Source organism: Bradyrhizobium sp. McL0615 (genome assembly GCF_049993905.1).
GTDB lineage: Bacteria > Pseudomonadota > Alphaproteobacteria > Rhizobiales > Xanthobacteraceae > Bradyrhizobium.
Window position 1 is genome coordinate 6,127,466 of the sequence record NZ_CP188254.1, and the last position, 56,781, is coordinate 6,184,246.

Sequence of the window (56,781 nt, forward strand, 5' to 3'; positions counted from 1 at the left end):
GCTTGAGGTAGGGGTCGGGCAGAAAATCCAGCAGATAGTTCATCGGCGGATATTTGCGGCGCCCGTCCCTGAACGCGACCAACTGATTGTAGAGGTAGCCCGCAGGCTTTCCCGCGAGCCGCGGAAAATACACGTCGCTCGTCCCCTCGCCTTCCGCGCCGTGACACGAAGCGCAGGCGAGTACGCGAGCGGCCATGGTGTCAGGCGGTTGCGGGGTGGTCTGCGCCAGCGCAGCACCCAGCGAAAGCAGGACTGAAGCTAGAAAGGAGAGTGCCGAGGAGAATCGATACGCCACCATGATGCCCCTTCTCGACCGCGAGATGGAACTTTTGCACATCGTGCCGGGCGAGGCAACGCAGCTCTCACACCGAGGGCTGCGGCATCGGCGCATGGATGAGTTGAATTTATTTCGAGTAGACTTTTGTCGGATCGAATTGCTTGTCCGCGTCGACGAATGACAACCGTGTGTCACCATCGGCCGCGTCGATCTTGCGGTAGAAGCATGAGTGCCGCCCGGTGTGACAGGCCGCGCCGGTCTGCTCCACCCTGATCCACACCGCGTCCTGATCGCAGTCCAGACGCATCTCGACCACGCGCTGGGTGTGACCCGATGTCTCGCCCTTTCGCCACAACGCATTGCGCGAGCGGCTGAAGTACCAGGCTTCCCCGCTTTCGATCGTCTTGCGTAGCGCCTCGTCGTTCATGTGGGCGACCATCAGCACGTCGCCGGTCGCGGCATCGGTCGCGACGCAGGTCACTAACCCGGACGAATCGAATTTGGGCTGGAAAGCCAGCCCCTCTTCGCGTTCATTGGTCGTTGGAGATGTGGACACGGGAGTCCTCGCTGAGAAAATTCCGCGAGGTTACCGGCTCGGTCCTCGCACCAGGGACAGGAAACGCGCCTGCTCCGCCGGATTGTCGCGGAACATGCCGGTGAACCGGCTGGTGAACGTCATCGCCCCATGCTTGGCGACGCCGCGCACCGACATGCAGGTATGCTCCGCCTCGATCAGCACGGCAACGCCGCGGGGTTTCAAGACCTCGTCGATCGCGGCCGCGATCTGGGCGGTCAGGTGCTCCTGGGTCTGCAGGCGGCGGGCGAAGATATCGGTGAGCCGCGCCAGCTTCGACAATCCCACCACCCGCTCGACCGGCGTATAGGCGATATGCGCCCTGCCGTAGAACGGCATCATGTGGTGCTCGCATTGCGAGGTGAATTCGATATCGCGAATCAGGACGAAATCGTCATAGCCCGCGGTTTCACCGAAGGTCCGGTCCAGCACCTCGGCCGGGCACTGGTGGTAGCCCTGATAGAGTTCGTCGAAGGCTTCGACCACCCGGCGCGGCGTATCCAGCAAGCCTTCGCGGCCGGGGTTCTCGCCGATATAGCTGAGCAGGACGTGCACGGCCTGTTCGGCCTCCCCGCGCGAGGGGCGCGGCAGGTCGGCGCGAACCGCAGCCGCCAGGAACTCGGCCGGATCGAGCTCGGCCGGGCGGGTTTCCGGGGCCACATCCGGCGATTTGACTTCAGAAGCAGCCTTGCCGGGGCGGAGGGATTTGATCAATGCGTCCATGTCTTCTCCGTTCGACCGGTCCAAAAGACCGGAGTGTCACCGGGCAGACGGGGCGGTTTTCCCGCCGGGCGCCTGAGTCCCATCCACAAAACGCCGGCGGCCGAACTGGTTTCCAAGTCCGCCCGCCTTCGGCAAACGGCCGGGCTGTTTTTCCGCCGTTGCTGTCCATATATAGGACGATGAAACCCAGCCGCCAAGGGCGCTCCTACCGCCGCCCGGGACACCTGATCTCATGCTGAATGACATCTACAACAAGCGGATCATCGAGCTAGCGGGCAATATCCCCCGCCTCGGCCGCCTCCCCGACCCCCACGCCAGTGCTACCGCCCACTCCAAACTGTGCGGCTCGACCGTCAAGATCGACCTCAAGATGGACGGGCCCGTGGTCACCGACTTCGCCCATGACGTGAAGGCCTGCGCGCTGGGACAAGCCTCCTCCTCGATCATGGCAAGCCATGTGGTCGGCTCGACGGCTGGCGAGTTACGTGAATTGCGAGAAACCGTGCGCAAGATGTTGAAAGAAAACGGTACTCCTCCGCAAGGCAAGTGGGCCGATATCGCCCTGCTCGAGCCGGTGCGCGACTACAAGGCCCGGCATGCCTCGACCATGCTGACCTTCGACGCCGTGGTCGACGCCATCGGCCAGATCGAAGCCCGGGCCAAGCAGACGGCGTCGGCATAGGGGGCCGAGCCCAGCATACCGTCGTCATACCCCGCGAGGGCGGGGTATCCAGTACGCCGGGAAATTTCGATTTATCACTAACGCAGCGGCGTACTGGATCATCCGCTTTCGCGGATGATGACACCGTCAATGTGGGTAAAGCCTACTTCTGCGGTTGAATCGGCGCGGTGGCGGAGCCACCGGTCGGAACCGCCGCTTCGGCGGTCTTGGTCGACTTGCCCGGCTGCGGTTGCGCGTCGCCCTCGACGGCAGAACTGACGAAGCGATCCTGCTGCGGCTTGGCAGGCTTCGCCTCGGCCATCGGCACGGCCACATTGTCCTGCGGGAACACGTCGGCGACCGCGTCGGTCGTGACCAGATTGGCCAGGCGCAGTTCGCCGCGCGACATCTCGTGCAGATCTTCCCACGGCGGCACGCTGAGTGCGAGCGACAGCAGATCGCCGGTGCCGCCCATGTCGAAGGTGTATTTAGCCAGCCGGCCGATGTCGCGCTCCACGATCATCAGGTCCTGCGCGGTGTAGCTTGCGGCCTTGGCGTCGTCGGCGCGGTCTCCCATCCAGATCTGGTGCACGCGGACATGCGCGACCGGCGGCACGTAACGCGTCTTGCCCGACAGCAGCAGGAACACGCACATGGACTCGCAATAGGCTTCCGGCGTCACGCTCGCGCGTTCGCCTTGCGCGGTCTGCGTGCGCACGGTGGCGCCGACCGTGGTCAGTGCGCCGAGACCGCGGAATTTGCGGCCGAGTGCGATGGAATCGTTGACCGAGCCGCCGCTGGAATCCAGCACGATGGTCGCGCCGGTGAGCTGGCGATCTTTCGCGAATTCCTCGAACTCTTTCGGACTATCTGACGTCACGATGCCGACCGCCGAGACCCAACCCCTGCAATCCGGCTGGCACGCATTCCACTTGAAATGCATCGGCTGCTTGCGTTCTTCGAGGGTGCCGCCGGCGTACGCCGAGTTGCCCAGCGTCGTGATCGCGCCGGGCAATGCGAGACAAAGGGCGGTGGCGCCGAAGAGCGCCCAGCCGCGAAGTTTCAGCGACCTCACAAGCCTCAATTTGGTTCCTTCCCCCAAGCCCCGTCTACAATCAGCAGCAACGGCTCCGGTTTAGCGCAAGTTGATTCTGTTATCGATCCGTATCAAAACGGTAACCGTGCTGACGTGTATCGTCCATAATACCTTGGCTTGGTATGCTGCTTTGCGGTGCGATAATTGCGAACTGTGGCGTAAATATCTGCTCACACTTAGTTCCTGGCTTTGGAACACCCGCAAAACTACGTAAATCGTTTAGCATGGCGCCCGCAGATCATTCATCGTCACCTCGAAAACAGTGCACGGATTGTGCCAACACCGTCCGTCGCCTGCCGCGTAATGCGGGGCGCGCGCTGATCTGGATCTACCGGCATACGCTGTCGCCGCTGGTCGGCTACAACTGCCGGCATCTGCCGACCTGCTCGGTATATGGCGACGAAGCGATCGAGCGCTTCGGCCTGTGGGGCGGCGGGTGGATGACGTTGGCGCGGATCCTGCGCTGCCAGCCCTTCGGTACATCCGGCATCGACAATGTCCCGCTGACCAGGCCTGCGGGTGCGCGATGGTATCTGCCGTGGCGCTATGGGCGGTGGCGCGGCGTCAACGCCTCATGAATGCGCATTGCTGATGTGTGGGAACTCCGGTTCCCCGTCCGCATTGGTTTGGACGCTCCCGCAGGGAGGAAACAAACGATGCGCTGGAAAATCAGCCACCACGGTCACGATAGCAGGCTCAACGACCTGCTCGCGATCCTTGCGCTGCTCATCCTGATTGTCGCGGCGTGGCAATATTTCGGCACGCGCTCCGAACCGTCAAGCAAAGCGGCCTTCATCGTCCCGAGCCAAAGCGTACGCTGGTGACGTCAGTTTTCTAACGCCAGAACGGCCAGAAATCCGGTAGCGGCCGCGACCCTATAAACGCCCGCGGCCTGCGCGGAGGTGGTGGCGCCGGCGGCGCCGCGGCCGATGCTGCGGCGTCGATGGCAGGCGAACCGTCGTCGGCCAGCCTTACCGAGAGCAGCACATTGGTCTCATGCGTGCGCCAGCGATAGCCGATGCCGAAATCGATCGGCTGCGCGCGTCGGAACAGTTCTGCGTAAGACGGCTGATACGTTCCCGGGAATTTGTCGATCGGCCCGAGGTAGCGACCGAACGGGAAGAAGCGCCACTTCTTCGCGCTGTAGTAGGCAAGCGGAATCCCTGAATCGTCTTGGATGATGGTGGCGCTGTTGTTGAGCAGGAAGTTGCGCACGGTGGTGAAGTTGCCGGAATGGAGCAGGTAGGAAGCGCTCTTGATCAGGCTGTTGCCGGGTCCGAGCGTCTCGCAGAACTTCAGGAAGCCGCTCGCCTTGACGCCGGAGTTCGAGAGGTCGGTCGAGAAATAGTACAGCGTCTTTTCCTGACCGTCGCTGCCGGCGAAGATGATGCGCACGCCGCGCACGGCATTCGGCCCGGGATTTTCGCCTGCGAAATACGCCGCGCCCTTGTCGTCCAGCGAGACCAGCCCGACGCTTTTCACCGTCATGCCCGAACGCGCCAGGAACACGTAGAGGACCGGCAAGGTGCCGCTCATCTGGCCCGCCTGCAGATCGGTCTTCATGTCCTTGGTGATGAAGAAGCTGAAGCTCAAGATCGAACCGAGCGAGCGTTCCACATTGTGAAGCGCGGAAGCGACACCGCCCCGCGGCAATTTCGTCAGGTCCGGCACCGAACCGACCGGCTCGAGCGCGCTCAGCACATAGGTCGACGCCTTCGAATAAAATGCATTCGCGTAAAGAAAGTCCGGGCCCGAGAACATGTAGAACATGGTCGGCTTCGGCGCCGCCAGATTGCTATCTGCCCAGGCGCGGATCCGCGACATTTGGCGCTGCTCGAGCTGCCCAAACGCAGTGTCGAAGAATTTGGCGTGGCGTTGCCAGGCCGCCTCCCCGGTCAGCGGCGTCAGTGGCGAATCCGCCGAGGGCATCATGCCGGCCAGAAATTTCGCGGTGTCGTCAACGGATGCCGTCTGGGCACGAACGGGAAGCGCTGCCGCAAACAGCATCACAGTAACAAGCGTCGCCATTCGAACGGAACGCAGCATGTTCATTCACGACCCGACGATGCGGCCAGGGGGACTTGATCTGCCCGCTTGCGGAAGACGGCGTAAATCAGGAGGCCTGAAAACATGATCAGAAGACCCAGCAGCGACTGCAACGGCCGTTCGGTCAAAAGGTAGTACATCATGAACCCGGTCACGAGCAGGAAAACCACCGGGGTTGCCGGGTATCCCCAGGCGCGGTAGGGCCGCGGCAGATCGGGATGCGTGATACGCAGCTTGATCACGCCGAGCACGGCGAAGAACGAGCAGAACAACAGCGCGAACTGGATGAAGTCCAGCACCGCCTCGAAGCTGCGGGTAAACAGCATCAGGCTCGCGACCGTAAGCTGGAACAGGATGGCATAAGCCGGCGCGCCGCCGCTCGACCTGCGGGCGAACGCCCGCAGCACCGGAATGTCCTCGCCCATCGTCATCATGACGCGCGGCCCGATCCACATCATCGCGCTGATCGAGGAGATCAGCCCGAAGCAGATCATCGCGCCGACGATGCGGCCGCCGAATTCGCCGAAGATGTAGCTGCCCGAAATCCGGGCGACGTCGAGCTGGCCTGCGAGCCTGTCGATCGGCGCGGTATGCAGGAACACGGCGTTGAGCGCCACATACAGCACCAGCACGATCAGCGTTCCGATCAGCATCGCCCGCGGCACGTTGCGTTCGGGCAACCTCACCTCGCCGATGATGTAGGTCGCCGCGTTCCATCCCGAGAACGAATACATCACGAACACGAGGCTGATCGCGAACGGCGCGCTGACGATATGGGTGAAGTCGGAGGCTGACGGCGCAAACGACACCGGCTGCGCCGTGCCGATCACGAAGCCGCAGACCAGGAAGGCCACGATCAGTACGACCTTCAGGATGGTCGCGATCAGTTGAAAGGTCGAGGAGTGCCGCACGCCGGTGAGTTGCACCAGCGACACCAGCCAGACCACGCCGATCGCCAGCGCCAGCGGCGGCGCATTGGGAAAGACCGACTTGCCATACTCGCCGAATGCCATGGCGGCCAGCGCCACCGGTGCGGCGAAGCCGACGGTTGCCGACACCCAGCCCGCCACAAAACCGAAGGCCGGGTGATAGGCCCGGCCGAGGAAGTTGTATTCACCGCTCGAGCGCGGAAACATTGCGCCGAGTTCACCGTAGGAAAACACCCCGCACAGCGCGACGACGCCGCCGATCGTCCACAACAGCAGGATCGAAAAGCCGGAGGGGATGTCCTTGACCTGGAAGCCGAGGCTGGTGAAGACGCCGACTCCGACCATGTCGGCGACGACGATGGCAACCGCAACCAGGACCGAAACGGTGGAGCCGCTGCCGGAGCGCGAGCCAGGCCACGCCGGGCTTCCCGTTTCTGATGCCGCCATCTCGGACCTTAACCTTCAGCGCCCGCAGCTAGGAGCTGCATCGTGCAGGCTGACGCCCTCCAATTCAAGCAATGTTAACAATGGTTTAAATTGAGAGACAAAATAGGTTCCATAGTACCTCCAAGCCTCCCGGGGCCACTACCGGATTGCGAAAACATCGTGACGGCCCCCACAATCGCGACACGATTGCGTGGTCTTGTTTGCGCTTCCGGACGTGGGGAGTTTTCCGGACGCTTAACGTTGCCTGAACGCGTGCGAGCTTACGCCGGTTGACGGTGGATCTTGGGGCATTGGGGTGGATGGACGGAGCAATTCCGAAATTCCTGATAGCTGATCGCGCCAGCCGGGCGAAATCCCCGGTCACGCCGAGCCGCGCGTTGCCGTCCAGATTGCGGCTGCGATGGCATTGGCTGGCGATCGCCGCGCTGTGCGTACCGCTGTCCTTTGTTCTGGTCCACTTCGACAAGACGCCGAACGCCGACATGCTGGCGGCGAACACGGATGGCGCAAAACTCCGGACCGCCAAGTCCAAAGCTTCGGGCGACAGGACTTCGATCGATACGTTCGAGGACCGATTCCCCACGCTGCAGTTCGCCGACCGTTTCCCGGCCGCCCATGAAAGCCTGCCGCAGGTCCAGCGCCAGGTCGCGCTGGCGCCTCAGCCGCTGCGCACGGTCCGTACCGAGCCCGTGCGGGTCGCCTCGCTCGCGTCGACGCTGGCGCTACCCCGCACCGAGCGCGAAGAACTGACCACACTGGTCAGCATGAAGTCCTCGGCCTTCCCGTATTTCGGCACCAATCCGCGCTCCGAAGAACCGTTCCTCAACATCGCCAAGGGCGACCGCAAGGGTCATCGCAGCTACGGCGGCCGGGTCTATTGGCAGGACGAGGCCTACAACGACAACCGCGTGCTGGTGCATGTCCCCGAGACGTTCGACGTCAGGAAGCCGGGCGTGATCGTGGTGTTCTTCCACGGCAACGGCGCGACGCTGGAGCGCGACGTCCGCGACCGCCAATTGGTGCCGCAGCAGATCTCGGATTCCGGCGTCAACGCCGTGCTGCTGGCGCCGCAGCTTGCGGTGAACGCCGCCGATTCCTCGGCCGGCAAGTTCTGGCAGCCGGGCGGCTTCAAGCGCTTCATCGATGAGTCGGCGAGCCACCTCGCCCGCCTCTACGGCGATCCGAAGTCGGCGCAGGCGTTCGCGAACCTGCCGATCGTAATCGTCGGCTATAGCGGCGGCTTCCTGCCGACCGCCTGGAGCCTCGAGGTCGGTGGCATCCCCAACCGGGTCCGCGGCGTGTTCCTGCTCGACGCCGTCTACGGCGAACTCGACAAGTTCGCGTCGTGGATCGAGAAAAACCGCACCGGCTTCTTCGTCTCTTCGTATACCCGCAACACCAAGCGGCACGACCAGGAACTGATGCAGACGCTCCGCGACAGGGGCATCACGGTCACCGAGAGCATGGACGGGGCGCTGCAGCCCGGCAGCGTGGTGTTCGTGCAGACGCCCGACGGCGTCACCCATCGCGATTACGTCACGCAGGCCTGGACCCGGCATCCGGTCAAGGACGTGCTGGTCAGGATGGCGGCGACGCCCGCTTTGACCCGGGTCGCCAGCGCACCTGCAGCGAGCCGGTAAAACCGGTCAGGCGTCTTGCCTGACCTGCAGCACAATCCGCCCCATCGCGCTCCTGTTCGCCACCAGACTCATCGCCTCACCGGCACGCTGAAGCGGAAGCACCCGGTCGACCTGCGGGCGGAGCTTGCCCTCGCCGACCCATGTCATGACCCGCTCCACCGCGCGGGCAGCTTCCTCCGGGCAACGCTCCATCCAGGCGCCGACGAACACGCCGACGACCGAATAGTTCTTGAGCAAAGGCAGATTCATGGCGAGCGATGGAATCTCGCCGCTGGTGAAGCCGACCGGAAGCAGCCGACCGTTCCAGCCCATGAACCTCGCGAGCGTCGCGAACAGCGCGCCGCCGACATTGTCGACGCAGATGTCGAGACCCCTGCCCCCGGCAAGGGACTTCACACGTTCACGCACGTCTTCGCACGAATGGTCGACGACCTCGGCGGCGCCATGCGTGCGGACCATGGCTGCCTTCACTGCACTGCCCACGACGGCAATGACCCGCGCACCCATCAAATGCGCGATCTCGACACAGGCGAGGCCGACGCCGCCGGCGGCCCCCGTCACAAGTACCGTTTCACCGGCCTGCAGCCGCGCCCGCTCAATCAGTGCATACCAGGCCGTAAGATAGGTGTGCATCACCGTCGATCCCACGGTGAAATCAACGTTGGCCGGCAGCATGGCGACGCTGCTCTCTTTGGCGACCATGCGCTCCGCAAATCCACCGAACCAGTTGCCGCAACTGACCCGGTCTCCCGGCCTGAAGCGCGTCACCCGGTCGCCGCAGGCCAGCACGATTCCGGCAGCATCCGTTCCCGGCACATAAGGAAGCGCCGGCCGCATCTGATAGCCGCCGCAACTCATCAAATAGTCCATGTAGCTGACGGACGCGGCATGGACGTCAACGAGAACCTCGTTTGCCGCCGGGCGCGGTTCGTCGACCTCGGTGAACCCAAGGGCTTCGATGCCTTTAAAGGCGTTGCAAAGAATGGCTCGCATCTCAGCCTCCGTGACGCGTTTCTTGCGCGACGGAGCCGCCGCCGAAGAGACGCGGCAAGAGCATCGGAACGCGCCGGCGATACTGCTCGTAGCTCGCGCCGAACGCGGCAACGAGGTCTCGCTCCTCCAGCCGGACACCGACAAGGATATAGGCGGTGCTCATCACGGCGAACAACAGATGTCCCGCCGTCATATGCGGCGTCGCCCAGAACGCGAGCAGCATGCCCAGCATCAGCGGATGACGCACCAACCGGTACAGCAGCGGCGTCTTGAACGCCTGCATGCGACCGGCGGCTCCGCGCAGCGCGTCGACGACCTGGCGCACGCCGAACAGCTCGAAATGATCGATCTGGAATGTCGAAAGCAGTCCGATCAGCCAGCCCATCCAGAAGACCGCCGTCAGCATCGCTGCCGGCCAGCCCTCGACGCGCCAGACGGTCGCGACGATCGGACGCCACTGCCAGAATATCAGGATCAGCAGAGCGCTCGAGATCAGCACATAGGTGCTGCGCTCGCAGGATGCCGGAATGATGCGCGTCCACCAGCGTTTGAAGGCCGGGCGCGCCATGACGCTGTGCTGGATCGCAAACAAGCCGAGCAACATCGCGTTGATCAGAACTGCGTGAGCCGGGGCGCTGTCCTGCCCGACGTCGATCGTCTTTGGGGCAAGGAAATTGCCGAGGAAGGCCGGCGTGTAGGCAAATGAAAGCGAGAAAATAAGGTAGCTCGCGAGACCATAAACGAGGGCGGCGGCTCGACCAATCATGATGGTTCTCCAAAGGGTGACGGTGTATTGCGCCCGGTGCTATCATCGCAGCGTCCCCTCAGCGTCCCCGGGGCGCATGGCGTCCCCGGAACGCCACCGCTTTCCCGGACGCCCCCACTGAAGATTGCATCGCCATGGCTTCGTTCAGCGTCCGGACGCTCGGGTTCCCGGAGATCCGTTGTGATGACCGCCTGTGCCCGTTGGCGTTGCGCAAGGGCCTCGCGCTGCTGGTCTATCTGGCCGAAGCCAAGGGCCCGGTCGGGCGCGACGTGATTGCAACCATGCTGTGGCCGGAAAGCCCGGCGGACGTGGTAAGGGCACGGCTGCGCCGGCTGCTGCATCGTCTACAGCAGGTGCTTGGCGATGTGCTTGCCTCCGACAGATCCACCGTCCGGTTGTCGGCGACGATTGATCTGCAAATCGATTCACGCCTGTTCGAAGAGGCTTGCGACCGCGGCGCGTTCGAGCGCGCCTGCGCTCTCTATCAGGCCGACTTTCTCGACGGCTTCTCGCCCGGCGATTGTCCGCAATTCGACGAGTGGGCGTTCTTCCGCAGAGAGGCCCTGCGCGGCCGCGCGATCCAGGCGCTCGAGCGGGTGGTGCAGGAGAAGCAGGCGGCGGGCGACTACGCATCCGCTGCCGCGCATGCCGGCCGCCTGGTGGCGCTCGATCCGCTCAGCGAAATCTATGCACGCCACCTCATTCGCAACCTGATGCTGGGCGGCGATCGGGCCGCAGCCGAGCGCCAGCTCAAGGCGCTGACGCAGCGTTTGCGCGACGAACTCGACGTGGCGCCCGAAGCCGAGACCAACGCGCTGCTCGAAGCCGATGCCGAGGCGCCGCCGCCGACGCAATATGTCAGCGGCGGCAACGTGCATCTCGCATTCCAGACCTACGGCAAGGGGGACACCGATATCCTGATGCTGCCCGGCTTCGTGTCCCATGTCGAACGCGTCTGGGAGAACGCAGGGTGCCGGGCGTTCCTTTCCTCGCTGGCGGAGATGGGCCGTCTCATTCTGCTCGATCGCCGTGGCGTCGGCCTTTCCGACCGGGTCGGGTTCAGCCCCAGCGCAGAGGCGACCGCACAGGACATCCGCACCGTGCTCGATGCCGTGGGCTCGCGCCGGACCGTGCTGTTCGGCGCATCCGAAGGCGGACCGGCCTGCATCCGCTTCGCGGCCGAACATCCCGACCGCGTCGCGGGGCTGATCCTGTTCGACTCGCTCGCGAAAGGAAGCTCGGCACCTGATTATCCGCATGCGTTGCATGCCGATCAATATGATGCGTGGCTACAGCAGCTCGTGTCGGCCTGGGGCGGGCCTGCGGGAATCGAGACGTTCGCTCCAAGTCTCGCCGGCGACGCCAAAACGAGAGCCTGGTGGGCCGGCCTGCTTCGTGCGGCCTCAAGCCCGGGCGCCATCAAGGGCGTGCTCGAGGCCCTGCGCGATACGGATGTGCGGCATCTTCTCAAGCGGGTTGCCGTTCCGACGCTGGTGCTGCACCGCCGCGGCGACCGCGCCGTCCGCATCGGCGCCGGAAGACATCTTGCCGACCACATCCCGCAGGCCCGTTTCATCGAGCTCGACGGCGCCGATCACTGGGTCTTCGCGGGTGACCGGCAAGCGGTGCTCGACAGCATCAGGCCGTTCATCGGCGATTTCGCGAAGCGACCGGCCGACATTCGCGGCCTGTGATGACATGCCTTTTCGTTGCACGCCTTGTTATTGCACGCTTTGGGCTTTCTTCGGCTTGGTCAGGATTACCGCGATCACCGCCAGTGCGATCAAGGCTGTAGCGACATAGCCCGAGGCGTAGATCAGATCGTGCGCATAGAGGAAACCGCCGATCGCCGAGCCGGCTGCCTGCCCGATGTAGAGCGCCGAGGTGTTGAGCGACACCGATGCGGATGCGAGCGCGGGCGCGGCACCGACCAGCCTGACCTGCTGCATCGAATTGGTCGAGGCAAACCCGATGCCCCAGATCGCGACCGATACGGCCATCAGCGAATAGATGCCGGCGCTGAGCGCCCAGCCCGCGAGTCCAGCCAGCAACACCAACATGAAAAACAAGGATGTCTTCCAGGCGCCCCAGGAATCGACGATGCGGGAGGCGATGAGCGTGCCGATAACGCCGCATGCGCCGTAGCAGGCAAACACCAGGGCAATCGGGTCCGGCCCTGCTCCAGTCAAGCGCGCGAGCAACGGTCCCATATAGGTGAACACCACGAACTGGCCGGACATCTGCAACGTCGTGATCAACAGCAACGACAGGATCATCGGGTTGCGACCAATGGTGGCCCAAGTCGTTAGGTCGACCGGCGCGCCCGTCAACCCGCGCGGCAGCCGCCACACGAGCAGCAGGAAACTCAGGCACCCCATCAAGCCGATGGCGCCATAGACCGCCTGCCAGCCGTAACGGCTGGCGATGAACGCGATCGCCGGCAGGCCCACGGCTGCCGCCAGCGACCAGCCGAGAAAGAGATAGGCGATGGTGCTGCCGCGCTTTTCTGCCGGCACGATCAGTGCACCGGTTCCGGCGGCCTGCGGGGTATAGAGCGCGCCGACCGCCAGCATGACCAGGCGGATGCCGAGCAGGCTTGCGTAATCAGGCGCAACAGCGGAGGCGAAATTGCCGAGTGCCAGCACCGCGAGCGTGGCCGCCAGCAGGGTACGGCGCTCGATCCTGGACGTCAGCCAGGCCGTCAGCGGCGAGCCGACGCACAGCACGACCGCACCGAAGGTGACCAGCAGGCCCGCGGTGCTGATTGAGACATGGAGACCGGACGAGAGTTCGCCCAGCATGCCTGCCGGCGCCAGCACCGAGCAGCCGGTGACGAAATTGCCGAGCATCAGTGCGGTGGGAGCAAGGCGGTTCACGTCGCGCGTATAACAGCCGCTGCTTTTAATGCAACTGCATGCAATTGCATGCCCGGTTGTCTATTCCGCATCTTGCGCTCATTTCGGCGGAGTTGCGGGAGTCGTAGGCAGCGCCGGAATTGCCGGAGCAGGTTTGATGTTGAGACTGGATGACGCCGCCGCAGGCCGGGCAGTGTTGGCCGGACACGACGATAGGAGCTGCGTCCATGATGCGCCGAGGCCAAGCGTATCGATATCGAACGTCGCCAGGGTCGTCTTGCCCTCCGCGCTGAGGGTGCCCTCGCCCATCTGCAGGCGCGAGGCCGCCAGCATCGCCTGCATGGCATCGGGCGCGACGACATCGCTCCACACTTCGTATTTGCCGACGCGCGCGGGATATTTTCCGAAGGCGACCGATTTATCCGAACCTGCCATCAGCATCATCGTCTTGAGCGCGCCACCGGCCTGATCGGACTCCCGCACGAACATCAGCCGGGCGCGATCCTTGTTCTCGCAGAACAGCCGCCACTCCATCGTTCGAAACGCGGTGCCATCGCCCTGTTTTGCCACCGCCATCTTGCGGACGTATGGGCGCGACGCGGCTTCGAGTGTCCACGGCGTTTCGGGCAAGGGTCGTGTATCGATGCCGAAGCGATAGAGCTCAGTGCGTGTGAGGACATGCAGGCTTTCGAATTTCACGGTCTTGATGAGATCATCCAGCTCACGGCTGATGCCCATGGAAACGACGAAGGCGGCACGCTCCTGATCGGCCCTCGCCATGCTGCGTTGCTTGAACTCGGCAATCTGCTGGGCCGAGAACGGCCCGCGGGCGAGCAGCGTCAGTCTGGAGTTATGCACGGCGACCACGGCATCGGGCGCGACCTCGCGGGTCGTAGCGCCGAGAAACAGATAGCCGCAGGCGGAGTTGCACATGGCGTTGCGGGTCGTAAGCTCGGCCTCGACCTCTCCGCCTGCCGCCTTGACCTTGAGGCAGGCCGCGTCGATCTGCGTTCCTCCGGCGCAGGCGGTTGCGATGGTGCGTCCGATCCGGGCCACGGCCTTCCGACTGCGCAGCAGGCGGGCGATGACATAGGACGGCCTGACCGAGCCGCCCGGCGAATGAAAATAGATCGGCCGCTTGCTGTCCTTGACGTCGCGCAGGAAGCGGCTGACGCGCGCGGCCGCGCCCTCATCGACCTGGCCTTCGATCGCGATCCAGCGATCGCAACCCGGACCGCACGCATTGGCCGGGCCCTTGGCATTGTAGATGATCAGCCTGGGTGCAAATCCGGCCTTTTCGGCCGGCGTTTCGGCACGCACCTCGCCGTGAGCCAGCAGCAGGGCTGCGAGAAGGAGAAGGCGAAGCATCATGACCGGCAGGGATCAGCGGTGTACGGAAGCACTGGCGCGGGCCAAAGCTAAACAATGCCTGACGAAGCCGCAACCCTTGGCTGGCGCCCTCAGGCGGTGCAGCAACGATCAGACTGAGGCCATCAACTGTAAGCAGGATTTGACCTGAATTTCTCGATATTGCCCGATTGCAGGAGCCGAATCCCCTGCTATACCGCTGCTTCCCGCTTACCTGCGCTCGTTCGCAGGAGTGAGCTTCAGGAGAATGACATGTCTGACCAGAACCCGCCCGCATCCGGATTCCAGTTCGGCCTTGCTAATTTGAAACCGGCCGAGCCCTTGGAAAAAATCACCCTCACCTTCCCGGACGGCGCGAAGCGCGAATATCCCAGAGACATCACCGGACTCGACCTCGCCAAGGGCATCTCGCCGTCGCTGGCCAAGCGCACGGTAGCGATGGCGCTGGATGGCGTGGTCGCCGACCTCAACGATCCGATCTCGGCCGATGCGAAGATCGAACTCATCAACCGCGACGACGCGCGCGCGCTGGAGCTGATCCGGCATGACTGCGCGCATGTGCTGGCGGAAGCCGTGCAGTCGCTGTGGCCGGGCACGCAGGTTACGATCGGCCCGGTGATCGAGAACGGCTTCTATTACGACTTCTTCCGCAATGAGCCGTTCACGCCGGAGGATTTCGCCGCGATCGAAAAGCGGATGCGCGAGATCATCGCGCGCGACAAGCCCTTCACCAAGCAGGTGTGGGACCGCGAGAAGACCAAACAGGTATTCCGCGACAAGGGCGAGGCTTTCAAGGTCGAGCTTGTCGACGCCATTCCCGGCAACGAGCCCATCAAAATCTATTTCCAGGGCGACTGGTTCGACCTCTGCCGCGGCCCGCATATGTCTTCGACCGGCAAGATCGGCAGCGCCTTCAAGCTGATGAAGGTGGCGGGCGCCTATTGGCGCGGCGACAGCAACAACCCGATGCTGACGCGCATCTACGGCACGGCGTTCGCCAAGCAGGAAGAGCTGGACGCTTACCTCAAGCAGATCGAGGAAGCCGAGAAGCGCGACCACCGCAAGCTCGGCCGCGAGCTCGACCTGTTCCACTTCCAGGAAGAAGGCCCCGGCGTGGTGTTCTGGCACCCGAAGGGCTGGACCATCTTCCAGGCGCTGATCGCCTATATGCGCCGCCGCCTGACCGGCGACTACAGCGAGGTCAATGCGCCGCAGATCCTCGACAAGGTGTTGTGGGAAACGTCCGGCCACTGGGACTGGTACCGCGAGAACATGTTCGCGGCGCAATCGGCCGGCGACGAGGCTGAGGACAAGCGCTGGTTTGCGCTCAAGCCGATGAACTGCCCGGGCCATGTGCAGATCTTCAAGCATGGCCTGAAGAGCTACCGCGACCTGCCCTTGCGGCTTGCCGAATTCGGCGTGGTACATCGCTACGAACCGTCGGGCGCCATGCACGGCCTGATGCGCGTCCGCGGCTTTACCCAGGACGACGCGCACGTGTTCTGCACCGAGGCCCAGCTTGCCGACGAGTGTCTCAAGATCAACGAGCTGATCCTGTCGACCTATGCTGACTTCGGCTTCGACGGCGAACTCACGGTCAAACTCTCGACCCGGCCGGAGAAGCGCGTCGGCACCGACGAGGCGTGGGACCACGCCGAGCGCGTGATGGCGACCGTGCTGGCGGAAATCCAGGCCAGCGGCAGCAACCGCATCAAGACCGCGATCAACCCCGGCGAAGGCGCGTTCTACGGTCCGAAGTTCGAATATGTGCTGCGCGACGCCATCGGCCGCGACTGGCAATGCGGCACCACGCAGGTCGACTTCAACCTGCCGGAACGTTTTGGCGCGTTCTACATCGATGCGGACGGCTCGAAGAAGACGCCGGTCATGGTGCATCGCGCGATCTGCGGCTCGATGGAGCGCTTCATCGGCATCCTGATCGAGCACTTCGCCGGCAATTTCCCGCTCTGGCTGGCGCCGACGCAGGTCGTGGTCACGACGATCACCTCCGAAGGCGACGAATACGCCAAGGTGGTGGCCGCCGCCGCGCGGCGTGCCGGCCTGCGCGTCGAGATCGACCTGCGCAACGAGAAGATCAACTACAAGGTCCGCGAGCACTCGCTGGCGAAAATCCCTGCGCTTCTCGTCGTCGGCAAGAAGGAAGCCGAAAGCCATTCGGTCTCGATCCGCCGCCTCGGCAGCGATGGGCAGAAGGTGATGCCGACCGACGAGGCAATCGCCGCGCTGGTCGAGGAAGCGACTCCACCGGATGTGAAGCGGGAGCGGTCGGCGGCCTGATCATAATCGGTCTAAATCCGCTTCCGCTGGACAGGCTGTGCCACTATCTCTGGCACAGCCATTTCCGACGAAAGAGCCCCTTGTGCCTGATGCCATTGAACTCCTGAAGATCCGCCGCTCCGTCAAACCGCGCGAGATGAGCGGCCCCGGCCCTACCGCGGGCGAACTCGACACTATCCTGACCATTGGCGCGCGGGTGCCGGACCACGGCAAGCTGACGCCGTGGCGCTTCATCGTGTTCGAGGGCGACGCCCGGGCGCGGGCCGGCGATGTCATCGCGCAGGTGTTTGCGAAGAAGAATCCGTCAGCTCCGGCCGCCGATATCGAGATGGAGAAGCGCCGGCTGATGGACGCGCCGCTGGTGATCGCGGTGGTCAGCTTTACCCGGCCCCACCCGAAGGTGCCGGCCTGGGAGCAGGAATTGTCCGCCGGCGCCAGCGCGATGAACATCGTCACCGCCGCCACCGCGCTCGGCTATGGCGCCAACTGGCTGACCGGCTGGTTTGCCTTCGACCGCGACGTGCTCGACGGGTTCGGATTGAAGGCGGATGAAAGGCTCGCCGGCTTCATCCATATCGGCACGCCGGCAAAGCCTGCCGAGGATCGCCCCCGGCCGGCGCTGTCCGAGATCGTCACGCGGTTTTGAAACCGACACGCCACGGTCGACGCCGGGCTTGATGAGGTCGTGTGGTGGCTTGGGACGACCGCCGCCCCCGCATCCCCGGACGCAAGCGACGTGACTGCTACGAGCCGGAACCGTTTCTACTTTGCATGGGGTTGTTTTGCGTTTTTGTCCGGGCGGCGCTGCGGTGTCCGCCAACCCATCCCGCTTCTAGCGCGCGATCACCTCGACCTCGCCGTCGACGCCGTTGACGACGTTGAAGGGCCGCTCGAACACCTTGCCTTCGTTCTTGGCAATCGCGCGGTATTCGCCTTCGGACAGCACGACGCGCGGAAACGCACCGATCGATTCCTTGATGACGTCGCCGCCCGGCGTGATCACCGACCATGCGGTGTTGGCGAGCGCCTCGCCGCCCCGGTCGCTGACCAGCTTTAGCGTGATCACCGCCGCGCGGTGGCTGACGGTCACGTCCGTCAGCTTGCCGGCCTGGACGCGGATGTCAGAGCGCACGACCGAGTTGGCGTCGCCATAGTTGGAAATGATGTAGTACGTCCCCTCCGGCAACAGCGCGACATCGCCTGCGGGGACGTTGGGCACCAGCGAGGAACGCTGCTCTGCGCCGGCGCCGCCTTCGAACTGGCTGCCCTTGTAGAGCGCGAACGAAATCTGGTTCGGCGGAATCTTGCTGGAGCCGACGCGGCCTTCGATGCGCAGTCCGCCGGCGGGAAGCACGAAGGCCACCCGATCGGTCTCGGCTTTCAGGTTAATCGCCCGCACCGCACTGACCAGGCCGAGGGCGACGTGGACGACGTAACTGCCGGGCGGCAGCACGATATTCGGGGTCGCGCCGCGCTCCTCGCGGAGCAGCTTGAACGTGCCGGTGTCGTCGGGCTTGTCGGCGAACACCCGCCACACTAGCCCGCCATTGATGACCGGCATATCCTTGCCGTAGCGCGCCGTCAGCGACAGCACCCCCTGAGTCGGAACAGCGACCGCAGGCGGCGCAGCCGGCGGGGCCGTTACGATCGACGGCGGCACGATGGTGGGCTGGTTTAGCGGCGCCGGAACCGTCGGGATCGTTCCCGTACCCGACGGCGGCGCCAGGTTCATGGATGGCGCGGTCTGGACATCCGGAACCGCGGCCGGCGGCACCGGCGGCGGGCGGTCCGAGAACATCTGGGCCGAGACAGGGGCCGGCAGCAGCGCAGCCAATGCCAGCATCAAGGCAAGCGCCAGCCCCGGGAAAGGCCATCCGCCCCGCCCGAATCCAACGATACCGTTACCGCCCGAGATCATGACCATGCTTTTCACTGAAAACGCGGCAAATTCAAGCCTCCGGAGCAGAACTTCGGCCGGCGGCAGTGGCGGAACCGGCTCCGGCACCCAATGTTAATGCTGCGGTCGTGGTCCAGTCACATTGCCTGCCTAGGCCGCTTTCGCCGGGCATAAACCATGCAGGCGGATGGGAATCGACTGTTCTGGCGCGGCCGCGCCGCGGCGAATATCGTAGAAGCCGCAGGAGAGTTTGCGTGTTGGATAGCTGGATGGGGCGCGGCCAAAAGGGCTCCGATGCCCAGGATAAGGTAGGGCTCGGCAGCATCCGCCGGCCGGTGATCGGGCTCGCGCTGGGCGGCGGCGCCGCGCGCGGCTTTGCTCATATCGGCATCATCAGGACGCTGGTAGCCCATGGAATCATTCCCAACGTCGTGGTGGGAACGTCGATCGGCGCCGTGGTCGGCGGCGCCTATGCCTCCGGACATCTCGATGCGGTGGAAGACTGGGCACGCAGCCTGCAGCCGCGAAGCGTCTTCTCCTATCTCGACATCCGCCTGAACGGCTCCGGCCTGATCGGCGGCGCCAAGCTTGCGGCCGAAATCGAGGCTGCGATGGGCCACAACCTGATCGAAGACCTGCCGGTGAAGTTTGCCACCGTCGCGACCGAAGTGCGCACCGGCCACGAGATCTGGCTGACCCATGGCCCGATGGTGGACGCGATGCGCGCCTCCTACGCATTGCCCGGAATATTTTCGCCCGTGCTGGTCGGCGACCGCTGGCTGGTCGACGGCGCCCTGGTCAATCCGGTGCCGGTGTCGGCGGCTCGCGCGCTCGGCGCTGAGATCGTCATCGCCGCCAATCTTTCCAGCGACGTCTTCACGCACTCCACGACGATCTATTCCCACGGCCCGACATCAGGCGTTTCGGTATCGGTGATGCCGGAAGCGCTGCCCGAAGCCGAACCGCGCAAGCGCGGTATCGGAAAATTCTTCTCCGCCGAGCGCACCATGAAGCGCGAGTTCTTCGGCGGCGGGGGGCGGCCGGGCATCTCCTCGGTCATGGTCGATGCCTTCAACATCATGCAGGATCGCATCACCCGCGCACGGCTGGCCGGCGATCCGCCTGACCTGCTCATTTCTCCCCGCGTCGGCAAGATCGGCTGGTTCGATTTTCATCGCGCCGACGACCTGATCGCCCATGGCGTAAAGGCGGCCGAACGCGCCATCGAATCGATCCAGGAGGCAATCCACATTCTGGCGCCGCCGCCGGCGGGCGACGCCGAACCGGCAGTCGAAAAAGCCGATAAGGAATAGTGGAGCGGGGTTACCGCCGGCCGCGCGATCCGCTTTCGGTCGGACAAACCTGCGTAGCGCCTTCGAAGGTGCAATGGGTAGACGGCGGCTCTCCGCAGACCTGAGTCAATTGCCCAGGCGAGACACATTGATTGTTCCTGGCGCGCCAACCCGGCCCACCTTTGCAGCCGCATCCGTGGCACATGCAGGCAGACGCAGATTCGCGCGCAGACGCCGGTTGGCTCGCAGAAATGACAGTCAGAGCCGACAGCAAGGCAATGCCGGAAATGAAGATCTCGGTCCTCATTTCAGCAAACGCATCGTCAGGCCGTCTTGATGTAGTCGCGCAGCGCTTCCTGCTCGGTCTCGTATTCATGGACGCGGCGCTTGACGATGTCGCCGATCGAAATCAGGCCCACCACCTTGCCGTCCTCGACCACGGGCAAATGGCGGAACTTGCCGATCGTCATCATTTCCATGATGCCAGCCACGGTGTCGGACTCGCGGCAGCTCACGACCTTGCGCGTCATGACCGCGCTGACGGGCTCCTCGAGCACCCTGGCGCCGCGCTCCCCCAACACGCGGACAATATCGCGCTCGGAAAGGATACCCTCGAGGCGGCCCTCGCTCATGACCAACACGGCGCCGATCTTGCGTTCGCCAAGGATCTTGACCGCCGCCGAAAGCTTGGCGTCCGGCTCGACGCTCAAGATCTGATGGCCCTTGGTGTCGAGAATTGAACGTACCGTCATTGTCGCCTCCTGAATCCGTTCGTGCCCCCGAGAGCCCGACTTGTTCGCGAGTCTTCAATCAACAGTTCCGCGCCGGTTTCGTTTCATGGCGCGGTTTGCGCGGCCGTCATGCGCGGCAGCAGCTTTGGCTTGCGTTACAACTTATGCGGATGATGAATGAAATCGCCCCTCGCCGCAAGCGGCGATCAGACGCGGCCGGGTTCGTCCGGCGATGAAACATCCGACGCATGCGGCGTCGCACGCGGCACCGGATCGAACAGCGCAAACAACATCAGGCCGGCGAGAAATCCGCCGATATGCGCCTGCCAGGCGACGCTGGCGCCTTCGGTGCCGATCGAAATGGCCCCCAGCCCGAAGATGATGTTGACGCCGAACCATACCGCCAGGAATCCGAGCACACGCGGGTTGCGCAACGCCCGGGCCAGCGACAGCGCTGGAACCTTCGCCGCGGCATCCGCATCGCCCCTGCTGAACGAAAGAAAACTACCCTGCACGAAGGCGAAGCGGATGGCGGCGGCCATCGCGCCGGATACCGAGGCCGAGGCGCCGATCATCGGCGCGATGGCGTGCTCATGGGTGACGAGATGCGCCAGCGCGCCCGCCGCGGCCGTCACCGCCATGAATGCGAAAAACCTGACAGGACCGAACCGGCGCGCCAGCGCGCTGCCGAACGGCAACAGCCAAAGCACGTTGAAGCCAATATGGCTGAGATTGGCATGCAGCAGGGAATAGGTGACGAAGGTCCACACCTTGGCGCCCGCCCCGCCGGGAAAGGTGATGTTGAGCAGCGTCGAATCGTAGCGCTTCGGAATGAAACCGAACACATCGATGGTCCAGTTCTCCAGGTCCACCGGCAGCAGCACCCGCAAATGAATCACTGCGATCAGCACGACATAGGCCGTCAGCGCACCCGGCAGCGTCAGGATCGGCTCGTGCGGGGCGTCCGGCGGCTCGACCGGGGATGAGTAATACTGGGATTCCAAAGGCCAGGACCTTGCTGGGCGGCTTCGAGGGATATGGGTCCAGATAGGCGGCTTTGCCCGCCCTGTGCAAGTGCACAATCGGGGTTCTGGACGACCTGTTCGTGTTCAGGACGCCCTGCAGCATCAACCCATAGTTCCGGGCTCTGCGGCGCACCGCCAGGACAACCCGTCCAGGACAAGATGTCGATGCCGAAAGAACAAAAAGAAAAAGGGAGGATGCTGAGAACATCCTCCCTTGTCTTGCTGATCTTCTCGCGCCCCTGGAGCCTAGGATCACATCCCCACCCCTCCCCGCGCGACGATCAAACTGTTTGACGCCACCTGTGTACCAACTGCACCGAGAACCTTTTCAGATAATCCGGCGCCGTCCGATGCGTTCCACACTACGCACGCCGTCCCGCCTTCGCCAACCTCATAGTTAATTTAACGTTAACAACGCAAAGCCGCGGCTCGCGCGGCCAAATCGCGTTCCCGGCATGGACGCTGCAAAGCCTGTCCTGCACAACAGTCAAGGGAAGGCGTGTTGCGCAAAAGCGGGACAGAAGTGTCTCGCCTAAGGCAACCCGGGGCGAGGATTAGTCATGAAACACCCATCGAGCCGCGAGTTCTTCGCCTATTGGGATGCGAAGCGCGGCGATGCGCGGGCGCCGGACCGCAGTGAGATCGAACCCGGCGCGGTGCGCGAACTGCTCGGCGACATCTTTGTGCTGTCTTACGACAGCGACGCCGGCTACCCGTTTCGCGTCGCCGGAACGCGGGTCAGCGCCCTGCTCGGCCGCGACGTCAAAGACACGAGCTTCTCCGCGCTGTTCGCGGCGGACAGCCGCCGCGAGATCGAAGACATCGTCACCTACGTCGCAGAGGAAATGCTGCCGGCGATTGCCGGCATCACCGCGACGTCCGACGACGGCACGACGGCGCATCTCGAGTTGCTGCTGCTGCCATTCAACAACCGCGCCCATGCGCCGATCAGCCTGACCGGCGTGTTGGCGCCGTTCGAAGGCGACCTCGGCACCATCAGGGATTTCAAGGTGACCTCGTGGCGCTATTTGCACCGGCCGCAAAAGCTCGTTCCGCGCGCCCTGCGCAAGCTCGCCATCGCGCGCGGCTTCATGGTGTATGAAGGCCTGCGGTAATCACGAACCGGCGGGTCCAACGAACGCTGCAGCACAGCGCATGGTCGCGTGACCATGCTCGAAAACGACCCACAAAAAGCCTCTAATAACAGCACCACCGAGCATTGCCTAAATGCGAGGCGTCAGGCAGGGTCGAAGCACGACGTGGAGCCGGGCCACATCAGCGGAATGATACGCACCGAGAGGAAAATCTCGGAGGCGTTTGTTCGCCGTAACCTCGGAGATTCCTAGAATGCCTTTCAAGAAACTGTTGCTTGCCGCCGCATTTGCCACTGCCGCGGTGGCGACGCAGGCCCATGCCGACGCCCTCGATTCCATCATGAAGTCGAAGGTGATCAAGATCGCGGTGCCGCAGGATTTTGCGCCGTTCGGCTCCGCCGGCCTCGATCTCAAGCCGCAGGGTTACGACATCGACATGGCCAACCTGATCGGCAAGGAACTCGGGGTTAAGACCGAGATCATTCCGGTGAGCAGCGCCAACCGCGTTCCCTATCTGCAGACCAACAAGGCTGACCTCGTGATCTCCAGCCTCGGCAAGAACGAGGAGCGCGAAAAGGTCATCGACTTCTCGATCGCCTATGCGCCGTTCTTCTCCGGCGTGTTCGGCACCAAGGCGATCGCCGTGGCCAGCGCGACCGACCTCAAGGGCAAGACCATCGGCGCCACCCGCGGTGCGATCGAGGAACAGGCGCTGACGGCTTCCGCCCCGCCGGACGCGACCGTCAAGCGTTTTGAGGACAACAACGCCACCATCGCCGCCTTCGTGTCCGGCCAGGTTGACTTGATCGCCACCGGCAACACGGTGGCCGCCGCGATCGCCGAAAAGGTCCCGGCCCGCGCGCCGACGCTGAAATTCGTGATCAAGGACAGCCCCTGTTATGTCGGGCTCAACAAGAACGAGCCGGCGCTGCTCGCCAAGGTCAACGAGATCATCACCAAGGCGAAGGCGTCGGGTGAGATCGGAAAACTGTCTGAGAAGTGGCTGAAAGCGCCCTTGCCGCCCGGGTTCTGAACGGAACGCCGGAGCGCCCGCAGTGTCCTACAAACTGCAATTCGCCGAACTGCTGCCCTACTGGAACGTGCTCCTGCAGGGCCTGATCTTCACGATCGTGCTGACGGTGGTCTCGACGGTGGCCGGCATCGCGGTCGGCACCGCCGGCGCCTCGGCGCGCACCTTCGGACCCGTTTGGCTCGGCCGCGTCGTTGCGGTCTACGTCGAATTGATCCGCAACACGCCGTTCATCGTGCAGTTGTTCTTCATCTTCTTCGGCCTGCCGGCGCTCGGGCTGAAACTCAGCGAAACCACTGCCGCCTTCCTCGCCATGGTGATCAACCTCGGCGCCTACTCGACCGAGATCATCCGCGCCGGCATCGAGGCGGTACCCAAAGGCCATATCGAGGCCGGCCTCAGCCTCGCCATGACGAAATGGGAGGTGCTGCGGCGCATCGTGCTCAACCAGGCGTTCCGAAAAATCTATCCGGCGCTGTCGTCGCAGATCATCATCGTCATGCTGGGTTCGGCGGTGGTGTCGCAGATCTCGGCGGAGGACCTGACCTACGCCGCGAACTTCGTGGCGTCGCGCAACTTCCGAAATTTCGAAGTCTATCTGCTGGCGGCGCTGGCCTATCTCGTGCTGGCGATGCTGACGCGTGCGCTGCTGCGCGCGCTCGGCCGCGTCATCTTCAAGGCGAGGTGAGCCATGCTGCAGTTCAGCTTCTGGGACATCCTGTCGAATCTTCTCATCGCCACGCAGTGGACGATCGTGCTGTCGCTGATCGCATTCCTGTTCGGCGGCATCGTAGGCCTGGTCCTGTTGTTCATGCGCACCTCGCAGATCCCGGCTCTGGAATGGTTCACCAAGGTCTACATCGAGTTCTTCCAGGGCACGCCGCTGTTGATGCAGCTCTTTCTGTTTTTCTTCGGCATCGCGCTGTTCGGCATCGAGGTTAGCCCATGGACGGCGGCGACGCTGGCGCTGACGTTCTGGACCAGCGCATTCCTGACCGAGATCTGGCGCGGCTGCGTCGAGTCGATCCCGAAGGGCCAGTGGGAGGCGTCCTCCAGCCTGGCGCTCAGCTACATCGAGCAGATGCGCTACGTCATCCTGCCGCAGGCCTCGCGCATCGCGATCGCACCCACCGTCGGCTTCTCCGTGCAGGTCATCAAGGGCACGGCGCTCGCCTCGATCATCGGCTTTGTCGAGCTGACCAAGGCCGGCACCATGCTCAACAACGCCACCTTCCGGCCGTTCCTGGTCTACTCGCTGGTCGCGCTGATCTATTTCTGCCTCTGCTTCCCGCTGTCCTGGTGGGCGAAGAAAATCGAAGGACGCCTCAATGTCGCTCGTTAGCATTCGTGACGTCAGGAAGAGTTTTGGTGCGAACGAGGTGCTGAAAGGCGTCTCGCTCGACATCGCCAAGGGCGACGTGGTCGCCATCATCGGCCGCTCCGGCTCGGGCAAGAGCACCCTGCTCCGCTGCATCAATGGACTGGAGAACTACCAGTCCGGCACCATCACGGCCGACGGCATCGAAGTCGGCGGCTTGGCCACCAATCTGCGCGAACTGCGCCGCCATGTCGGCATGGTGTTCCAGCAATTCAACCTGTTTCCGCATCTGACGGCGGCCGAGAACGTCATGCTGGCGCCGACCGTTGTCAACAAGGTGTCGAAGGCGGAAGCCCGCGCCACCGCCGCCGAGGTGCTGGCCAAGGTGGGACTATCGGAAAAGATGGACGCCTATCCGAGCGAACTCTCCGGCGGCCAGCAGCAGCGCGTCGCCATCGCCCGCTCGCTCGCGATGCGGCCGAAGGTATTGCTCTGCGACGAGATCACGTCCGCGCTCGACCCGGAGCTGGTGAATGAAGTGCTCCGCGTGGTCGAGCAATTGGCGCGCGAAGGCATGACGCTCATTCTGGTCACGCACGAAATGCGCTTCGCCCGCGACGTCGGCACCAAGCTGGTCTTCATGCACCACGGCAAGGTGCATGAAGAAGGCGTCCCGAAGGAGGTATTCGCCGCACCCCGAACGCCAGAGCTGCAGCAGTTCGTCGGCCAGGTCAGCTGAGCTGGGGCGTGAACCCATAAATCTACCGGGCGGGCGGCTTGTCAGGTCCGCTATGCGAAGATAGCGGACGAAATTTCGGATCTCACCGAAACGACGCTGTGTGCCAAAAGCAGAAGATCGGATCAATCACATGAACCGGCAATGTGTTTGGGCCCAAGCACGTCGTGTGTTCAGTGTCCACGGGAAAGTGAGTTGAGGTAGTCGCCGATTGGGCCTGCCCAGAGATCAGGATAGTGAATAACGTTGTGGCCCACGTCGCTGGGCACATCGAACTCGATGAATTTCCCTTGGCCGCGGGCTTTTTCGAAGGCCGCAAAGTTTTTCCTGCTGTGGTCAATCGAGTAATAAATGTCACCCTGGCCGTAGAGCCAGATCGTTGGTTGGTCGTAGCGCGCACCACGCTCGAAGAGTATTTGATTGACTAATTCAGAGCCAGGAGACTTTTCGCCGAACCACCCGCCCACAAAATTGATGACACCCAAAGTTTGCTCGGGATGCATTCCTGCATAGGCGATGGACAGCACGCCGCCGCGCGACTGTCCGCCGATCAGAACAGGACCGGGACCAACGTCCTGCCGGCGACGAAGGACGGCAATGGCCGCATTCACATCGGTCAATGCGCGATCCGCACCGCTCACCGCTCTGTCGGTATCGCCGAAGCTGTTGCGCTCTTCTTCATACAGCCCATCGGATTTTCCGCGACCCTGACGCTGCGGAAAAGCAACGAGCCATCCTTGCTTATTGAGAAAATCGGCAACTTCGAGCGAGACCCACGTTTGCTTGACAAGTCCAGGTGTCGCATTTCTACCAATTGAGCCGTGATTGAACACCGCGAGGGGAAACGGCCCCGGCCCGGGAGGCTTGAAAATGACCGTCTCCAGCCTGATTGGATTGCCATGTTCGAGCAAATCCGTTTGGAGCAATTCGGATGTACCGCGGGACCAGGCAATAACTGCATCGGGCCGGACCAGGGCAGCCAGATCGGTTCTGCTCATCGTCGTACTTGCGATCCTGCCGCCCTTGAAAAAGGCGTTCAACTGCCCATCGTCATCCATATCGTACGTCGCAGTGAACATCGGCGCTCTAACGGTAAGAGTTCGCCCAGACACAGCCGCGTCCAATCGCCACCACCTCGCGCGCACCCCGGAGTATAGGTTGTCAGCCTCCGCATAAACAACGCCGACCGCGCCATCTTCGGCGATGCGTTCGACCAGCAGGATATGCTTGAGGCCGCCGTTCCAGGCGCCGACCCACACGCCGGCCCAACGCCACTGCAACGCCGATGCCGATGCCGGCACAGAAGCTACGGTGACGTCGGAGGGAAGCGGCACACCTTCTATGTTGAGATCAGGGCCCGGCGTAGCCCGCGCCGCCAACGGCCAAGCGACCGCCGCACGGCCTGCAAGCCTGAGAAACTCGCGCCTTCTCATATTGCCTCCCAAGTCTCGCTTGAGCAGGAAGGAAATTTACCTTTGCGATAGGCTTAGGGCAATACACTCGCAATAGTCGTCACGCTCGATAGCCGCGCCAGGTCATTCGCGACCAGTGCAGAAACTCAAGACAGCGTGACGTTATCGAGGAATGGCTGCCAGGACAGCGCTTCCCTGTTGGCCTTGTCAAATTGTCCATCCTCCAAAAGCTTGCCGACACATCTGAAGTATTCACAAAGGAATGACGCATCCGGCAATTGGTAGACGTGCTGATCGGGAGCCCACAAATGAAATTTCCTGGCGGAGCTTAATACTGACGTGATCGCCGGCTTGAGATCATCCAGATTGTCCGGCCATCCCGATGACGGGGTCCGAATTTTGAGGCTATCTGAAAGGCTGCGAAATTTGACGCCGAGACTCCGGAACTCGGATGCTTTCTTCTCGTCCGACTTCCGGTTCAACCATTCCAATGAGACGCCAAGTACGATCCCTGTCCAAAAGACCAGCGCAAATCTAAACCAGCGCTGTTGGCCCAGTGCGAGAAGATTATCAAAAACGGTCGTGGCCGCGGCGTTACGAAAAACCGTCGTGGCCGTACCGCCAGGATCGGAGAACACATTTTCCTCCAACCATTGTTTGGGCATAGACGCGATCAGCGGGATCAGCAGAAGACCCCAAATTCCAAACAGAAACTGTTTGAGCCATTTGGACATGGAGCCTTACTGTCTAGCCCATATCAACAACCATCCAGCCGATTAAGGGTTGCGTGGGATACACAGCCTAGGACCGATCGACATTCAGGATTCCCAAGTGGTTTGATCGCTGATTCATAGAGTTCCGTGATTCGACACGGAGCAGATGATGGCGGCGAAGCGATATGAGCTGACCGAGGTGCAATGGGCGAGGATCTCGCCACTGCTGCCGGGGAAAGCTGGCGACCCGGGACGTACGGCTGCGGATAATCGTCTGTTCGTCAACGGATGTCTGTGGGTTTTGCGATCGGGGGCACACTGGAGCGATCTGCCAGAGCGGTACGGCAAGTGGAAAACGGTGCACCAGCGCTTCAGTCGCTGGTGCCATGCTGGCGTCTGGGAGCGCGTATTCGCTGCTCTGACCGCCGATCGCGACAACCATTACCTGATGATCGACAGCACCATCATTCGCGCCCACCAGCAGGCGGCGAGCGGAAAAGGGGGGCCAAAGATCAGGCGCTGGGGCGTTCCCGAGGCGGACTGACTACCAAGATCCACATGCTGGCCGATGCCCTGGGCCGTCCGCTCCGCTTTATCGTCACGGCTGGGCAGGTCAATGACATCACCCAGGCGCCCGCCCTGCTGAATGGCCAGAGCGGCGATGCCGTGCTCGCCGACAAAGCCTATGACAGCAATGCCCTGCGTGCGATCATCGCGGAAATCGGCGCAACAGCGGTGATCCCGTCAAACCGCACCCGCAGGATCATCATTCCGCACGACGCCGACGCCTACAAACAGCGCAACCGTATCGAGCGCTGCTTCTGCCAACTCAAACACTTCCGACGCTTGGCAACCCGTTACGACAGGCGAGCCACCAACTTTACCGGCTTCATCCATCTCGCTGCCGCAATAATCTGGATGCAATGAATGTCGATCGGTCCTAGCGCGAAAGCAGATTGGTCTTGGCCACGTCGATGACCTCGTCGCCGCGGCCGCTCATCACGGCGCGAAGCACCCAGAGACTGAAGCCCTTGATCTGCTCGGCCGTGATCGTCGGCGGCATCGACAACTCCTGCGTCGCGGTCACGACATCGAGGACGGCGGGACCGTCATGGGCCAGCACGTCGCGGATCGCGTTTGAGAGTTCGCCCGGATCCTCGACCCGCACCGCATGAATGCCCATGGCCCGCGCCATCGCGGCGAAATCGGGATTCTTCAGATCGACACCGGTCTCGATGAAGCCGGAGGCCTTCATCTCCATCGCCACGAACCCGAGCACGCCGTTGTTGAAGATCACGATCTTTACCGGCAGCTTCATCTGCGTCAGCGTGATCAGGTCGCCCATCAGCATGGCAAACCCGCCATCGCCCGACATCGAGATCACCTGCCGCCCCTTTTGCGCGGCCTGCGCGCCGATGGCGTGCGCCATGGCGTTGGCCATGGAACCGTGGACCCAGGAGCCGATCAGGCGCCGGCGGCCGTTCATGGCGAGATAGCGCGCCGCCCAGATGGTCGGCGTACCGACATCGGCCGTGAACACCGCATCCTCGGACGCCTGCTCGCTCAGGAGCCGCGCCAGATATTGCGGATGGATCGGCTTCTGTCCGGGCGTACCCTGCGCCAATTCGTCGAGCCCGGCGCGGGCCTTCTTGTAGTGGGCCAGGCTGTCGTCGAGATGCCTGCGCTCCGTCTTCGCCTTCAGTTTCGGCTGCAGCGCGCCAATGGTGGCGCCGACGTCGCCGACAAGACCAAGGTCGAGCTTGCAACGGCGGCCGAGATTTTCCGGGCGGATGTCGACCTGCGCGATCTTCGCGTCCGCCGGCAGAAACTGCTTGTAGGGAAAGTCAGTGCCCAACATCAACAGCACGTCGCACGCATGCATCGCAGCATAGCCGGACGAGAAACCGATAAAGCCGGTCATGCCGACGTCGTAAGGATTGTCGAACTCGACATGCTCCTTGCCGCCGAGCGCATGCACGATCGGACTCTTCAACGTCTCGGCAAGCCGCATCAGGCCATCATGCGCGCCGGCACAGCCGCGGCCACAGAACAGCGTGACCCGCTTGGCGCCGTTGAGGAGTTTGGCCAGGGCCTCCAGTTCGCCTTCGGCCGGCTGGACAATGGGTGCCGCCGGAAGCAGCCCGGCATTCGGCGAGATGCCGCGCTTCGGCGCTGATCGCAACGCAACGTCGCCGGGGATGACGATGACAGCGACGCCGCGTTTCCCCACGGCCGCGCGAATGGCGTTTTCCAGGACGTAAGGCAATTGCGCCGGATCGGAAACCAGCTCGCAATAGTGGCTGCATTCCCGGAAAAGCTCCTGCGGATGCGTCTCCTGAAAATAGCCGCCGCCGATTTCGGAGGACGGAATCTGCGCGGCAATGGCGAGCACCGGCGTGCGGCTGCGATGCGCATCGAACAGGCCGTTGATGAGATGCAGATTGCCGGGTCCGCACGAGCCTGCGCAGACGGCAAGCTCGCCGGTAATCTGCGCTTCGGCCGCGGCGGCGAAGGCTGCGACCTCTTCATGCCGGACGTGAATCCAGTCGATCGCCTTTCGCTTGCGCAGCGCATCGGTGAGGCCGTTCAGGCTGTCGCCGACCACGCCGAAGATGCGCTTGACGCCGGCCTGGGCCAGCGTCTCTGCGACAAGGTCCGCGACATTATCGATCTTCATGTTGCACGATCCTTTCTCAGCGACCGGTGAACACCGCCGCACGTTTCTCCAGGAAGGCGTTGCGGCCCTCCACCGCGTCGGCGCTGAGACGGATTTGCGCCTGCGTTTCAATCTCGCGGCGGAACTGATCGGCATAGCTGGCGTGTTCGCTTTCGTCGATCAGGCGGCGCGTCGCGACCAGGGCGCGTGTCGGGCCGCTTGCGAGCTTGCGCGCCAGCGCAAGCGCGCCGTCGCGAAGTGCGGTATCGTCGAAGACGTCGCGGACCAGTCCCCACTCCCTGGCCTGATCGGCCGTGAGCGGCTCGTTGGTCATCATCAATTCGAGCGCGCGCTGCCGGCCGACGAGGCGCGGCAACAGCCAGGTCGAACCGAGATCGGGGACCAGCGCGATGCGGCTGAACACCTGAATGAAGCGCGCCGAACGCGCGGCAACGATCATGTCGCCCGCCATCGCAAGGCTGAACCCGCCGCCCGCCGCCACGCCGTTGACGGCGACCACGATCGGGACGCGGCATTCGCGCAGCGCCTTGAACGTCGGCCAGTAATACTTCATCACGCCGGCCGCGATGTCGTCGCCGAGGATCTGCGCGGCCTTGAGGTTCTGGCCCGAGCAAAAGCCACGGCCGGCGCCGGTCAATACCAGCGCCCTCACCCGCGGATCATCGTTGATCTCGCCGATGGCGGTCGCGAGATCGCCCAACAGATCGGGCGTCATCGCGTTCAGCGTCTCAGGCTCATCCAGCGTCAGCACCCCGACGCTGTCATCGCGTTCCCGCGTCACTCCCGGCATTTCGCAACTCCATTCGCAGGCATTTTTGGCCGGCCCGGCCGGGCGCGAGAGTACCCCTAATGCCACCGCGCGCAACAATCGCCTCGCGCAGGCTTGATCGAAATTGCCGTTCCGAGCGCAGAAGCAACCGCTCCTACGGTGCGCGGCAGAGTCGCGCGGCGTAATGCGTCCATACGTTCGACCATACGGCCGCGCCGTGATGATCAGCTTCACCGTTCGCATTGCTATCCCTGCGAATTGACATACAGGCTAGGCGGGCGCAACTTCCGACAGCAACTTCGACGGGAGCGAAGCGAGTCGCATGAAGCTGATGTCCGGCTCGGAACGCATTTTCGCGAATGACGAAACTGATCCACTCGACGGCAAGGTGCGCTGGTGCCCGTCGAAGTCGCTCTGGATCGGAACGATGACTTTCCTGGCCATCACCCTCGGGCCAGTGTTTCTCACCTGGAGCGCCCTCCTCCTCTTCATTGTGACCAGCGGCGTGACGCTTTGCTTCGGACACTCCGTCGGCATGCATCGGCGCCTCATCCATTCCAGTTTCGACTGCCCGCTATGGCTCGAACATTTCTGCGTGTATCTCGGCACGCTGGTGGGAATGGCCGGTCCGCACGGAATGATCCGATTGCACGACTTCCGCGACTGGGCACAGCGCCAGTCGCAATGCCACGATTATTCCTGCCACCGCTCAGGCCTTTGGCGCGATGCATGGTGGCAACTGCATTGCAGGCTTGTGTTGAAGCACCCGCCGGCGTTCCGGCTCGAACCGCGGCTTGCGAACGACCGCTTTTACACATTCGTCGAACGAACGTGGATGTGGCAGCAATTGCCCTGGGCGATCCTGTTCTTCGTCGTCGGCGGCTGGAGCTGGCTGGTCTGGGGCATCTTCGTCCGGGTCAGCGTCTGCGTGACCGGCCACTGGCTGGTCGGCCATTTCTCCCACCGAAGGGGCGGCCAGAGCTGGATCATCGATGGCGTGGCTGCCCAGGGCTATAATGTCAGGCTCGCCGGACTGATCAGCATGGGCGAAAGCTGGCACAACAACCATCACGCCTTCCCGGGCTCGGCAAAGATGGGCATCTTCCCGGGCCAGATCGATCTTGGTTGGTGGCTGATCAGGACATTCGAGACAATCGGCCTCGCAACCAATGTCAAGACGCCGGACAACCTCCCGCCACGGCCGGGATTGCGGCGGTTGGTAGGCGCGAACAACACTGAGGCCCTCGTTCCCGGCGGCCACTCCCGAGCAAGATCGTGAGTTCCGCCGCGACTGCGGGCCGCGTGGTTGCTAACACTTCATGCAACGGCCGATAACACATCGTTAACCCTGTCGGCCTTAGGGTCATCGTGACGCCGAAGGACCGGCTGTCTGGTGGCGAAGATGTCGTTTGCGCAAAAGAAAACAACCACTGTACCGTCCGCCGAGGAGCGACGGCGCTTTCAGCGTGTCAAAGTCCACCTGCTCGGCCGCTATATGCTGCCGGATCGCCGCGAATTTCCTTGCCAGATTATTAACATGTCGCCGGGCGGACTGGCCCTGCTGGCGCCCGGCATCGGCAATGTCGGCGACCGCGTGATCGCTTATCTCGACCATATCGGCCGGGTCGAGGGCAAAATCACCCGCATCATCGACAACGGCTTTGCCATGACGGTCGGCGCCACCGCGCGCAAGCGCGACAAGCTGGCCGCCCAGCTTACCTGGCTGGCCAACCGCGATATCCTCAATCTGCCGGAAGACCGCCGCCACGACCGTATCGTGCCGCGCAACCCGATCGCGCTGCTCACGCTCGAGGACGGCAGCAAGATGACCTGCCGCATCATCGACCTGTCGCTGTCGGGCGCTGCGATTGCCGCGGAAAACCGTCCGCCGCTGAAATCGCTGGTCATGCTGGGCAAGGTGCAGTCCCGCGTGGTGCGAAACCTCGAGGAAGGCTTCGCGCTCGAGTTCGTCCACGAGCAGGTCGGCGAGGCGCTCGAAGAAGCGGTTACCGCGCGGTAAAGCGCCAGCCGGCGAAAATCCCTGTTTTCCATCCTTAACAGGCGGTATCCGCACCCACGGATACCGCCTTTGCCATACCCGGGGCCTGCAAAACGCGGTTAACGCGGCGGGCTTTCGCGCCCTGATTTGCCACTGGCGCAGCGTCGCAGACCTTAATGTGTAAAATTTGAATCAATTGCAGTTGTTTCAAATTTTAGTCGAATTCGATTCAAGTATAAATCGAATTAGCCGCTAGCTTTACTAGTATTCGCGTCAAATGTACTTGCCTGACTTAGCTGCGGCGCAAATCCTTTGTGCGAAACATGGTCCCAACAAGAAACGGGGGCGACCATGTTGTTCAGGGGACAGGGGAAGGGACTGGCGGTCATCGCCGTCCTGATGGGGTTAAACGCTTCAATGAGCGTCCAGGCGAAAGCCGGCGACGCTCTCTATGCCAGCCTTGGCGAGACCGCGCGTTCGCCGATCGGCTGGGTCGAATTCTGCGCCGAGAATGCGAGCGAATGCCGCGGCGGCACCTCTCAGCCGCGCGACATCGTGATGTCGCAGACGGCGTGGCGGGATTTGCTGCGGGTCAACAAGTGGGTCAACGAGACCGTCAAGCCGATCACCGACATGGAGCATTGGGGTGTGATCGAGAAATGGTCGTTGCCGACGGACGGATACGGTGACTGCGAGGACTATGTGCTTCTGAAGCGCAAGATGCTGATCGACGCCGGGTGGCCGCGCGAAGCGCTGCTGATCACGGTGGTGCGCGACAAGAAGGGCGAAGGCCACGCGGTGCTGACGGTGAAGACAGACAAGGGCGAGTTCGTTCTCGACAACCAGAACGAAAACGTCCTGGCCTGGACCGAGACCGGCTACCGCTTCGTCAAGCGTCAGTCGCAGAGCGATCCCAATGTGTGGGTCTCGCTCGGTGACAGCCGCCCGGCGGTCGCCACCGCCTCGTCACGCGATCGATAACGAACAAAAGGATTTTACGAACCCGCGAGCCGGTCACATCCCCACCCCTCCCCGTCCCAGACCGGTTCGCGCGCGGCCACCCTTCCCCCAAAGGGTGGCCGCACCTTTTTTGGATGTTGCTGGGCGTGCCAGCCCGCAGCCCGCATGGGGCTTTTTCAGCGATCCATTTGCCAGGCGCCGTCAAGGCTCCCCGAGCACCCCTTCAATTTTTCCGGAGCTACTTGACCTCAAGGCGGATTTCGATCGCTAATTGTTGCGTGATTAGATTTCCAGTCCTTGCCAACCTGCCGACCACCCCCTTCTCCGGTACCGATGTGGTTCAGGGTATTGAACCGTCTTCATCCGATGGCGACGGTCCGGGAAGAGTGCGAGTAGAGGTCGACGGCAAGCCTGACGTTCTCGCCTTCTATGGCGCCGCGCCGGAAGGTGCATCTGCCGACCCGCTGATCTTTCTGCGCGGTGATGCCGTGGAGAAGCGCGATAATGCGGTCGTGGCCAACGAATGGTACGTTGCAACGACGGCCTACGACGTGCAGGCGGTGGCCGAACAACTGAGCGCCAGCTTCGTGCGCCCCTACATCCGCCTGGCGCGTCCGGGTATCCTGGGTTCTTCGGGTCACCATCTCGACCGGCGACGGCCGCGCGAAATCGCGCTGGTCGACATGGCGCTCACCCGGCTCAAGGCGCATTTCGGCTGGCGTCGTCTCAATCTCGTCGGCCAATCGGGCGGCGGCCATCTCGTGGCCGCGCTGATCGCGCGCCGCGCCGATATCGGTTGCGCGGTGATCTCTTCGGGAAACACGGCGGTGGCGCTGCGAAACCGCGAGAACGGCTGGACGGCCGACATCACCGGACACGCCGATTTCTTTGACCCGATCGATCATGTTGCCGAGGTAACGCGCCACCCCCCGGAAAAAATCATCGTGCTGACCGACCCGCACGACCAGCGGGTGTCGGCGTCGGTGCAGACCGCCTATGTCGAGGCATTGCGCCGGGTCGGCGTCGCGGTGGACCATCGCTTCCTGCCGGCATCGGGCAAGCTCCGGCATGACCTGCAACTGCCGGGAATTTTGGCAGCCTTCACTTGGCTGGCGAACGATCGCCAAACGTAATCGGCAGCACCGCCCGAAGTCGATTTGCCGCACCGGCTTGCCGCCGGCTGAGCGATCGGCGGTTTCCCCGTCAATACTTTTGCACCGCACGAACAGTGTGCGAAGATGATCGGCCTCTACCTGGGAGATCACCCCTTGGCTCACAGCGAGATCGACGCCATCCGCACACTGCTGGGCTCGAAGCCGCGGCCGGTCGGCTGGTCGGAACGACGTGAACGCCTCGACGAGGTCGGATCGACCTGGCCGGTGGCGCCGGACGTTCGATGCGAGGCTGTCGATTGCGATGGCGTCACCGGCGAATGGTCGATCGCACCCGGCAGCGAGCCTTCGTGCGCGCTGTTGTATTTCCACGGCGGCGGATATTGCTCCGGCTCGATCGTAAGCCACCGCCGCCTGGTGACGGAGGCCGGGCGCGCGGCACGCAGCCGCACGCTTGCGATCGACTATCGGCTTGCCCCCGAACATCCCTACCCCGCCGCGCATGAAGACGCGCTCACCGCGTGGCGCTTCCTGCGCCGGCAAGGCATTGCGGCGAAGAGTATCGCTGTCGGAGGCGACAGCGCCGGGGGCAACCTGACGCTCGGGCTGATCAACCGGCTGCGCGCGGCGGGAGAGGAATTGCCGGCCTGCGCCTGGCTGATTTCGCCGTGGACCGACCTCACCATGTCGGGCAGCACGCTCGCGACCAAGGACGCGGTCGATCCGCTGATCCACAAAGCCTATCTCGATGAACTTGCGGATGCCTATGCGCCGCCATCCATCGATCGCCGCGATCCGCTGATCTCGCCCCTGTTTGTCGATCTGGCGGGCTTTCCGCCGATCCTGGTTCAGGTCGGATCGGCCGAGACATTGCTCGCGGACGCGACGCGGCTTGCCGAGGCCGCCGGCGCGGCCGATGTCGATGTGACGCTGCAAATCTGGCCGCACATGATCCATGCCTGGCCGGTTTGGAATGCTAACCTTCAGGATGGCCGGCGTGCGCTGGTGTCTGCCGGCCAGTTCATCCGGGCGCATATCCGTTAGCCTCAGGGGCCATCCCTGCCGCAGAAACCCTGATCTCGGGATTCTGCCCGCAGTTTCCGCGACTTCCGGGTAAATCGCGGGTTTTAGCCCCAGCGCGCCTGTGCTATTTTGGAACTTTAGAATCACGTCCGGATTTGAATTCGTATGATCGAACACGCCCCCCGGAGTGCCAGCCCCATCGCGCGTTTCGGCGGGCAGCCGATTGCGATCGCCGCAGCAGCCCTCGTCATTGTTGTGCTTGGCGTAAGCTCCATCACCCTCTGGCGCAGCTATACCGGCAATGCCCCCGAGACCGATCGCGTGGTCGCGACCCGGCAGTTGCAGGCCCGCGCCGCGCAGGCGTCCGAACAACTGGTCGAGAAGACCAAGGGTCTGGAGGCGACGCAGCAGGAGTCGATCGATCAGTTGCAAATGGTGCAGGACCAGCTGCAGACCGTACGCCGCCTGCTCGCCACGCAGCAGACCGACAGCAAGAAGCTTTCCGAGCAGGTCGGAACGCTGACGGAAGCGGTCGAGGGCTTGCGGCAATCCTTTGCCAGCGCCCAGGCCTCCGAACCCTCCGCCTCTCCCGCGCCGCGCAAGCGGTCAGCCAAGGCAAAGCCCCGGAGCGCGAACCGCAGCCGCGCCAAGGCGCGCGGCTGATCGGTCTGGACGGCGCCTCGTGATCAAGTCCCGTTCAGCGGGCTGACACGCGGCCAGCCGAAATTGCGCGTTGATCAGTACCTTGCCTGTCGAGCCGCCTCACAACCACCGTCATTGCAGGTACCTTGGACGGCGGCCCGATCAGGCCGCTGCACCATGCGACCGGGCAACGGGATATTTTCCACCGTTACGGCACGCCTTGCCGCAACTTTTTTCCGCCTTTGTGAACTGGTTCACACATCCCCGTCAGAATCCGGGGCATCCTGAAGTTCACCGGATGGCGTGAGCCGATTTCAATATCCGGGGCTGGCAAGGTCGTTGACGGTATACTGCGTCGACGGCCTTGTTTTTTATGCCTGATTTTGGCCCCGTTGCGCTGTGGCCCCCCTAACCGGCTGACATCTCGCAAGCAGGTGATTTGCGTTCGTCCCGGTTTTGCAAGCTGAATGCGCCTCCCAAAAAAGGAGGACCGCCATGAGCGCCGAACCCCTGCCAACTTCAGACGTCATCGGGCTGACCAAGGTCGCGCCCTTCTCGCGGCGCGGCTTCATGACCGCGTCGGCCGCCGTAACGGCGGGCTACACGCTTGCGGCCGGGCCGGTGCGCGCCGACGTGATCAAGACCGACACCAGCGGCCTGGCCACGGGTGACGCCAAGATCAAAGTCGCCGACGGCGAGATGCCCGGCTATTTCGCGCGGCCGACCGGCATCAGTAACCCGCCAGTTGTGCTGGTGGCGATGGAGATTTTCGGCCTGCACGAATACATCAAGGACGTGACGCGGCGCCTCGCCAAGCTGGGCGCGTTCGCGGTGGCGCCGGATTACTATTTCCGCAAAGGCACCGACCTGACCAAGATCACGGATATCCCGCAGCTGTTGCCGATCGTGAATGCGAAACCGGACGCCGAACTATTGTCCGATCTCGACAGCACCGTTGCCTGGGCCAAATCGCAGGGCGGCGACACTTCGAAGCTGGGCATCATCGGGTTCTGCCGCGGCGGTCGCACGGTCTGGGAATATGCCGCCCACAGCGGCACGCTGAAGGCAGGCGCCGCGTTCTACGGTCCGCCGGTCGACCCGCAAAACCCGGTCTGGCCGAAGAGCCCGACGCAGCTCGCGCCCGAGATGAAGGCGCCCGTCCTCGGCCTCTACGGCGAAGCCGACGCCGGCATTCCCGTCGCCACCGTGGAAGCCCTCAAGGCCGCCCTGGCCGAAAACAGGAAGACTGCCGAGTTCAAGATCTATCCCGGCGCGCCGCACGGCTTCCACGCCGACTATCGCCCGAGCTACCGCAAGGATGCGGCCGAGGACGCCTGGGGCCAGATGCAGGCCTGGTTCAAGAAGTACGGGGTGCTGAGCTAAGGCGTGGAGGAAAGCAGCCGCTGGCCATCGATCATCAACGCAAAGACGTTTGCCGACTTCGGGCGCGTTGCTGAGCAGACCGGCGTTCTGACCGAGAAGCCTGATCATCCGCCACAGGAGTGTTGGTGTCCCCGCGCATCATATTCCGCAACGCCAGGCGGCTGGCGTTGACGCCTGCGCGTTTTACCGCCATATGCAGAGCATGAATAAGCTTCGATCAGCCGCATTGACCACCACGGCGACCGCTTACGGCGGATCGCCTGCTGGCTGCGTGCGCTAGAGACAAGCGTACTTCACCCAGTAAAGGCCCCGCCGGCGACGGACGGGGCCTTTTCTGGTTTTTGATGGTCCCCGTCCGCGCTTTTTCCCACCACAAGGAACAAAGCCATGGACGATCTCGACCACAGAAATCTCGGTGTGCAGCTCAAACTCTGGCACCTTCAGGAAGACGCACCAGGCATGGTGTTCTGGCATCCGCGCGGCTACGCGCTCTACCGGGTGCTGGAGGACTATGTCCGAGGCAAGATGCGCCGAGCCGGCTATGCCGAGGTTCGGACGCCCCAGCTGCTGCCGCAGGAGTTCTGGGGCCGCAGCGGCCACTGGGACAAGTTCGGCGAACACATGTTCCGGGTCGACGACGGCGAGCTGACGATGGCGCTGAAACCCATGTCGTGCCCGTGCCACGTGCAGATCTTCAACAAGGGGCTGCGCTCGTGGCGGGAGCTTCCGATCCGCTATGCCGAGTTCGGCGCCTGCCACCGCAATGAGCCTTCCAGTTCGCTGCACGGCATCATGCGGACGCGCGCCTTCGAGCAGGACGACGCCCATGTGTTCTGCCGCGAACAGGATGTGGAGGGCGAAGTCGCGTGCTTCATCGCCCTGTTGGGCGAGGTTTATCGCGAGCTCGGTTTTCCAGACTACGAGGTGGCGCTGGCGACGCGGCCGGCGGTGCGCGCCGGCGATGATGCGACCTGGGACCGGTTGGAGGCGAAGCTCGGCAACGCCGCGCGGCAATGCGGCCTCGCGCCTCAAATCAATCCCGGCGAAGGCGCGTTCTACGGACCGAAGCTGGAATTCGCACTGCGCGACCGTCTCGGCCGATCCTGGCAGTGCGGCACGGTGCAGCTCGACGCCGTGCTGCCGCAGCGGCTCGACGCGTCCTACGTCGCGCCAGATGGTAGCCGCGCGCGGCCCCTGATGATCCACCACGCAATCTTCGGATCGCTCGGCCGCATGATCGCGATCCTGCTCGAGCACCATGGCGGCGTGGTTCCGTTCTGGCTGTCGCCGGACCAGGTCGCCGTCGCGCCGATCTCGAAAGACCACGCTGGATACGCCGCTGACGTGCTGGCGGCGTTCGAGAATGCCGGGATCCGGGCCGTTGCCTATGACGGCGCCGACACGCTTTCGCGGCGCATCGTGGAGGCGCATGAAATGGCGGTGCCGGTGATGGCCGTCGTCGGCGGGCGCGAGATGCGGGACGGCCGGGTGAGCCTGCGCGAACGCGACGGCTCGCAGGCCGACCTTACGCTGGCCGAGGCGGTGTCCCGCCTGCGGGCGAGGGCCCCGGGCGTCCCTGGTGGCTGAAGCCCTGTCGCCCGCGGACACTTCACGCCACCAGTTTATGGGTACGCGGCCTAGCCTGAAATCTGTGAGGGCTCAGCGGAGGCCCTCAATAGCTTACCGACGCCTGCAGCGACACGCGCCAGGATCCGGCCGCGGTATGCAGCCCGTCGGTCATTGCCCGGGCCGCCAGCAGTTTGGAGTTGAAGTTCGTCCCGGCTGCAAAGTCCAGTCCGGCCCCAAGCGAGGACAGCGTGGAGTCGCGCCGGGAAAACAGATCCCGTCCCCACCCGACGTCGGCCAGCAGGAACGGTGCCAGCGTGCCCGGCATCCAGGAGGGCATGCTGGGCATCGAGACGTAGAGCGAGTTGCGCAGGATCATGGCCTGGTCGACCGCACCGTCTTCGGTCACGTAACCGCGTACGGCCTGTATCCCGCCAAGCCCGATGCGTTCGGTGTCCGGAAGCGGCTTGGAGGATGCCAGCACGGACACTTCCGATTTCAGCGACAACCCCTTCGGCAGCGGCGTCACCCGGCCGAACTCAAGGGTAACGAGATTGGTCTGCACGTCGGTGACGCGTCCATTGGTGAAGGCGCTCCAAGCGAGCGAATTGTTGCCGGTGAGAATGCCGCCAGGATTGGACTTGAAACGAACGTCGAGGGTGTTGGCGCCCAGATTGTCCGACCAGCGCCCATTCCATCCGACCACCAACTGGGCAATATCGGCGCTGCCCTCCGCGACCGGCGTACCATCGAAGATAGTTGTGCGTAGCTGATGCTTGAGTTCGACGCCGCCGAGGAGATCGCCGGGCACGGACGGCAGCAGATCTGACAATGCGGTCCGAACGATTGCCGATGCCTGACTGGTTTGAGTCTTGATCCGGAACAGATTGTTCGGCCGCTCATTGGTCAGCACGTGATCGCCCACAACCTCGAGACTCGTGCGCAATCCAAGCGGCATGAGCAACCGCCCCGCCTGACTTACATACTTCGCGTCGTCGGGCCGATTGAACAGCCCGTCGTCCATCCAGAAATTGCCGCTGCCGGTGAGCTGATAGGACGCGACGATATCGGCGGACGGCGCCCCGCTGGCCCCGACATAGTAACGATTGCGGTCGGTCAGGAGCGTGCCGCTGTTGGCATAGCCGGCGTACACCTGCCACGGCTTGCGATCCGTCACCTGGATGTTGACGTCGGTCATGCCGAGATCCTTGCCGGGACCGAACACCGCCTCGACCTGCCGAAACGAATTGCGGTTGGCCCAGTCGAGATCGGTCTCGAGTTGGCGGGCGTCGATCTCCTGTCCGGGGACGAGACGGATGCGGCTTGGCGGGTAGTTCTCGGCGGCGGCGCCCGTTACCTTGATGCCGGCCACCTTGAAGAGGATCACGCGGAGTTGGAGCACGCCGGACGATACTTCCTGCGGCGGCAGCGTGACCGACACGAATGGCCGCCCGGCTTCGCGATAGGCCGCGGCCACCGCCGCCTGTACTTCGGCAATCAGCTTGCGGCTGAGCGGCCGATCGATAAAGGGCGTGAGTTGCTCGCGAAGTGCTGTGACGTCGATGCCGCTGACCTGACTTACATCGACGCCCTTGGCGCCACCGACCTGTTTCGCCCCGGCGTTCGCGCCGATCAGGACGATGGCTTGAACGTTCACGCCGAGCGGCGTTGCATCGTCGCTCTTGAGCAGATCGTCGGTCCCGATCTTGATCGCCGACGCGCGGCGCGGCGGCTCCGGCGGCAGATTGCGCTCCACCAGTTGCGCCCGCGCGATGCCGACAGGCACGATCGCGATCATGCAGGCCATGATCAGCGCGCAAGAGGCGCCGATTCCCGTCGCATGACGCGCGGATGTTCGCACCATCGACGTATGAGTCTGCATAAGTTTGCGCGTCCCGACGTTCTGTCGCACACGGCGAACAATGAATAAGTCAATCAATATGGTTTCTGGATTAATAACCGTTTAAGGCGAGTTCCAGCCGTGACATAACTGCAGCGTGCACGGTTGAGACGACTCCGCTCCGACCAACTTGTGCGTGTATCAGCACATTCGATGTGTGGCACTCGCCCAAGCATTCAACATCAATTGTCGACAAAGGCCGGCAGCCGATTGCGATTGATCATTGTGTCGATGAATCTGGCGCGGTCACCAATCCGCCGATTATTCGGATGAGGAAGCTCAAGACATTGCCTTGAGTTGCAGATGATAGCGGGAGACGATTGCTCGGTGCTCGCGACCTCGCGCATCTGCTCGGGTGGCTGCGGCGCAGGCAAAGCCTGCCGCGACTCCACGTAAGCTGCGAGTTCTGCGGTCGGTACGCGAGAGGCCTTCGTTGGCGTAGCGGCTGCTGGCGCAACCGTGAGGTTCGCTCCAACAAAGGCGAAGGCGTAATTCGATGAGGCCGCAAGCGTCCCCTGCGTGATGCCGTAGATGCCGGCATTGCTCGACGTCGTCGCCGACGTCGTCAGCGCTCCCGATAGCGTGTCGCCGTTGGCGAGGCCTAACCCACCGACCTGATAGGTCAGCGCTGGATTGGCATCGCCATAGGCCCGGCTCTTCGTGTCGGCCGTCACCGTGATCGCCCGCTGGGTGACGGCGAGGTTGGCGCCAGTAAACAGGGATATCGCATAGTTCGGCGAGGCCAGCGTGCCTTGCCCAATCCCGTAGACGCCTACATTGCTGGCTGTCGTCGCCGACGTCGCCAGCGCGCCCGACAGCGTGTCGCCATTGACGAGACCCGCGCCGCCGACCTGATAGGTCAGCACTGGATTGAGATCGCCATAGGTGCGACTCTTGGCATCGGCCGTCACCGTGATCGCGCGCGGTGTGACGGTCAGGTTGGCACTTGCATAGTTCAGCGCGTAATTGCCCGAGGCCGCCAACGTGCCTTGCCCGATGCCGTAGGCGCCGACATTGCTCGAAGTTGTCGCCGACGTCGCCAGAGCACCCGACAACGTATCGCCATTGACCAGGCCCGAACCGCCGACCTGATAGGTCAGCGTTGGATTGGCATCGCCATAGGTGCGGCTCTTGGCATCGGCCGCCACCGTGATCGCGCGCGGCGTGACCGTGAGATTGGCACCGGTAAATGAAGACAGTGTGTAGTTGCTCGAGGCGGCGAGCGTACCTTGCGTGATGCCGTAGACCCCGACATTGCTGGCTGTTGTCGCCGATGTCGCCAGCGCGCCTGACAGCGTATCGCCATTGGCGAGGCCCGCGCCACCGACCTGATAGGTCAGAACCGGATTGGCATCGCCATAGGCGCGGCTCCTGGCATCGGCCGTCACCGTGATCGCGCGCGAAGTGACAGTCAGATTGGCGCCGGTAAAGGAGGATATCGTATAGTTCGGCGAGCCCAGCGTGCCCTGCGCGATGCCATAGACACCGACATTGCTGGCGGCGGTCGCCGCTGTCGCCAGCGCGCCCGACAGCCTGTCGCCGTTGACGAGGCCGGAGCCGCCGACCTGATAGGTGAACGCCGGATTGGCGTCGCCATAGACGCGGCTCGCGGCATCCGCCGCGACGGTGATCGAACGGGGCGTGACGGTCAGCGTGCCCGGTGCATCGATAAAGCGATAGGCCCGTCCGGAGGCGCTGACGGCACTGCCGCCACTTGCACTGATCGCGTAGGTGCCGGCATTCGAAGTCGTCGTCGCCACCGTCGATACCGAAAGACCGTTGATGATCGCCGCCGTATCGCCGGCATGAAAACCGTAGATCGAATAGGTGAATGCCGGGTTGGCGTCACCATAGACCCGCGACGCGTTGGCCGGATCGACGCGCAGCACGTAGTTGACGCCATAGAGCTGCGGATAATAGCCGATGCTCGGCGCCGACCACACGGTGGCGAAATCCCAGCCCATGTAAGTTGACGCATAGTTTGCCGGATTCTGCATCTGAGCGGTGGTGAGGCCCGTGATGCCGGTGCCGGCGCCGCTGCCGACGGCATTCGTCCTCCCGGACGTATCGGTGTCCCAGTAGGACGCCGTGATGGCGCCAGTGCCGGTGATCGATCCGATCAGGCCGCCGGCCGCTGCGGTGCCGGAAACAGACGTGGCGCTGGCGGTACCGGTCGCATAGGTCTGTGCGACCGTGCCCGTGCTGGCATGGTTGCCGATCAGTCCACCCGCCATTGCTGCCCCGGCAGCGGCGGTCGCGCTGGCCGCACCGGTCGCGTAGGACTGACTGACGGTGGCCCCGGCGATGTTCCTGCCGATCAATCCACCCGCCATCGTCATCGCCGTCCCGGGAGCCGAGGCGTTGGCGGCTCCGGTTGCGTAGGACTGTGTGACCGTAGCCGTGCTGGCGTTGGAGCCGATCAGTCCGCCCGCCGCCGCGACGGCCGTTGGAGACGTGGACGCAACGTTGACTGTCCCGGTCGCATACGACTGTTTGACAGTACCGGCGTTGTTGCCGATCAGTCCTCCGGCGAACGGTACAAGGGAGGCCGACGTGATGCTGACAGCCCCGGTCGCGTAGGTGTTGCTGATCGTGCCGCCCACGGCGGCGCTACCGACCAGCCCGCCTGCGAGGGCAGCGGCGGTCACCGTCCCGGTCGCATAGGATTCGGTGATCGACGTGGCGCCGGTGCCGTTGTAGCCGACGAGGCCGCCGGTCCCCTGCGAGCCACCCTGAACCGCGCCGGTGGCATAGCTGCGGAGAATAGTGCCGTCGTTCTGGCCGGCGAGCCCCCCGGTCCGCGTGCTTCCGGTGCCGGAACTCACGGTGCCGGTGGCATAGCTGTTTTGGATGATGCTGGAGCTACTGCTGTTCCACCCGACCAGGCCGCCAAAGGGAGCGACACTTGAGCCGTTTCCGGAGACATCGACCGTTGCGAAACTGCCTGAGATGCTGCCGTAGTTCACGGCCACCAGACCACCGGCATATCCAATGGTGGTGGCCACAACCGTGCCGGACGCGGAGGCGTTACCGATAGTCCCGTTGGAGTAGTTTTGTCCGATGAGGCCACCGACGCGCAGCGCCCCCGTGATGGCGCCTGAGACAGAAACGTTGGAGATGCTGCCGTTGTTGAATCCGGTGAGACCACCGACATAACCGTTGCCGGTGATGGTGGCGTTCTGCAGGCCGAGATTGCTCACCGATCCGCCAGTCCCGATATAGCCGATTAGTCCGATGTAAGCATCCGACGGCCGATTGATCGCCAGGTTCGAGATCGCGTGGCCTTGGCCGTCCAGGCTTCCGCCGAACTGGCTGGACAAATCGCCGATCGGCGAGAAGCCGCTCGGCGACCACATGCCGGGATACTTGCCTCCCGCAGCGAGGCCGCTAGAAAAATCAATGTTGGATGTGAGCCTGTAACTCGCATTGGGGTCCATCGCCATCAACTGAAGCTGATGCGCGTTTGAGATATTGGTCGAATACTCCCACTGGCCGAATGGGCGGGTCTGGCCATCGATCGAGAACCAGCCGGTAGAGGTATTGCCGGGAGTGAAGTCGAAACCGACATAGGCGCTCTGCCTGTACGCATCGTTTGCCGCCCCCGACTGCGCCGGATCGCTGGTTACTTCGTTCAGGCCGCTCGACGCGGCGCCCGCACCGATGCCGGCCGCCTGCCCCGTCGTGTAGCTGTCCCAATAGGACTGCGTGATGGAGCCGCCATTGTAGCCCAACAGCCCTCCGACATTGGACGTGCCGCTGACAGCGCCGGTGGCATAGGATTGGGTGATCGATCCGCCCGAATACCCGACCAGTCCGCCCACATTGCTGCCGCCGCTCACCGGACCGGTGGCATAGGCCTGCGATATGTTGCCGAGACTCAAGCCGGCGATGCCGCCGGCATAGATCGTCGGCGCACTCACTGCGCTCGACGAATAGACATTTGACAGCGGCCCGTAATTGTAGCCGACGATGCCGCCCGCGCCGGCGTTACTGGCGACCGATCCTGACGTATAGACGCCGGTGATGGTCCCGTGGTTTTCGCCGACGACGCCGCCCGTGGCGGTGTTGCCGGTGACGGAAACGTTCAGAAGCCCGAGATTGCTTACCGTCGCAGAGGCACCGTTGTAGCCGAACAATCCGACCCATTGGCCGGAGGGCCGATTGATGGTGAGGTTCGAGATGGTTTGACCCTGGCCGTCGAAAGTCCCGGTGAAGGCGTTGCTCCCTCCCACCGGCGTGAAACCGGCGCCACCGTTCCAGGACGCGGTGGCGCCGGCGTCGATGTCGCGGCCGAGTGCGTAGACGCCCGACAGATTGTTCTTGATGTTCTGCAGATCATAAACGGTGTTGACCAGCATATAGGTCTTGAGCGTCGCGCCGCCGGTGACGTTGCCGCTGAAGTTGGTCTGCGTCGGCGCCGTGTATTTGGTGGCGTTGAGGGTCGAGCTGTCGCCGGCCAGGTTGTAGAAGATCGAGACCGCGCCCGCGGTCGAGACCTGGCCGCCGCCGAATGTCACGGTGCCGGCGCCTGTGCCGGCATTGTCGGCACGCAGCACGACGCCGCCACCGCCCAGACTCGCGATGTTGGCGTTGACCGCGATGTTGCGATAGGCGCTGAGCGTCAGCGTCGCGTCGCTCGCCCAGCTGATGCCGCTTGCCACCGTGATGTCGCCATTGCCGCCGTTGCCGGTCGCGCTCGTCTGCTGGGTGACGTTGCTGCCCCCATCGAGCGCGGTCGCGATGGTGCCGGCGAGCGTCGCATCGATCGTCAGATCGACGGGATCGAGCAGCCACGCCCCGCCCTTGCCGGCATTGACGCTGCCGCCGGTGAAGTTGAACACATGCCCCGAAGTCTCGATGAAGCCGCCGCGCAGACCCTGCGTGCTGATGGCGCCGGCAAACGACGTCGTGCCATCCGACCACACCACCACATTGCCGCCGGCGCCGGACGTGCCGTCGGCCGTGATCGTCGCACCGGCCTCGATCGTCGTGTTCTGCGCATTGGCGATGGTTTGCGGCAGAAATTTCAGCGCAGCGTCCGATCCGCCGGCGCGGTCGCCGCCGATCAGCACGGTGCCGCCCGATGTCCCGCTGGCGTCGATCGCGGCAGTCGATGTCAGGGTGACGTCCTTTCCGGTCACCACGACGGTGCCGCCGGCGCCATTGCTGCCCTTGGCCTTGATGGTGCCGCCGACCACGACCTTGTCGCCGCTGACGATGACGTCGCCGCCGATGAACGCGCCGCGCGCCGCGCGCGTCGACGCGGGCGATACGTTAGCCTGAATGCGCCGCGCCACAACTTTCTGCGTCACGTTGACCGAACCGCCCTCGGCCGTGAGAAAAATTCGTCCGCCCTTGCTGGCAACGCCCGTGGCCGTAATGGCCCGCCCGGTGTTGCCGGCGAGCGCATAGATGTTGCCGCCATTGGCGCGCAGTTCTACTTCCGCGGCGCGGATCGCACCGCTGTTGCGGATTTCGCCATCCTGCGCCGGACGACGCACCAGCACCTTGCCATTGCCGAGCGACCCGTCGCTCAGCACGACCTCGCTGCCGGAGGCCATCGCGGCGGTGCCGTTGCGCGCGGCAAGCGCGCCGTCGTTACGAACCTGCCGTGCGATCAGGACGACGTCGCCCTTCGACGCGCCTATTTTTCCGAGATTGACTACCGAGGCGTTGCTGTTGCCGCTGAAAGTCAGCGATCCTCCGGCGCGGAACTCCGCATCCTTGACGTCCAGCGTCGAGGCGACAAAACTGCCGCCGGTCTTGATCTCCCCGCTCGGCCCGACCACCACTCCCGATGGATTGACGAGGTAAACCGAGCCGGTCGCCGACAGCATGCCGTTGATCGACGACGGCACATTGCCGGTTACGCGATTGAGTGTCGCGCCGCTGCCGTTATTGAACTGAACCTGATTGCCTTGCCCGATCGAAAAGCTCGACCAGTTAACGATGCCGGTGCGGCTCGATTGACTGATCGTGAGGCTGGTCGGCGAAGCCGAATTGATCGAAACGTTTCCGCTCGCCACCGTTCCGCCAGTCGGCAGAGATTGCGCAAATGACGGCTGCGCGCAACCCAGGCCCCACAAAAGCGCGATCAGGCTGACGGAGGCCCGAAAATCCCTGGTGAACGACGTGATGGCTGATGAGAAATCCGACGTGGAGGAGACGATCATCAAACCACCATCCGCTTAAGGCGGCACCGCAAAGCTTTCCGTCCCTGCAAATTCTTTGTCGGACATGCACGTTTGCGTGCACACGTGGCACCGTGGCAGGTTCCCATCTAAGGATGTGTCAAAGAACAAGTGCAATTTATCGGAAAATTGCAAATGGTGGACCGTGAAGCCGGCCACCAGGAATTGCGCGATACGCGCCGCGCACGATGCCGGGCCGGCTATCCGCCGCGATCGCCGTTGCGACGCGGCTTTGCCGTCGGCTGGTCCATCTCCCAGAACAACCAGACGAAGGCCGTGCCCAGGCCGACGACGACACCCAGGAATATCAAGGTCAGAGCCGGGGCTGTGAGCATGTTCAACATCCCTGATGCGATGCAAACGGCATACCAGCGAACGCAATCAACAGCGGCCTCGGTGAAATAAACACCGGAGCCGCGTTATTCATCCCGGCTGTACCGGATCAGCCGCAAACCCGCACAGGCCGAATGCGCCAGCCATAGGACGTCAGCACGCTCCGCCGCACGATGTAGCAGCCGCTGTCGCCATAATAATAGGAATCGTCATAGCTTCCGTAATACGGATAGCCGTAATCATCATAGTCGTTGTAGTAGCCGTAGCCCAAGCCTAGCCCGACTGCCGCCACAGCGAACGGAAATCTCCGGTGCCGGAAGCCGTTGTGGAAGCCACCGTGGAAACGGTTGACAGCAAGCGTGCCGCCGCGAAATCCGGCAGCCGGCAAAGCGGCCGCGCGGAAACCACCGCCTCCGATCGCGGCCGAACGGAAGCCGCCGCCGCCGATCCCGGCAGCCCGGAAACCCGCGCCGCCCATACCCATCCCGCCGCCGCGGAAGCCGCCGCCAAACCCACCGCCACCGCCGTGGAAACCCCCACCGCCACCACCGTGGAAACCGCCACCGCCGCCGCCGAAGCCACCACGAGCCGAAGCCGCGTCCGGCGCCAGCATGGCGACCGATGCGGTTGCGAACAAGGCAATCATTATTGTGCGTAACATGACCCATCCTCCGTGATCTTGCGTTCGAAGTCTCGGCGCTCTTCGGCGTCCGATCTTCACAGATCTCACCGCAACTCTAAGACGACTTCTCGAAGGTAGTGGGGCATTTTTGCTCACTTCTGCGCGACCGTGCGGTATCGAAATCAGCAGCCGCGGCAAATGCTCTTGATCTTGCGATCGACCTCCTTGTTCTCTTCGCTGACCGCCGCGTCGCCGCTCCCCTGCGGGCCCGTGATATCCGCACCCGATCCCGCCGATCTTCCCGAACCGGTGGTCACACCGCTGCCAGTGTTGACGCCGGCGCCTGACGACTGCGCCGTACCGGAGCTGTTGGTGCCCGGAGCGGCGGGCGATGCCCGCCTGGACGCGTTCGCCGCGCCGCTTGGATCCTCGCCGGCATTGTTAAGTCCTCCGGGAGCTGCCGGTCCGGGAGGCACGCCGCTGATGCCTTGCGGGCCGGCGCCGGCAGAGCCTGCGCTCGGCGATCCGGCTGCGCTACCGCTGCTGCTGCCGGCAGATGATCCACCCGCGGATCCGCCTGAGCTCTGAGCAAAGGAAGCGACCGGAAATATCAGTATCGCGATTGCCGCAATTGCGGCGGCTGCAGACGCTGGCTTCATCGAAAATCTCCTTTTCGAAGCAACGACAGCGCCCCGGCCCTTGTTCCTACCGGGAACGTTTCCCCCGCCAGATCGTTGGTTCACATCCGCTCGACACGGAGTGATTGCGCTTGCGCAAATTGATCGCCTTTGACGACGACACGCTGGACAAACTTACCCAGCTTGCACGCGACCGGATGGGGACGTTTCAGGAATTGGCCGACGAAGCCTTTGCCGACCTGCTCAAGAAGCATGGCATTCCCGTCGACCTCAAGGATGCGCTGCGGAAAAGTGCGGGGCTGTCGAAGGCCGCGACGCAGAAGAAATCGAAAACCGGAAAGACGCCAGCATGAATTCAGATCCCGACCCTTTCGAGCAAGGCGAGCGCGCCGCGCGCCAGAATATTCCCGCTGAAACCAATCCATATCAGGATGGCAGCGAGCAGCATGCGCTATGGGCCGCCGGCCATGAAAAGGTCGCCGGTGCACGCGAGGCGAACGAAAGCGAAGGCACCTAGCCCCGATCGCAGATCGGCGGTTGTTAGCCGATCTTCTTCAGTCCATTTTTAAAGCGTGGTCCGTTCCGTTGGTAGGACTTCGCGGCACGCCCCATCGCCGCCGACTGCTCCGGCGTCAACGTCCGGATCGCGCGCGCGGGCGAGCCGATGATCAGGGAATATTCGGGATACTCCTTGCCTTCGGTAATGATCGAGCCCGCGCCGACGACACTGCCGCGGCGTATTCGCGCGCCGTTCATGACGATGGAGCCCATTCCAACCAGCGCATCGTCTTCAAGCGTGCAACCGTGCAGGATCACATTGTGGCCGACGGTGCAGTTGCTGCCGATCGTGAGCGGAAAGCCGGGATCGGTGTGGCAGGTGGAATTGTCCTGCACGTTGGAGCCTTCGCCGATCTCGATCCATTCATTGTCGCCGCGCAGCACCGCGCCGAACCACACGCTGGCAGAATTCAAGAGGCGCACCTTGCCGATTACGGCGGCGGTATCTGCGATGAAATAGTTTCCGTCCGCCGGGAGTTCGGGCCCCTGCCCGTCGAGTTCGTAGATCGCCATAGCAAAAAGGTCTCCGTTACCGGAGACCTTGGCATAACCGCTGGTGCGCGATCAAGCGAGCAGGCCGAAAGCCTCAAATAAGCACGCCGGTGGCGCGCAGCGTCATCAGGAAAAACGTGCCGGACATCAGGCTCCAGAAGCCGGAAAGCACGGTCGCCATCATCACGAATTCGAAACGGCGGCGCTCGATCTTGGCGCCGCGCAACGTGTTACGCATGATGATGAAGGGTGCGGCGAAGACCAGAAACGGCACGGCCGCAAACGTCTTCGGCGCCACGCCTTCCCCAAGCAGCCCGAACCCCGCCGGCCGCGCCGCCATCGCCTGATAGCCGCTGGTAAGCGCGCCCGCGAACGCAAAGCCGATGCAGAGGGCGAACAGGGAATTCAACGCTTCGGGCGACATGACAAACTTTCCCCTACTCGAAAAACCGCGCGGCCTGCTTTCGCAAAATTGGCCGGCGGCCGCCACAGCATCCTTAAGGAAAGGTTAATAGCGGTCAGCCCGGACGGCGTTTGCGCATGGCTAAGGAGGCCGGAACTCCCGCGAAATCATGAGGAAATCACGTTCCCCATGGCATATTCGCCCAGATGATTCGCCTCACTCTTCCTCGACCGACGCTTCGTTCATGACCCTGCTTTCGACCGCCCAGCACATCGCCCGCGACACCCGCAGGGACCCCCGCTCGCACATGATCCTGATCATGGTCGCGCTAACCATCACCGCGGGCGCCGTTGCGCTGGTCGCCTATCTGCTGTGGCCGACTTGGGTGGCGCGCCCCGCCAGCGCTCCGGACCGGTTGCCGGTCAGCGTCGGCAGCACGCTCTTCAACGTGCCGACCGCGGCGATCCGCCGGAAGATCCAGCGCCACTCCGGGCCGCAAGAGCGGGTCGATCTCAGTTTCGTCTTCCCGTCGCTGGAACCGCCGGATGCTCCGAAGCACGTCAGTGCCGATACGATCGAGGAGAAGGTACAGCCGATCGACCGGATCTTCGTGTCGATATCGGCCCACCACGATACGCTGGCGCCGGATGCGCGGGTCCGCACCATCTATCCGCGCTACCTCGCGCAGGCCACGACGCCGGTCGATGACGGCCTGACGATGCGCGCCTTTCGCGACGGCTCGCCTTACGCCAACGAAGACCTGGTCTCCGCCACGACGCCGGGCCTTGACGCGCGCTGCTCGCGCGACGGCCTCACGCCCGGCATGTGCCTCAGCGAGCGCCGCGTCGACGGCGCCGACCTGACGTTCCGCTTTCCGCGGAGCTGGCTGTCGCAATGGCGCGACGTTGCGAATGCAATGGATCGCCTGACGGCGCAGATGCAGGGACCGAAGGGCTAGGCTCGGATTCGGAGCAAATTTGTAGGGTGGGCAAAGCGAAGCCTGCCCACCATTTTGTAGCTCGCTCGGTGATAGATGGTGGGCACGTCGCTTGCGCTCCTTTGCCCACCCTACGGCGTTGCGGCGCTTACGCCCGCCTCATCCGACGTCGGCCAGATCTTCCTCGAGAATCGCCATCTGGAACTGGAACGAGCGATCGTCGTCCTCGTCATCGACAAACAGCACGCCGATGAATTCCTCGCCGATATAGACTTCGGCGGAGTCGTCCTTTTTCGGGCGCGGCACGACGCGGATCTTGGGATTGCCGAATACGCGCTTGAGATAGGCGTCGAGCTTCCTGACTTCCTGAACGTCCACGGCGGTCTCCAATCGGATTCTTTGAATTTCCGGGAGGTTTTTAGGACGAGACGGCGCAGACTACCAGCCGTAACTTCACAAATACGGCTGCGAGAAAGTGTGGAAAATCAAAGCCCGATCGCGCCGAGCATCTGATCCATGGTGCGCGACGGCTCCGCACAGCCCGCTTCGCCGACGATCTTTGCGGGAACGCCTGCCACCGTAACGTTGTGCGGCACCGGCTTGACCACCACCGAGCCGGCGGCGATGCGCGCGCAATGGCCGATCTCGATATTACCGAGAATCTTCGCTCCCGCCCCGATCAGCACGCCGCGCCGGATCTTCGGATGACGGTCCTCGTTCTCCTTGCCGGTGCCGCCCAGCGTGACGCCGTGCAGGATCGAAACGTCGTCGTCGATCACGGCGGTCTCGCCGCAGACGAAGCCGGTCGCGTGATCGAGGAAAATGCCGCGGCCGATTTTGGCGGCGGGGTTGATGTCGGTCTGAAACACCGCCGACGAGCGGCTTTGCAGATAATACGCGAAATCCTTGCGGCCCTTTTGATAGAGCCAGTGCGCCAGCCTGTGGGTCTGCAGCGCGTGAAAACCCTTGAAGTAGAGCAACGGATCGATGAAGCGCGAGGTTGCGGGATCGCGGTCGTAGACCGCGACCAGATCGGCGCGGAACGCATTGCCGAGATCGGGTTCATCGCGCAGCGCTTCGTCATAGGTCTGACGGATCAAGTCGCCCGACAGCGCCGAATGATCGAGCCGCTCGGCGATCCGATGGATCACCGAATCTTCGAGACGCTCGTGATGCAGCACGGTCGAATAGATGAAGGAGGCCAGTTCGGGCTCGCGGCGGACGATGTCCTCCGCCTCGCCCCGGACGCGATCCCAGATCGGATCGAGCGCGGCGAGCTTCGAACCTTGCGGATTGACCTGATGCACTGCCATGGGTGGCTCTCGCAATTTAGCTTGGTTGGTCGATACTATAGCACGGCCGGCGGGTAGCTGTCCCGGGCAGGCTTCGGCAGCGTAAACTGCCGCTGAATGCCGTTGGGGCTGGTTCAAGGTGGTCAGTCAATTCGGGAAATCAAGCCGGATCATGTCCGACTATTGATCAATTTCGGCCTGCCGGCCATGCCCGGCATGCTGGGCTAAAATGGGGGGACACCACATCAGAACGCAAATATTGCGGGTGCGGACCGCTGCCAATGCGTGGTCGGCCTGGATCGCGGCCATCACCATCCCGCTGATGTTGCTGGCTCCTGCCCTGTGGAATGGCTACCCGCTGCTCCAATGGGATACCGGCGGCTATCTGGCGCGGTGGTACGAAGGCTATCTGGTACCGAGCCGCTCCACCACGTTCGGCCTCTATCTGCATTTCGGCGAGGATTCGAGCTTCTGGATCAACCTCGGGATCAACGCGCTGGCGACGCTGTGGATCCTGCAGTTGATCCTGCGCGTGCTGGGCCAGCCCCAGCCGTTGCGGCTACTGGCCATGAGCCTCGTGCTGGTCCTGACCACCTCGCTGCCCTGGCTCGCCAGCACGCTCCTGACCGACATCTTTGCCGGCCTGTCCGTGCTGGCGCTCTTCATCCTGGTCACGCATGGCGAGAGAACTTCGACCATCGAGAAATGCCTGCTGTTTGGCCTCACCGCTTTCGCCGCGGCGACGCACAGCGCAACGCTCGCGGTGTTGCTCGGACTTTGCTGCATGGGCTGGATCGCGCGGCCGTTTCTGCGCGGGCGGATTTCCGTTTCAGGGTTGGCCCAAGGCAGCCTCACCATTATCGCGGGCGCCCTGCTGCTGCTCTCGACCAATTTTGTATTGTCCGGAAAGCTGGCGTGGACGCCCGGCGGCTACGGCGTCGCCTTCGGACGGATGCTGCAGGATGGCATCGTCGCCCAGTATCTGCGCGATCATTGTCCAAAGCAAAACTTCAAGCTCTGCCCGTATCGCGACCGGCTTCCCGCGACCGCTGATCAGTTCCTGTGGGGCAACAGCATGTTCAACAGGCTCGGCCGCTTTCAGGGGCTGAACGACGAGATGGGCTTCATCGTGGTGCATTCGCTGGCCGAATATCCGGCCTGGCAGGCCAAGGCGGCGCTGACGGGGACGGCGCAGCAACTCGTCCATGTCGCCACCGGTGAAGGGATCAATACCTGGCTCGGCCATACCTACGGCATCATCGAGCGTTTTCTTCCGGCACAAATAAAGCCGATGCGCGCGGCGCAGCAGCAGCGCTGGCATTTCGACTTCACCGCGATCAACCGGCTTCACATTCCCGTCGCGCTGGCGTCGATGCTGCTGGCCGCGATCCTGTTCGGCCGCGGCGTGCTGCGCCGGCCGTTCGACGATCTCACTTTGCTCGCCGGCACGGTTTCGTTCGCCGTGCTCGGCAACGCGTTCATCTGTGCCGTGATATCCGGCCCGCACGACCGTTACGGTGCACGCATGGCGTGGCTTGCGACCACGGCGGTGCTGATCGCGGCGCTCCGACAGCTCGCCGGTGACGCGCGCGATCGCTCATTGCCGGCGCGACAAGAAGTCGGTGACGCCCGTCTTGTAGACCTTGTCGCCGACGGCGCGCATGTGGTCGCGGTTCGGAATGTCGAGCACCTCGGCGCCCGGAATGATTTTCCCGAGCGCCGCGGCTGAGCCAGCGATTTCGTCCTTGGTGCCGACCGCGATCAGGACCGGCACGCCGATGCCAGCGGCTTCCGCAGATGTCATCAGCCGCCGTGAACCGCGCAGGCAGGCCGCAAGCGCGCGGCGGTCGGAGCGGGTCTGATCGGCGAAGGCGCGAAACGTCCGCCCGACCGGGTCGGTGACGTCCTCCAGCGACGGCGCCTCCAGCGCGATCGCCACGTTCTCGCCGGGGCCGCCGCCCTCGATCAGTCCGATCCCGATGCCGCCGAGGATCGCCGAGCGCAGCCGCTGCGGCTGCTCGCGCGCCAGTATCGCCGTCATTCGCGATCCCAGCGAATAGCCCATGATGTCGGCGCGCTCGATTCGCAGATGATCCAGCAGCGCGATGACGTCGCTTGCCATGATCGCAATTTCATAATCCGCGGAATCGTAGAGTTTTGCGGAATCGCCGTGGCCGCGATTGTCGAGTGCGATCACGCGGCGGCCGTCTTTCTTCAGATCGGAAACCCAGGTCGGATAGACCCAATTGACGTTCTTGCTGGAAGCAAAGCCGTGCACGAGAACGATCGGATCGCCCTCGCCTTCGTCGAGATAGGCAATTTCGACAGCGCCGTTGTGAAAACTCGGCATCATCAGTTCCATGTTTTGGGGATCGGATGGCGATCTTTGCAATGACCGAAAGTCTAGCCTTGCGTGACAGCGCCCGCCAGAGCCGGGCCGGACGGCAAGCCTGCCGCCGCCTGCTGTCTAAACCGCCGCGCCTTCTTGCGACGAAGCCACGCTTCGGTGGCCCGCTCGGTGGTCGCCTTGATCGACGACAGAAAACCGAACAACGCCAGCAGAGCACCGAACACCCACATCGTCAGATTGAACGTCCCGGCCGCCAGCAGCAGCGCGCCGCGGCCGAGCAGCTTCAGGATAGCACGGGTCTGGCCGCCCTTGGATTCGGCAAGCCGGGCCGCGCGCGCGACGTCCTTCGGTCCTTGCGCGATGCGCAGCGTGTCGAGCGCCCCCCGGGTGCCGGCCTTTTCGCCGACACGTCCGACATCTTTCGCCAGCCGAACCAGCGCGCCGGCCTTCTCGGCGCGGAACGCCGCCCTGATCGCGCTGACGGTCTCGCCGGGCCGCAGCACCGAGCCCTTCGCGACCGCCTGCTGCAGCACCGGCGCATCGACGACCTCGCGCGCCGAGCGGCCGGCCCATTGCGTCAGCCCCTCGCCCAGCCGCCCGACCTTGCGGGCGTCCTTGACCATGGAAAGGCCGGCGCGCAGCGGTCCGACACCGCCGACCGAGACGTAGGTCGCGGCGGTCACCGCAAGGCCTACCGTCGCCAGGCCCAGCACCAGCCGGTCAGCCTCCTCGCCGGTCGCCAGATGCTTGCCCTCGCGCACGACATCCCTGATGTCGCCGAACACGAAGAGATCGCCGGCGACTGTGCCCGACAGGCTCGCGACGTCGTCGGCGTTACCGGTCACCAGACCCGTGGCAAAGCGTTTGGCAAAATGCGAGGCCGAACCCGCGTCGGTAACGGCATCGCTGACGCGCTTCGACAGTTCGTCGCTGACGGCAATGCCCTTGTCGCGCGCGAGTTCGACGAAGCTGTTGGCGAGATCGGAATCGCCCTCCGCCAGTGCTGTCTCGAT

Annotated in this window: 52 protein-coding genes and 2 pseudogenes (2 of these 54 only partly in view); 26 read left to right on the top strand and 28 right to left on the bottom strand. The window is 63.5% G+C overall.

The features are described from left to right. The 3 genes from ACPPVP_RS29565 to folE all read right to left on the bottom strand — a co-directional run. Positions 1-196, bottom strand: the 5' end (the start) of a protein-coding gene (locus tag ACPPVP_RS29565) for a c-type cytochrome (protein ID WP_426538124.1). It extends 416 nt beyond the left edge of the window; only the first 196 of its 612 coding nucleotides appear in the window; its start codon is at positions 194-196; the stop codon falls past the left edge of the window. A 208-nt stretch (positions 197-404) separates the two neighbouring features. Further along, positions 405-833: a phosphoribosyl-AMP cyclohydrolase gene (gene hisI, locus ACPPVP_RS29570; RefSeq protein WP_426526958.1), complete on the bottom strand. Its 429-nt coding sequence runs from the start codon at positions 831-833 to the stop codon at positions 405-407. A 30-nt stretch (positions 834-863) separates the two neighbouring features. Then, a complete protein-coding gene (gene folE / locus ACPPVP_RS29575; protein ID WP_426526960.1) occupies positions 864-1,574 on the bottom strand; it encodes a GTP cyclohydrolase I FolE in 711 nt (236 codons plus the stop codon). 232 nt (positions 1,575-1,806) lie between these two features. On the opposite strand from folE, the gene ACPPVP_RS29580 reads away from it, so the two are divergent. Next, positions 1,807-2,256 (top strand): iron-sulfur cluster assembly scaffold protein, encoded by a 450-nt coding sequence (locus ACPPVP_RS29580; protein WP_426526962.1) that lies wholly within the window; start codon positions 1,807-1,809, stop codon positions 2,254-2,256. 142 nt (positions 2,257-2,398) lie between these two features. On the opposite strand, the gene ACPPVP_RS29585 is transcribed toward ACPPVP_RS29580, so the two are convergent. Continuing rightward, positions 2,399-3,319 carry a hypothetical protein gene (locus ACPPVP_RS29585; protein ID WP_426526964.1) on the bottom strand — a complete coding sequence of 307 codons (921 nt, stop codon included), beginning with the start codon at positions 3,317-3,319 and terminating at the stop codon, positions 2,399-2,401. A 236-nt stretch (positions 3,320-3,555) separates the two neighbouring features. On the opposite strand from ACPPVP_RS29585, the gene yidD reads away from it, so the two are divergent. Together yidD and ACPPVP_RS29595 are read left to right on the top strand one after the other, a co-directional pair. Beyond that, entirely contained in the window at positions 3,556-3,909 is a 354-nt protein-coding gene (yidD, locus tag ACPPVP_RS29590; RefSeq protein ID WP_426526965.1) for a membrane protein insertion efficiency factor YidD, read from the top strand. A 78-nt stretch (positions 3,910-3,987) separates the two neighbouring features. Next, positions 3,988-4,155 carry a hypothetical protein gene (locus tag ACPPVP_RS29595; protein WP_426526967.1) on the top strand — a complete coding sequence of 56 codons (168 nt, stop codon included), beginning with the start codon at positions 3,988-3,990 and terminating at the stop codon, positions 4,153-4,155. 10 nt (positions 4,156-4,165) lie between these two features. Here the strand turns inward: ACPPVP_RS29595 and ACPPVP_RS29600 are convergent, their stop codons facing one another. Both ACPPVP_RS29600 and ACPPVP_RS29605 read right to left on the bottom strand, forming a co-directional pair. Continuing rightward, positions 4,166-5,377, bottom strand: coding sequence for a hypothetical protein (locus tag ACPPVP_RS29600; RefSeq protein ID WP_426538126.1), 1,212 nt, complete (start codon positions 5,375-5,377; stop codon positions 4,166-4,168). A gap of 2 nt (positions 5,378-5,379) precedes the next feature. Next, complete coding sequence (locus ACPPVP_RS29605) at positions 5,380-6,753, bottom strand: APC family permease (protein ID WP_426526969.1); 1,374 nt, start codon at positions 6,751-6,753, stop codon at positions 5,380-5,382. Between the two features lie 299 nt (positions 6,754-7,052). Here ACPPVP_RS29605 and ACPPVP_RS29610 point away from each other — a divergent pair, with 299 nt between their 5' ends. Next, positions 7,053-8,393 (top strand): alpha/beta hydrolase, encoded by a 1,341-nt coding sequence (locus tag ACPPVP_RS29610; protein WP_426526971.1) that lies wholly within the window; start codon positions 7,053-7,055, stop codon positions 8,391-8,393. A gap of 6 nt (positions 8,394-8,399) precedes the next feature. Here ACPPVP_RS29610 and ACPPVP_RS29615 read toward each other — a convergent pair whose 3' ends face one another. Together ACPPVP_RS29615 and mddA are read right to left on the bottom strand one after the other, a co-directional pair. Then, entirely contained in the window at positions 8,400-9,386 is a 987-nt protein-coding gene (locus tag ACPPVP_RS29615) for an NADPH:quinone oxidoreductase family protein (RefSeq protein ID WP_426526973.1), read from the bottom strand. A 1-nt stretch (position 9,387) separates the two neighbouring features. Continuing rightward, on the bottom strand, positions 9,388-10,152 hold the full coding sequence (gene mddA, locus ACPPVP_RS29620) for a methanethiol S-methyltransferase (RefSeq protein ID WP_426526975.1): 765 nt from the start codon (positions 10,150-10,152) through the stop codon (positions 9,388-9,390). 134 nt (positions 10,153-10,286) lie between these two features. Here mddA and ACPPVP_RS29625 point away from each other — a divergent pair, with 134 nt between their 5' ends. Next, complete coding sequence (locus tag ACPPVP_RS29625) at positions 10,287-11,846, top strand: alpha/beta fold hydrolase (RefSeq protein ID WP_426526977.1); 1,560 nt, start codon at positions 10,287-10,289, stop codon at positions 11,844-11,846. Positions 11,847-11,873: 27 nt separating this feature from the next. Here ACPPVP_RS29625 and ACPPVP_RS29630 read toward each other — a convergent pair whose 3' ends face one another. Then, a complete protein-coding gene (locus ACPPVP_RS29630) occupies positions 11,874-13,001 on the bottom strand; it encodes an MFS transporter (RefSeq protein ID WP_426538128.1) in 1,128 nt (375 codons plus the stop codon). A gap of 105 nt (positions 13,002-13,106) precedes the next feature. Further along, positions 13,107-14,375 carry a hypothetical protein gene (locus ACPPVP_RS29635; RefSeq protein WP_426526979.1) on the bottom strand — a complete coding sequence of 423 codons (1,269 nt, stop codon included), beginning with the start codon at positions 14,373-14,375 and terminating at the stop codon, positions 13,107-13,109. 252 nt (positions 14,376-14,627) lie between these two features. On the opposite strand from ACPPVP_RS29635, the gene thrS (ACPPVP_RS29640) reads away from it, so the two are divergent. Beyond that, positions 14,628-16,673, top strand: a complete 2,046-nt coding sequence (gene thrS / locus ACPPVP_RS29640) for a threonine--tRNA ligase (RefSeq protein ID WP_426526981.1) — start codon at positions 14,628-14,630, stop codon at positions 16,671-16,673. Between the two features lie 82 nt (positions 16,674-16,755). Then, positions 16,756-17,319 (top strand): nitroreductase family protein, encoded by a 564-nt coding sequence (locus tag ACPPVP_RS29645; RefSeq protein WP_426526983.1) that lies wholly within the window; start codon positions 16,756-16,758, stop codon positions 17,317-17,319. A gap of 186 nt (positions 17,320-17,505) precedes the next feature. Here ACPPVP_RS29645 and ACPPVP_RS29650 read toward each other — a convergent pair whose 3' ends face one another. After that, on the bottom strand, positions 17,506-18,591 hold the full coding sequence (locus tag ACPPVP_RS29650; protein WP_426538130.1) for a hypothetical protein: 1,086 nt from the start codon (positions 18,589-18,591) through the stop codon (positions 17,506-17,508). Between the two features lie 233 nt (positions 18,592-18,824). Between ACPPVP_RS29650 and ACPPVP_RS29655 the strand changes: the two genes are divergently transcribed. Then, complete coding sequence (locus ACPPVP_RS29655) at positions 18,825-19,883, top strand: patatin-like phospholipase family protein (RefSeq protein ID WP_426526985.1); 1,059 nt, start codon at positions 18,825-18,827, stop codon at positions 19,881-19,883. 302 nt (positions 19,884-20,185) lie between these two features. Here the strand turns inward: ACPPVP_RS29655 and ACPPVP_RS29660 are convergent, their stop codons facing one another. After that, entirely contained in the window at positions 20,186-20,614 is a 429-nt protein-coding gene (locus tag ACPPVP_RS29660) for a CBS domain-containing protein (protein ID WP_426526987.1), read from the bottom strand. Between the two features lie 185 nt (positions 20,615-20,799). Next, positions 20,800-21,597: a rhomboid family intramembrane serine protease gene (locus tag ACPPVP_RS29665; RefSeq protein ID WP_426526989.1), complete on the bottom strand. Its 798-nt coding sequence runs from the start codon at positions 21,595-21,597 to the stop codon at positions 20,800-20,802. Positions 21,598-22,178: 581 nt separating this feature from the next. Between ACPPVP_RS29665 and ACPPVP_RS29670 the strand changes: the two genes are divergently transcribed. The 5 genes from ACPPVP_RS29670 to ACPPVP_RS29690 all read left to right on the top strand — a co-directional run bounded on the left by ACPPVP_RS29670 (position 22,179) and on the right by ACPPVP_RS29690 (position 25,799). Then, positions 22,179-22,733, top strand: coding sequence for a PAS domain-containing protein (locus ACPPVP_RS29670; RefSeq protein ID WP_426526991.1), 555 nt, complete (start codon positions 22,179-22,181; stop codon positions 22,731-22,733). A 232-nt stretch (positions 22,734-22,965) separates the two neighbouring features. Continuing rightward, positions 22,966-23,745 (top strand): transporter substrate-binding domain-containing protein, encoded by a 780-nt coding sequence (locus ACPPVP_RS29675; RefSeq protein ID WP_426526993.1) that lies wholly within the window; start codon positions 22,966-22,968, stop codon positions 23,743-23,745. A 22-nt stretch (positions 23,746-23,767) separates the two neighbouring features. Then, the gene (locus tag ACPPVP_RS29680; RefSeq protein WP_426526995.1) at positions 23,768-24,430 is read left to right on the top strand and encodes an amino acid ABC transporter permease; all 663 of its coding nucleotides are present in this window, start codon (positions 23,768-23,770) and stop codon (positions 24,428-24,430) included. A gap of 3 nt (positions 24,431-24,433) precedes the next feature. Beyond that, positions 24,434-25,084 (top strand): amino acid ABC transporter permease, encoded by a 651-nt coding sequence (locus ACPPVP_RS29685; RefSeq protein ID WP_426526997.1) that lies wholly within the window; start codon positions 24,434-24,436, stop codon positions 25,082-25,084. After that, positions 25,071-25,799, top strand: coding sequence for an amino acid ABC transporter ATP-binding protein (locus ACPPVP_RS29690; protein WP_426526999.1), 729 nt, complete (start codon positions 25,071-25,073; stop codon positions 25,797-25,799). Before ACPPVP_RS29685 ends, ACPPVP_RS29690 begins: the two co-directional genes overlap by 14 nt. A 170-nt stretch (positions 25,800-25,969) precedes the next feature. Here ACPPVP_RS29690 and ACPPVP_RS29695 read toward each other — a convergent pair whose 3' ends face one another. Together ACPPVP_RS29695 and ACPPVP_RS29700 are read right to left on the bottom strand one after the other, a co-directional pair. Next, entirely contained in the window at positions 25,970-27,229 is a 1,260-nt protein-coding gene (locus tag ACPPVP_RS29695; RefSeq protein WP_426527001.1) for a dienelactone hydrolase family protein, read from the bottom strand. A gap of 125 nt (positions 27,230-27,354) precedes the next feature. Further along, a complete protein-coding gene (locus ACPPVP_RS29700; RefSeq protein WP_426527003.1) occupies positions 27,355-27,942 on the bottom strand; it encodes a hypothetical protein in 588 nt (195 codons plus the stop codon). 148 nt (positions 27,943-28,090) lie between these two features. Here ACPPVP_RS29700 and ACPPVP_RS29705 point away from each other — a divergent pair. After that, positions 28,091-28,848 (top strand): annotated as a pseudogene (locus tag ACPPVP_RS29705) (IS5 family transposase). Between the two features lie 13 nt (positions 28,849-28,861). Here the strand turns inward: ACPPVP_RS29705 and poxB are convergent. Together poxB and ACPPVP_RS29715 are read right to left on the bottom strand one after the other, a co-directional pair. Further along, positions 28,862-30,598 (bottom strand): ubiquinone-dependent pyruvate dehydrogenase, encoded by a 1,737-nt coding sequence (poxB, locus tag ACPPVP_RS29710; RefSeq protein ID WP_426527005.1) that lies wholly within the window; start codon positions 30,596-30,598, stop codon positions 28,862-28,864. Positions 30,599-30,614: 16 nt separating this feature from the next. Then, on the bottom strand, positions 30,615-31,388 hold the full coding sequence (locus ACPPVP_RS29715; protein ID WP_426527007.1) for an enoyl-CoA hydratase-related protein: 774 nt from the start codon (positions 31,386-31,388) through the stop codon (positions 30,615-30,617). A 301-nt stretch (positions 31,389-31,689) separates the two neighbouring features. Here ACPPVP_RS29715 and ACPPVP_RS29720 point away from each other — a divergent pair, with 301 nt between their 5' ends. The 8 genes from ACPPVP_RS29720 to thrS (ACPPVP_RS29755) all read left to right on the top strand — a co-directional run bounded on the left by ACPPVP_RS29720 (position 31,690) and on the right by thrS (ACPPVP_RS29755) (position 40,073). Continuing rightward, a complete protein-coding gene (locus ACPPVP_RS29720) occupies positions 31,690-32,646 on the top strand; it encodes an acyl-CoA desaturase (protein ID WP_426527009.1) in 957 nt (318 codons plus the stop codon). Positions 32,647-32,769: 123 nt separating this feature from the next. After that, positions 32,770-33,387: a PilZ domain-containing protein gene (locus ACPPVP_RS29725; protein ID WP_426527011.1), complete on the top strand. Its 618-nt coding sequence runs from the start codon at positions 32,770-32,772 to the stop codon at positions 33,385-33,387. 330 nt (positions 33,388-33,717) lie between these two features. Continuing rightward, on the top strand, positions 33,718-34,347 hold the full coding sequence (locus ACPPVP_RS29730) for a transglutaminase-like cysteine peptidase (RefSeq protein ID WP_426527013.1): 630 nt from the start codon (positions 33,718-33,720) through the stop codon (positions 34,345-34,347). 113 nt (positions 34,348-34,460) lie between these two features. After that, positions 34,461-35,459, top strand: a complete 999-nt coding sequence (locus tag ACPPVP_RS29735; RefSeq protein ID WP_426527015.1) for an alpha/beta hydrolase family protein — start codon at positions 34,461-34,463, stop codon at positions 35,457-35,459. 135 nt (positions 35,460-35,594) lie between these two features. Further along, positions 35,595-36,482 (top strand): alpha/beta hydrolase, encoded by an 888-nt coding sequence (locus ACPPVP_RS29740; RefSeq protein WP_426527017.1) that lies wholly within the window; start codon positions 35,595-35,597, stop codon positions 36,480-36,482. 144 nt (positions 36,483-36,626) lie between these two features. Further along, entirely contained in the window at positions 36,627-37,124 is a 498-nt protein-coding gene (locus ACPPVP_RS29745; protein WP_426527019.1) for a hypothetical protein, read from the top strand. Between the two features lie 474 nt (positions 37,125-37,598). Then, positions 37,599-38,486: a dienelactone hydrolase family protein gene (locus ACPPVP_RS29750; RefSeq protein ID WP_426527021.1), complete on the top strand. Its 888-nt coding sequence runs from the start codon at positions 37,599-37,601 to the stop codon at positions 38,484-38,486. Positions 38,487-38,873: 387 nt separating this feature from the next. Continuing rightward, positions 38,874-40,073, top strand: a complete 1,200-nt coding sequence (gene thrS / locus ACPPVP_RS29755) for a threonine--tRNA ligase (RefSeq protein WP_426527023.1) — start codon at positions 38,874-38,876, stop codon at positions 40,071-40,073. A gap of 85 nt (positions 40,074-40,158) precedes the next feature. Here the strand turns inward: thrS (ACPPVP_RS29755) and ACPPVP_RS29760 are convergent, their stop codons facing one another. From ACPPVP_RS29760 to ACPPVP_RS29780, 5 genes are all read right to left on the bottom strand, one after another. Further along, a complete protein-coding gene (locus tag ACPPVP_RS29760) occupies positions 40,159-41,934 on the bottom strand; it encodes a ShlB/FhaC/HecB family hemolysin secretion/activation protein (RefSeq protein ID WP_426527025.1) in 1,776 nt (591 codons plus the stop codon). A gap of 200 nt (positions 41,935-42,134) precedes the next feature. After that, positions 42,135-48,125, bottom strand: a complete 5,991-nt coding sequence (locus ACPPVP_RS29765; RefSeq protein ID WP_426527027.1) for an MBG domain-containing protein — start codon at positions 48,123-48,125, stop codon at positions 42,135-42,137. 218 nt (positions 48,126-48,343) lie between these two features. Beyond that, on the bottom strand, positions 48,344-48,478 hold the full coding sequence (locus ACPPVP_RS29770; RefSeq protein WP_426527029.1) for a hypothetical protein: 135 nt from the start codon (positions 48,476-48,478) through the stop codon (positions 48,344-48,346). A 107-nt stretch (positions 48,479-48,585) separates the two neighbouring features. Beyond that, a complete protein-coding gene (locus tag ACPPVP_RS29775) occupies positions 48,586-49,137 on the bottom strand; it encodes a hypothetical protein (protein WP_426527031.1) in 552 nt (183 codons plus the stop codon). A gap of 143 nt (positions 49,138-49,280) precedes the next feature. Further along, the gene (locus ACPPVP_RS29780; RefSeq protein ID WP_426527033.1) at positions 49,281-49,757 is read right to left on the bottom strand and encodes a hypothetical protein; all 477 of its coding nucleotides are present in this window, start codon (positions 49,755-49,757) and stop codon (positions 49,281-49,283) included. 110 nt (positions 49,758-49,867) lie between these two features. Here ACPPVP_RS29780 and ACPPVP_RS29785 point away from each other — a divergent pair, with 110 nt between their 5' ends. Together ACPPVP_RS29785 and ACPPVP_RS29790 are read left to right on the top strand one after the other, a co-directional pair. Then, entirely contained in the window at positions 49,868-50,089 is a 222-nt protein-coding gene (locus tag ACPPVP_RS29785; RefSeq protein ID WP_426527035.1) for a hypothetical protein, read from the top strand. Continuing rightward, complete coding sequence (locus ACPPVP_RS29790; RefSeq protein ID WP_426527037.1) at positions 50,086-50,253, top strand: hypothetical protein; 168 nt, start codon at positions 50,086-50,088, stop codon at positions 50,251-50,253. The genes ACPPVP_RS29785 and ACPPVP_RS29790 overlap by 4 nt, the downstream gene beginning before the upstream one ends. Positions 50,254-50,276: 23 nt before the next feature. On the opposite strand, the gene ACPPVP_RS29795 is transcribed toward ACPPVP_RS29790, so the two are convergent. Together ACPPVP_RS29795 and ACPPVP_RS29800 are read right to left on the bottom strand one after the other, a co-directional pair. Beyond that, entirely contained in the window at positions 50,277-50,807 is a 531-nt protein-coding gene (locus ACPPVP_RS29795) for a gamma carbonic anhydrase family protein (protein WP_426527039.1), read from the bottom strand. 73 nt (positions 50,808-50,880) lie between these two features. After that, the gene (locus tag ACPPVP_RS29800) at positions 50,881-51,210 is read right to left on the bottom strand and encodes a DUF6949 family protein (protein ID WP_426527041.1); all 330 of its coding nucleotides are present in this window, start codon (positions 51,208-51,210) and stop codon (positions 50,881-50,883) included. Between the two features lie 223 nt (positions 51,211-51,433). Here ACPPVP_RS29800 and ACPPVP_RS29805 point away from each other — a divergent pair, with 223 nt between their 5' ends. Beyond that, a complete protein-coding gene (locus ACPPVP_RS29805; RefSeq protein WP_426527043.1) occupies positions 51,434-52,147 on the top strand; it encodes a hypothetical protein in 714 nt (237 codons plus the stop codon). 138 nt (positions 52,148-52,285) lie between these two features. Here ACPPVP_RS29805 and ACPPVP_RS29810 read toward each other — a convergent pair whose 3' ends face one another. Further along, positions 52,286-52,504 (bottom strand): DUF3126 family protein, encoded by a 219-nt coding sequence (locus tag ACPPVP_RS29810; protein WP_025590201.1) that lies wholly within the window; start codon positions 52,502-52,504, stop codon positions 52,286-52,288. A 107-nt stretch (positions 52,505-52,611) separates the two neighbouring features. Further along, positions 52,612-53,439 (bottom strand): serine O-acetyltransferase, encoded by an 828-nt coding sequence (gene cysE, locus ACPPVP_RS29815; RefSeq protein WP_426527045.1) that lies wholly within the window; start codon positions 53,437-53,439, stop codon positions 52,612-52,614. Between the two features lie 208 nt (positions 53,440-53,647). On the opposite strand from cysE, the pseudogene ACPPVP_RS29820 reads away from it, so the two are divergent. Beyond that, a pseudogene (locus ACPPVP_RS29820) lies at positions 53,648-55,003 on the top strand (hypothetical protein); the annotation flags it as partial. Between the two features lie 12 nt (positions 55,004-55,015). Here the strand turns inward: ACPPVP_RS29820 and ACPPVP_RS29825 are convergent. Together ACPPVP_RS29825 and ACPPVP_RS29830 are read right to left on the bottom strand one after the other, a co-directional pair. Further along, entirely contained in the window at positions 55,016-55,768 is a 753-nt protein-coding gene (locus ACPPVP_RS29825; protein ID WP_426527047.1) for an alpha/beta fold hydrolase, read from the bottom strand. Between the two features lie 53 nt (positions 55,769-55,821). After that, positions 55,822-56,781 carry the 3' portion of a hypothetical protein gene (locus tag ACPPVP_RS29830; RefSeq protein ID WP_426527049.1) on the bottom strand. Its footprint extends 186 nt past the window's final position, so 960 of the gene's 1,146 nt are visible here — the last part of the coding sequence; its start codon lies off the right edge, out of view; the stop codon is at positions 55,822-55,824.

What these genes read in the sequence shown, in the direction of transcription:
- ACPPVP_RS29685 (WP_426526997.1), top strand. Translation starts at nt 24,434, where the DNA reads ATGCTGCAGTTCAGCTTCTGGGACATCCTGTCGAATCTTCTCATCGCC.
- ACPPVP_RS29670 (WP_426526991.1), top strand. Translation starts at nt 22,179, where the DNA reads ATGAAACACCCATCGAGCCGCGAGTTCTTCGCCTATTGGGATGCGAAG.
- ACPPVP_RS29675 (WP_426526993.1), top strand. Translation starts at nt 22,966, where the DNA reads ATGCCTTTCAAGAAACTGTTGCTTGCCGCCGCATTTGCCACTGCCGCG.
- thrS (WP_426527023.1), top strand. Translation starts at nt 38,874, where the DNA reads ATGGACGATCTCGACCACAGAAATCTCGGTGTGCAGCTCAAACTCTGG.
- folE (WP_426526960.1), bottom strand. Translation starts at nt 1,574, where the DNA reads ATGGACGCATTGATCAAATCCCTCCGCCCCGGCAAGGCTGCTTCTGAA.
- ACPPVP_RS29795 (WP_426527039.1), bottom strand. Translation starts at nt 50,807, where the DNA reads ATGGCGATCTACGAACTCGACGGGCAGGGGCCCGAACTCCCGGCGGAC.
- ACPPVP_RS29760 (WP_426527025.1), bottom strand. Translation starts at nt 41,934, where the DNA reads ATGCAGACTCATACGTCGATGGTGCGAACATCCGCGCGTCATGCGACG.
- ACPPVP_RS29635 (WP_426526979.1), bottom strand. Translation starts at nt 14,375, where the DNA reads ATGCTTCGCCTTCTCCTTCTCGCAGCCCTGCTGCTGGCTCACGGCGAG.
- ACPPVP_RS29580 (WP_426526962.1), top strand. Translation starts at nt 1,807, where the DNA reads ATGCTGAATGACATCTACAACAAGCGGATCATCGAGCTAGCGGGCAAT.
- ACPPVP_RS29615 (WP_426526973.1), bottom strand. Translation starts at nt 9,386, where the DNA reads ATGCGAGCCATTCTTTGCAACGCCTTTAAAGGCATCGAAGCCCTTGGG.
- ACPPVP_RS29690 (WP_426526999.1), top strand. Translation starts at nt 25,071, where the DNA reads ATGTCGCTCGTTAGCATTCGTGACGTCAGGAAGAGTTTTGGTGCGAAC.
- ACPPVP_RS29630 (WP_426538128.1), bottom strand. Translation starts at nt 13,001, where the DNA reads ATGCTCGGCAATTTCGTCACCGGCTGCTCGGTGCTGGCGCCGGCAGGC.
- ACPPVP_RS29700 (WP_426527003.1), bottom strand. Translation starts at nt 27,942, where the DNA reads ATGTCCAAATGGCTCAAACAGTTTCTGTTTGGAATTTGGGGTCTTCTG.
- ACPPVP_RS29765 (WP_426527027.1), bottom strand. Translation starts at nt 48,125, where the DNA reads ATGATCGTCTCCTCCACGTCGGATTTCTCATCAGCCATCACGTCGTTC.
- ACPPVP_RS29595 (WP_426526967.1), top strand. Translation starts at nt 3,988, where the DNA reads ATGCGCTGGAAAATCAGCCACCACGGTCACGATAGCAGGCTCAACGAC.
- ACPPVP_RS29780 (WP_426527033.1), bottom strand. Translation starts at nt 49,757, where the DNA reads ATGAAGCCAGCGTCTGCAGCCGCCGCAATTGCGGCAATCGCGATACTG.
- ACPPVP_RS29730 (WP_426527013.1), top strand. Translation starts at nt 33,718, where the DNA reads ATGTTGTTCAGGGGACAGGGGAAGGGACTGGCGGTCATCGCCGTCCTG.
- ACPPVP_RS29610 (WP_426526971.1), top strand. Translation starts at nt 7,053, where the DNA reads ATGGACGGAGCAATTCCGAAATTCCTGATAGCTGATCGCGCCAGCCGG.
- ACPPVP_RS29775 (WP_426527031.1), bottom strand. Translation starts at nt 49,137, where the DNA reads ATGTTACGCACAATAATGATTGCCTTGTTCGCAACCGCATCGGTCGCC.
- poxB (WP_426527005.1), bottom strand. Translation starts at nt 30,598, where the DNA reads ATGAAGATCGATAATGTCGCGGACCTTGTCGCAGAGACGCTGGCCCAG.
- ACPPVP_RS29735 (WP_426527015.1), top strand. Translation starts at nt 34,461, where the DNA reads ATGTTGCTGGGCGTGCCAGCCCGCAGCCCGCATGGGGCTTTTTCAGCG.
- ACPPVP_RS29805 (WP_426527043.1), top strand. Translation starts at nt 51,434, where the DNA reads ATGACCCTGCTTTCGACCGCCCAGCACATCGCCCGCGACACCCGCAGG.
- ACPPVP_RS29625 (WP_426526977.1), top strand. Translation starts at nt 10,287, where the DNA reads ATGGCTTCGTTCAGCGTCCGGACGCTCGGGTTCCCGGAGATCCGTTGT.
- ACPPVP_RS29750 (WP_426527021.1), top strand. Translation starts at nt 37,599, where the DNA reads ATGAGCGCCGAACCCCTGCCAACTTCAGACGTCATCGGGCTGACCAAG.
- yidD (WP_426526965.1), top strand. Translation starts at nt 3,556, where the DNA reads ATGGCGCCCGCAGATCATTCATCGTCACCTCGAAAACAGTGCACGGAT.
- ACPPVP_RS29825 (WP_426527047.1), bottom strand. Translation starts at nt 55,768, where the DNA reads ATGCCGAGTTTTCACAACGGCGCTGTCGAAATTGCCTATCTCGACGAA.
- thrS (WP_426526981.1), top strand. Translation starts at nt 14,628, where the DNA reads ATGTCTGACCAGAACCCGCCCGCATCCGGATTCCAGTTCGGCCTTGCT.
- ACPPVP_RS29605 (WP_426526969.1), bottom strand. Translation starts at nt 6,753, where the DNA reads ATGGCGGCATCAGAAACGGGAAGCCCGGCGTGGCCTGGCTCGCGCTCC.
- ACPPVP_RS29720 (WP_426527009.1), top strand. Translation starts at nt 31,690, where the DNA reads ATGAAGCTGATGTCCGGCTCGGAACGCATTTTCGCGAATGACGAAACT.
- ACPPVP_RS29660 (WP_426526987.1), bottom strand. Translation starts at nt 20,614, where the DNA reads ATGACGGTACGTTCAATTCTCGACACCAAGGGCCATCAGATCTTGAGC.
- ACPPVP_RS29715 (WP_426527007.1), bottom strand. Translation starts at nt 31,388, where the DNA reads ATGCCGGGAGTGACGCGGGAACGCGATGACAGCGTCGGGGTGCTGACG.
- cysE (WP_426527045.1), bottom strand. Translation starts at nt 53,439, where the DNA reads ATGGCAGTGCATCAGGTCAATCCGCAAGGTTCGAAGCTCGCCGCGCTC.
- ACPPVP_RS29725 (WP_426527011.1), top strand. Translation starts at nt 32,770, where the DNA reads ATGTCGTTTGCGCAAAAGAAAACAACCACTGTACCGTCCGCCGAGGAG.
- ACPPVP_RS29770 (WP_426527029.1), bottom strand. Translation starts at nt 48,478, where the DNA reads ATGCTCACAGCCCCGGCTCTGACCTTGATATTCCTGGGTGTCGTCGTC.
- ACPPVP_RS29650 (WP_426538130.1), bottom strand. Translation starts at nt 18,591, where the DNA reads ATGATCTCGGGCGGTAACGGTATCGTTGGATTCGGGCGGGGCGGATGG.
- mddA (WP_426526975.1), bottom strand. Translation starts at nt 10,152, where the DNA reads ATGATTGGTCGAGCCGCCGCCCTCGTTTATGGTCTCGCGAGCTACCTT.
- ACPPVP_RS29695 (WP_426527001.1), bottom strand. Translation starts at nt 27,229, where the DNA reads ATGAGAAGGCGCGAGTTTCTCAGGCTTGCAGGCCGTGCGGCGGTCGCT.
- ACPPVP_RS29745 (WP_426527019.1), top strand. Translation starts at nt 36,627, where the DNA reads ATGATCGAACACGCCCCCCGGAGTGCCAGCCCCATCGCGCGTTTCGGC.
- ACPPVP_RS29800 (WP_426527041.1), bottom strand. Translation starts at nt 51,210, where the DNA reads ATGTCGCCCGAAGCGTTGAATTCCCTGTTCGCCCTCTGCATCGGCTTT.
- ACPPVP_RS29790 (WP_426527037.1), top strand. Translation starts at nt 50,086, where the DNA reads ATGAATTCAGATCCCGACCCTTTCGAGCAAGGCGAGCGCGCCGCGCGC.
- ACPPVP_RS29600 (WP_426538126.1), bottom strand. Translation starts at nt 5,377, where the DNA reads ATGCTGCGTTCCGTTCGAATGGCGACGCTTGTTACTGTGATGCTGTTT.